At 62.8% G+C, this 46,095-nt stretch carries 40 protein-coding genes and 3 tRNA genes (1 of these 43 running past the window's edge); 29 read left to right on the forward strand and 14 right to left on the reverse strand.

All coding sequences use genetic code 11. The features are described from left to right. From HMPREF2760_RS03685 to HMPREF2760_RS03705, 5 genes are all read left to right on the forward strand, one after another. Positions 1-6,113: the 3' portion of a type I polyketide synthase gene (locus HMPREF2760_RS03685; protein WP_070596669.1), read on the forward strand. 2,827 nt of this gene lie to the left of the window's left edge; only the last 6,113 of its 8,940 coding nucleotides appear in the window; the start codon falls outside the window, past its left edge; its stop codon occupies positions 6,111-6,113. A 97-nt stretch (positions 6,114-6,210) separates the two neighbouring features. Further along, positions 6,211-7,206: a substrate-binding domain-containing protein gene (locus HMPREF2760_RS03690; protein ID WP_070522495.1), complete on the forward strand. Its 996-nt coding sequence runs from the start codon at positions 6,211-6,213 to the stop codon at positions 7,204-7,206. Next, positions 7,203-8,261 (forward strand): ABC transporter permease, encoded by a 1,059-nt coding sequence (locus HMPREF2760_RS03695; RefSeq protein ID WP_070530017.1) that lies wholly within the window; start codon positions 7,203-7,205, stop codon positions 8,259-8,261. Before HMPREF2760_RS03690 ends, HMPREF2760_RS03695 begins: the two co-directional genes overlap by 4 nt. A gap of 2 nt (positions 8,262-8,263) precedes the next feature. Further along, positions 8,264-9,016, forward strand: coding sequence for an ATP-binding cassette domain-containing protein (locus HMPREF2760_RS03700; protein WP_070522342.1), 753 nt, complete (start codon positions 8,264-8,266; stop codon positions 9,014-9,016). A gap of 10 nt (positions 9,017-9,026) precedes the next feature. Then, a complete protein-coding gene (locus HMPREF2760_RS03705; protein WP_070530014.1) occupies positions 9,027-9,449 on the forward strand; it encodes a holo-ACP synthase AcpS in 423 nt (140 codons plus the stop codon). A gap of 35 nt (positions 9,450-9,484) precedes the next feature. Here the strand turns inward: HMPREF2760_RS03705 and HMPREF2760_RS03710 are convergent, their stop codons facing one another. Next, positions 9,485-10,123, reverse strand: coding sequence for a TetR family transcriptional regulator (locus tag HMPREF2760_RS03710; RefSeq protein WP_070522336.1), 639 nt, complete (start codon positions 10,121-10,123; stop codon positions 9,485-9,487). Between the two features lie 3 nt (positions 10,124-10,126). Then, complete coding sequence (bcp, locus tag HMPREF2760_RS03715) at positions 10,127-10,597, reverse strand: thioredoxin-dependent thiol peroxidase (RefSeq protein ID WP_070530010.1); 471 nt, start codon at positions 10,595-10,597, stop codon at positions 10,127-10,129. Positions 10,598-10,785: 188 nt separating this feature from the next. On the opposite strand from bcp, the gene HMPREF2760_RS03720 reads away from it, so the two are divergent. The 5 genes from HMPREF2760_RS03720 to HMPREF2760_RS03740 all read left to right on the forward strand — a co-directional run bounded on the left by HMPREF2760_RS03720 (position 10,786) and on the right by HMPREF2760_RS03740 (position 14,866). Continuing rightward, positions 10,786-11,064 (forward strand): DUF3618 domain-containing protein, encoded by a 279-nt coding sequence (locus tag HMPREF2760_RS03720; RefSeq protein ID WP_046647347.1) that lies wholly within the window; start codon positions 10,786-10,788, stop codon positions 11,062-11,064. Positions 11,065-11,332: 268 nt separating this feature from the next. Next, a complete protein-coding gene (locus HMPREF2760_RS03725; protein ID WP_070596647.1) occupies positions 11,333-12,481 on the forward strand; it encodes an ABC transporter substrate-binding protein in 1,149 nt (382 codons plus the stop codon). A gap of 2 nt (positions 12,482-12,483) precedes the next feature. Then, positions 12,484-13,599, forward strand: coding sequence for a FecCD family ABC transporter permease (locus tag HMPREF2760_RS03730; protein ID WP_209167932.1), 1,116 nt, complete (start codon positions 12,484-12,486; stop codon positions 13,597-13,599). Then, entirely contained in the window at positions 13,590-14,351 is a 762-nt protein-coding gene (locus tag HMPREF2760_RS03735) for an ABC transporter ATP-binding protein (protein ID WP_070522327.1), read from the forward strand. Before HMPREF2760_RS03730 ends, HMPREF2760_RS03735 begins: the two co-directional genes overlap by 10 nt. An 11-nt stretch (positions 14,352-14,362) precedes the next feature. Continuing rightward, positions 14,363-14,866 (forward strand): 2'-5' RNA ligase, encoded by a 504-nt coding sequence (locus HMPREF2760_RS03740; protein WP_070596649.1) that lies wholly within the window; start codon positions 14,363-14,365, stop codon positions 14,864-14,866. 43 nt (positions 14,867-14,909) lie between these two features. On the opposite strand, the gene HMPREF2760_RS03745 is transcribed toward HMPREF2760_RS03740, so the two are convergent. Continuing rightward, positions 14,910-14,982: transfer RNA gene (locus HMPREF2760_RS03745), tRNA-Lys, on the reverse strand. A gap of 285 nt (positions 14,983-15,267) precedes the next feature. On the opposite strand from HMPREF2760_RS03745, the gene HMPREF2760_RS03750 reads away from it, so the two are divergent. The 3 genes from HMPREF2760_RS03750 to sucD all read left to right on the forward strand — a co-directional run bounded on the left by HMPREF2760_RS03750 (position 15,268) and on the right by sucD (position 18,795). Continuing rightward, on the forward strand, positions 15,268-16,497 hold the full coding sequence (locus tag HMPREF2760_RS03750) for a L,D-transpeptidase (protein WP_070596651.1): 1,230 nt from the start codon (positions 15,268-15,270) through the stop codon (positions 16,495-16,497). Positions 16,498-16,735: 238 nt separating this feature from the next. Beyond that, positions 16,736-17,908, forward strand: coding sequence for an ADP-forming succinate--CoA ligase subunit beta (sucC, locus tag HMPREF2760_RS03755; protein WP_198530959.1), 1,173 nt, complete (start codon positions 16,736-16,738; stop codon positions 17,906-17,908). 8 nt (positions 17,909-17,916) lie between these two features. Further along, the gene (sucD, locus tag HMPREF2760_RS03760; RefSeq protein WP_070522314.1) at positions 17,917-18,795 is read left to right on the forward strand and encodes a succinate--CoA ligase subunit alpha; all 879 of its coding nucleotides are present in this window, start codon (positions 17,917-17,919) and stop codon (positions 18,793-18,795) included. Positions 18,796-18,856: 61 nt separating this feature from the next. On the opposite strand, the gene HMPREF2760_RS03765 is transcribed toward sucD, so the two are convergent. The 4 genes from HMPREF2760_RS03765 to orn all read right to left on the reverse strand — a co-directional run bounded on the left by HMPREF2760_RS03765 (position 18,857) and on the right by orn (position 21,202). Further along, a complete protein-coding gene (locus tag HMPREF2760_RS03765; RefSeq protein ID WP_070596653.1) occupies positions 18,857-19,402 on the reverse strand; it encodes a DNA-3-methyladenine glycosylase in 546 nt (181 codons plus the stop codon). A 27-nt stretch (positions 19,403-19,429) separates the two neighbouring features. Next, positions 19,430-20,290 carry a siderophore-interacting protein gene (locus HMPREF2760_RS03770; RefSeq protein WP_070522308.1) on the reverse strand — a complete coding sequence of 287 codons (861 nt, stop codon included), beginning with the start codon at positions 20,288-20,290 and terminating at the stop codon, positions 19,430-19,432. A gap of 157 nt (positions 20,291-20,447) precedes the next feature. Next, a tRNA-His gene (locus HMPREF2760_RS03775) sits at positions 20,448-20,520 on the reverse strand. A 49-nt stretch (positions 20,521-20,569) separates the two neighbouring features. Further along, on the reverse strand, positions 20,570-21,202 hold the full coding sequence (gene orn / locus HMPREF2760_RS03780) for an oligoribonuclease (protein WP_070522488.1): 633 nt from the start codon (positions 21,200-21,202) through the stop codon (positions 20,570-20,572). A 272-nt stretch (positions 21,203-21,474) separates the two neighbouring features. On the opposite strand from orn, the gene HMPREF2760_RS03785 reads away from it, so the two are divergent. Continuing rightward, the gene (locus tag HMPREF2760_RS03785; RefSeq protein WP_070522305.1) at positions 21,475-23,019 is read left to right on the forward strand and encodes an alanine/glycine:cation symporter family protein; all 1,545 of its coding nucleotides are present in this window, start codon (positions 21,475-21,477) and stop codon (positions 23,017-23,019) included. Between the two features lie 44 nt (positions 23,020-23,063). On the opposite strand, the gene cmrA is transcribed toward HMPREF2760_RS03785, so the two are convergent. Then, a complete protein-coding gene (cmrA, locus tag HMPREF2760_RS03790; RefSeq protein WP_070522301.1) occupies positions 23,064-23,876 on the reverse strand; it encodes a mycolate reductase in 813 nt (270 codons plus the stop codon). 128 nt (positions 23,877-24,004) lie between these two features. Between cmrA and HMPREF2760_RS03795 the strand changes: the two genes are divergently transcribed. After that, entirely contained in the window at positions 24,005-24,190 is a 186-nt protein-coding gene (locus HMPREF2760_RS03795) for a PspC domain-containing protein (RefSeq protein WP_010191177.1), read from the forward strand. Between the two features lie 17 nt (positions 24,191-24,207). Here HMPREF2760_RS03795 and HMPREF2760_RS03800 read toward each other — a convergent pair whose 3' ends face one another. The 3 genes from HMPREF2760_RS03800 to HMPREF2760_RS03810 form a co-directional block, all read right to left on the reverse strand. Then, complete coding sequence (locus HMPREF2760_RS03800) at positions 24,208-24,840, reverse strand: hypothetical protein (protein WP_070522299.1); 633 nt, start codon at positions 24,838-24,840, stop codon at positions 24,208-24,210. Positions 24,841-24,915: 75 nt separating this feature from the next. After that, positions 24,916-24,989 (reverse strand) — tRNA-Arg (locus HMPREF2760_RS03805). Between the two features lie 39 nt (positions 24,990-25,028). Next, complete coding sequence (locus HMPREF2760_RS03810) at positions 25,029-25,961, reverse strand: LysR family transcriptional regulator (RefSeq protein WP_070522298.1); 933 nt, start codon at positions 25,959-25,961, stop codon at positions 25,029-25,031. A 76-nt stretch (positions 25,962-26,037) separates the two neighbouring features. On the opposite strand from HMPREF2760_RS03810, the gene HMPREF2760_RS03815 reads away from it, so the two are divergent. From HMPREF2760_RS03815 to ald, 6 genes are all read left to right on the forward strand, one after another. Beyond that, the gene (locus HMPREF2760_RS03815; protein WP_070522295.1) at positions 26,038-28,110 is read left to right on the forward strand and encodes a bifunctional copper resistance protein CopD/cytochrome c oxidase assembly protein; all 2,073 of its coding nucleotides are present in this window, start codon (positions 26,038-26,040) and stop codon (positions 28,108-28,110) included. A 205-nt stretch (positions 28,111-28,315) separates the two neighbouring features. Beyond that, the gene (locus HMPREF2760_RS03820) at positions 28,316-28,906 is read left to right on the forward strand and encodes a single-stranded DNA-binding protein (RefSeq protein ID WP_070522293.1); all 591 of its coding nucleotides are present in this window, start codon (positions 28,316-28,318) and stop codon (positions 28,904-28,906) included. 80 nt (positions 28,907-28,986) lie between these two features. After that, on the forward strand, positions 28,987-30,657 hold the full coding sequence (gene ettA / locus HMPREF2760_RS03825; RefSeq protein WP_070522290.1) for an energy-dependent translational throttle protein EttA: 1,671 nt from the start codon (positions 28,987-28,989) through the stop codon (positions 30,655-30,657). Between the two features lie 48 nt (positions 30,658-30,705). Beyond that, positions 30,706-31,164, forward strand: coding sequence for an acyl-CoA thioesterase (locus HMPREF2760_RS03830; RefSeq protein WP_070522287.1), 459 nt, complete (start codon positions 30,706-30,708; stop codon positions 31,162-31,164). A gap of 15 nt (positions 31,165-31,179) precedes the next feature. After that, positions 31,180-31,839, forward strand: coding sequence for a DUF8185 domain-containing protein (locus HMPREF2760_RS03835; protein WP_070522283.1), 660 nt, complete (start codon positions 31,180-31,182; stop codon positions 31,837-31,839). A 150-nt stretch (positions 31,840-31,989) separates the two neighbouring features. Next, positions 31,990-33,072, forward strand: a complete 1,083-nt coding sequence (gene ald, locus HMPREF2760_RS03840; protein WP_070522280.1) for an alanine dehydrogenase — start codon at positions 31,990-31,992, stop codon at positions 33,070-33,072. Here ald and HMPREF2760_RS03845 read toward each other — a convergent pair. Further along, positions 33,069-33,458 carry a globin gene (locus tag HMPREF2760_RS03845; RefSeq protein ID WP_083304482.1) on the reverse strand — a complete coding sequence of 130 codons (390 nt, stop codon included), beginning with the start codon at positions 33,456-33,458 and terminating at the stop codon, positions 33,069-33,071. The genes ald and HMPREF2760_RS03845 overlap by 4 nt on opposite strands. Before the next feature lie 2 nt (positions 33,459-33,460). Then, the gene (locus HMPREF2760_RS03850) at positions 33,461-34,462 is read right to left on the reverse strand and encodes a mechanosensitive ion channel family protein (protein ID WP_070522278.1); all 1,002 of its coding nucleotides are present in this window, start codon (positions 34,460-34,462) and stop codon (positions 33,461-33,463) included. A gap of 115 nt (positions 34,463-34,577) precedes the next feature. Between HMPREF2760_RS03850 and HMPREF2760_RS03855 the strand changes: the two genes are divergently transcribed. Beyond that, positions 34,578-35,738 carry a cystathionine gamma-synthase gene (locus tag HMPREF2760_RS03855; RefSeq protein WP_070522275.1) on the forward strand — a complete coding sequence of 387 codons (1,161 nt, stop codon included), beginning with the start codon at positions 34,578-34,580 and terminating at the stop codon, positions 35,736-35,738. Positions 35,739-35,788: 50 nt separating this feature from the next. Here the strand turns inward: HMPREF2760_RS03855 and HMPREF2760_RS03860 are convergent, their stop codons facing one another. Beyond that, positions 35,789-37,669, reverse strand: a complete 1,881-nt coding sequence (locus tag HMPREF2760_RS03860) for an FAD/NAD(P)-binding protein (RefSeq protein WP_070522272.1) — start codon at positions 37,667-37,669, stop codon at positions 35,789-35,791. A 119-nt stretch (positions 37,670-37,788) separates the two neighbouring features. On the opposite strand from HMPREF2760_RS03860, the gene HMPREF2760_RS03865 reads away from it, so the two are divergent. The 7 genes from HMPREF2760_RS03865 to HMPREF2760_RS03895 are packed head-to-tail and all read left to right on the forward strand — an operon-like array spanning position 37,789 to position 45,644. Continuing rightward, positions 37,789-39,429: a TIGR04028 family ABC transporter substrate-binding protein gene (locus HMPREF2760_RS03865; protein WP_070596655.1), complete on the forward strand. Its 1,641-nt coding sequence runs from the start codon at positions 37,789-37,791 to the stop codon at positions 39,427-39,429. Further along, positions 39,430-40,410: an ABC transporter permease gene (locus tag HMPREF2760_RS03870; RefSeq protein WP_070531501.1), complete on the forward strand. Its 981-nt coding sequence runs from the start codon at positions 39,430-39,432 to the stop codon at positions 40,408-40,410. Then, entirely contained in the window at positions 40,407-41,261 is an 855-nt protein-coding gene (locus HMPREF2760_RS03875; RefSeq protein WP_070596657.1) for an ABC transporter permease, read from the forward strand. The genes HMPREF2760_RS03870 and HMPREF2760_RS03875 overlap by 4 nt, the downstream gene beginning before the upstream one ends. A 1-nt stretch (position 41,262) precedes the next feature. Then, on the forward strand, positions 41,263-42,930 hold the full coding sequence (locus HMPREF2760_RS03880) for a dipeptide ABC transporter ATP-binding protein (RefSeq protein WP_070596660.1): 1,668 nt from the start codon (positions 41,263-41,265) through the stop codon (positions 42,928-42,930). Between the two features lie 30 nt (positions 42,931-42,960). Next, entirely contained in the window at positions 42,961-44,148 is a 1,188-nt protein-coding gene (locus HMPREF2760_RS03885; protein WP_070596662.1) for an alkylhydroperoxidase domain protein, read from the forward strand. Between the two features lie 18 nt (positions 44,149-44,166). Further along, complete coding sequence (locus HMPREF2760_RS03890) at positions 44,167-44,841, forward strand: SDR family oxidoreductase (protein WP_070596663.1); 675 nt, start codon at positions 44,167-44,169, stop codon at positions 44,839-44,841. 56 nt (positions 44,842-44,897) lie between these two features. Beyond that, positions 44,898-45,644: a GntR family transcriptional regulator gene (locus HMPREF2760_RS03895; protein ID WP_070596667.1), complete on the forward strand. Its 747-nt coding sequence runs from the start codon at positions 44,898-44,900 to the stop codon at positions 45,642-45,644. Positions 45,645-46,095: the final 451 nt, after the last annotated feature.

Below are 46,095 nucleotides of genomic sequence, written 5' to 3' on the forward strand. Positions count from 1 at the left end.
TTCCGGACGTTAGCTCCGGGACCGCGACGGTCAGCGCTCACCTCAGCACCACCGACATCGCCCACTACAGCGCGGTGACCAGCGGGGAGATGAGCGCTACTGTCTCGCCCGATGTCCTCGTCGGCCCCGCCTGGCCGGCCACCTTCGCTGTGCTGGCCGGTGCCCACACGCAGTCGGGGGAACCGGTAGTGGAGGGCTTTCTCGCTCTGGTCCACCTCGAGCACACGCTGAGCCTCAAACCAGATACCTGGGAGCTGCTTCGGGCCAGCGCCGCGCCGGGCTCCGAGCCTTTGGACCTGCGCTACACCGCTGAGTTGGAGGAGATACGCGATACACCGTCGGGGCGCGTAGTCGACGTTTCTGTCGGCGTGACTACAGCCGTCCGCGGAGAAGAACATGAATTCGCGCAGATGCACGAGCGCTTCCTTATCACCGGGCGCCGCGGTGACGCCGCGCTTGAGACCGTGGGCGCCACAGTTCAAGGCTCACAAGAAAACAGCGCAGAGCTGTCCTTCCGTGAGACACCGCGCTCCTTCCGCCACCGCACCAGCGCTGTGACACCGGAATCCTTGCTGCCTTTCGCCGTGGTCACGGGGGATAGGAACCCCATCCACCTGTCCGCGAGCGCGGCGGCATTGGCGGGGCATCGTGAAGGCCCCATCGTCCACGGCATGTGGACCTCAGCGCTGGCGCAGGCGGCCGCGGCCTTCGACAACTCCCGCGTCCTCGAGTGGTCCGCTACCTGGCTTGCACCCGTGCTGCCGGGCAGTGAGGTGGAGTTTGTGGTGGAACGGGTGGGCGTCGACAAGCGGCGCGGCTACGGTGAGGTCCGCAGCGTGACCGCCACCAGCCACGGCGTGCCGGTGCTGCAGGCGCGAGCAACGATGAGCAGCCCCACCACCTTCTATGCCTTTCCCGGCCAGGGCATCCAGTCCCCGGGGATGGGGATGAAGGACTATGCGGAATCCGCAGCGGCGCGTGCGGTGTGGGAGCGCGCGGACAAGCACACGCGACAGAGCTTGAGCTTCTCCATCCTGGAGATTGTCCGCCACAACCCCGACACCGTGGTGGTGGGTGGTGAGACCTTCACGCACCCGGACGGGGTGCTTTATCTGACGCAGTTCACGCAGGTGGCCATGGCCACCCTGGGCTGCGCACAGATCGCGGCGCTTAAGGAAGCCGGGGTGCTCGATTCCGGTGCCTTCTTCGCTGGCCACTCGGTGGGCGAGTACAACGCCCTGGCCGCCTATGCTGGGGTCCTGTCCTTGGAGGCGGTCCTGGATATTGTTTATGTCCGCGGGCTGACCATGCACCGTCTGGTCGAGCGCGATTCCGCTGGCCAGTCCCTCTATGGTTTGGCGGCGCTGCGCCCGCACAAGATGGGGATGAGCGCGAGCGAGGCCTTCGCCCATGTCGTCCGCGTGGCCGCGGAGACGGGTGAGTTCCTCGAAGTGGTCAACCACAATATCGCCGGGCGCCAATACGCGGTCGCCGGAACGAAGGCGGGCCTGGATGCGCTGGCGAACGACGCCGAGCGCCGCGCCCCTGGGCAACGCGCCGTCATCCCCATCCCGGGGATTGACGTGCCCTTCCACTCCTCCCGCTTAGTGGGCGGCGTGGCGGATTTCCGCGCCCACCTCGACGCACTCATCCCTCAGTCGATCGACCTCGACGTGCTGGTGGGGCGCTATATTCCTAACCTCGTGGCGCGGCCCTTCGCGCTGAGCCGCGAGTTCGTGGAGTCCATCGCAGAAGTGGTGGATTCGCAGCCCATCGAGGAGATCCTCTCGGATTTCGATGGCGCTATGGCATGCCCGGCGCGTCTTGGCCGAACCCTGCTCATCGAGCTTTTGGCCTGGCAGTTTGCTTCCCCGGTGCGCTGGATAGAGACCCAGGACCTGCTCCTTGGTCAGCTCGGCGTGGAGCGTTTCATCGAGGTTGGCGTTGGCACCGCGCCCACGCTGACCAACATGCTGGGCCAAACACTGCGCCTGCCCCAGTATGCGGGCAGCACAAACATCGAGGTGCTCAACTACGAGCGCGACCGCGGGCGAGTCTTTGCCGAAGACGCCGAGACGGCACCCGAGTCAGCAGCGAAGGATTCTGCGGACGCCGTCGAAGCACAGGCAGATGAGCTTGAGTCGAGGCAGCCATCCGAGAGCGCACACCAGCAAGAAACGGTGCACGCCCCGCGCGAGGAGGCCCCAGCCGCCGTCGAGGATCTTCCGCTCAGCGTGCACCAGGCCCTCGAGATGCTCATCGCGCTGTGGACCAAGGTCCGGCCTGATCAGATGGCGGCGACCGATTCCATCGAAACCCTCGTGGAGGGCGTGTCCTCGCGCCGCAACCAGTTGCTCGTTGACCTCGGCGTGGAGTTCGGTATCAGCGCCATCGAGAATGCCGCGGACGCACCCATCTTGCAGCTGGCGGAGAGCGTGGCGCAGCGCGCACCGGGATACGCAACGTTTGGGGAGGTCCTCGCGGAGCACGTCGCGCAGGCGCTCACCCGGCTGACCGGGCCCGCGGGCAAGAAGCCGAGCTACGTGGCCGAGCGTGTGAGCGATACCTGGGGATTGGGCTCGGGCTGGGCCGATCGCGCTATTGCACAGCTGGTCCTGGGCACGCGCGAGGGCTCGTCGCTGCGCGGCGGGGAGCTGGCCAGCTTGCCCATGACCGGTGTGGCATCGGCGGCTGAGCTCGATGCGCTCATCGACGCCTCCGTGAGCGCCGCCGGCGAGCGCGAAGGAGTCTCGCTGCAGAAGGCCGCAGCACCAACGCCACACGAGTCCGTAGACCCGGAGGCGGTGCGTGCCTATACCGAGCGCCTCGAATCGGCACTGGAGGATTCCGCCCGCGCGGCACTCGCCGCCCTGGGCCGCGAGGTGGCGCCAACCGACGAGGTTGATAGCACCGCGCACACGGAGCTGGAGCAGCTCGTTGCAGCGGAGCTGGGCCCGGACTGGCAGCGACAAGTCGCCTCCGCTTTCGATGCGCGCAAGGCAGTGCTTCTCGACGACCTCTGGGCCACCGCCCGCGAGGACATCGCCCGCGCGGCCGCCGCCGGGGAAGCAGAGCCCGAGCTGGACGTGCTGGGCACCGGCGAGGAGGTTGCGCTCCTGGCTGAGCACTTCGGCTATGAGGACCTAGCCCGCGATGCCCGCACCCCGGCCGATGGATTGCTCTTCGACGGGCAGGTCGCCGTGGTGACGGGTGGCTCGCCGGGTTCGATTGCCGCAGAGCTCATCGGTGAGCTGCTCGCGGAAGGCGCGACCGTGATCGCCACGACCTCCCAGCTAAGCCACGAGCGCCTCGAGTTCTATAAGCAGCTCTATCGCCACCGTGCCGTTGGCGCGGCGGCGCTGTGGGTCGTCCCAGCGAACCTCAATTCCTTCGCGGACGTGGATGCGCTCGCGGAATGGATTGCGGCGGATCGCACCGCCACCGTGGGCGGAAAGTCCGTACAGCTCAAGCCTGCTTACGTGCCGGATCTTCTCTTCCCCTTCGCCGCGCCGCGTGTGGCCGGCACTCTTGCGGATGCCGGGGCAGGGGCGGAGTCCCAGATGCGTCTGCTTCTGTGGTCGGTAGAAAAACTCATCGCGTCGCTGTCTGGCGTAGGCGCGGACACACACGTGGGCCACCGGCTACACGTGGTGCTGCCGGGCTCACCCAACCGCGGGCGCTTTGGCGGCGATGGCGCCTACGGCGAGGCCAAGGCGGCCCTCGACGCCCTGGTTAACCGGTGGTCTTCCGAGCAATCCAGTTGGGGTGCGCGCACCTCGTTGGTGCATGCCCAGATCGGGTGGGTGCGCGGCACCGGCCTGATGAGTGGCAACGATCCGCTGGTTACACAGGTGGAGGCCCGCGGCGTGCGGACCTTCTCGGCGAAGGAGATGGCGGTGCAGCTTATCGACGCCACCGCCTCCCCTCGCATCCGCGCCGAAGCAGCACAGGCGCCGCTGAGCGTGGACCTCACCGGCGGGCTGGCCGAGGCTGAGCTGGACCTTGCTGCACTTGCCAGCGCGGCGCAGTCCGAGAACAGCGACGCATCGCGCGTAGCCGGTAGTTTGTGCGAAGGGAAGGCGCCGCGAACGGTAAAAGCCCTGCCGAACGTGCTCAGGCCTGCCGAGTGCACCAGCCCAGACTTCAATGGCGTGACGCAGTCCCTCGAGGACATGGTGGTCATCGTCGGGGCCGGCGAGCTCGGCCCGCTGGGTTCATCGCGTACTCGCTTTGAGGCGGAGGTCGGCGGTGAGCTCTCCGCCGCCGGAGTGCTGGAGCTGGCCTGGAGCCGCGGGCTCATCAGCTGGGATGAGCGCACAGCCGGATGGCTGACGGCCGAAGGAGAGGAGGTAGCCGAGGAAGACGTCTACGCGCGCTTCCACGACGAGGTTCTCGCCGGGATTGGTGTGCGCCGCTTCCACGATGACTTCGGCCCGCACCTGCCCATGGTGGATAACCTCGCGCCCGAGCTGACCACCATCTACTTGGAGAAGCCGCTGAGCTTCACCGTGCAGGACGAAGAGACAGCACGCAGCTTCGTCGACAGCTGCGAAGGCGCTACGCTGCGCCGCGTCACTGATGCGACCGGTGAGGATGAATGGCAGGTCGCCCGACCCGCGGGCTCCGCGGTGCGGGTTCCGCGGCGCGTGGCCATGACCCGCTTTGTGGGTGGCCAGATTCCGGAGGGCTTCGACCCGCAGGTCTACGGCATCCCCGCGGACATGGTGGATAACCTCGACCGCCTCGCCCTGTGGAACCTGGTGTGCACCGTGGATGCCTTCCTCTCCGCAGGCTTTAGCCCAGCCGAGCTCTTGGCCCACGTCCACCCGGCGCGCGTGAGCTCCACCCAGGGAACCGGCATGGCAGGCCAGGAGGCGCTGCGCTCGCTGTACGTCGATAAGCTCTTGGCCCAGCCGCGGCCCAATGACGTCCTCCAGGAAGCGCTGCCCAACGTCATTGCTGCGCACGTGATGCAGTCCTATGTCGGCGGCTATGGCCAGATGGTGCACCCCGTGGCCGCCTGTGCCACGGCGGCGGTGTCGGTGGAGGAGGGCGTCGACAAGCTGCGCCTGCACAAAGCCGACTTCGTCGTGGCCGGCGGCATCGACGCCCTGTCGATTGAGGGAATCACCGGGTTCGGGGACATGGCGGCCACGGCCGATAGCGCGGAGATGGCGGCGAAGGGGATTGAGCATCGCTTTTTCTCCCGCGCTAACGACCGCCGCCGCGGCGGCTTCGTGGAATCCGAAGGCGGCGGGACCATCCTGCTAGCGCGGGGAACCTTTGCAGCGGAGATGGGGTTGCCGGTGCTTGGCGTGGTGGGCTTTGCCGAGTCCTTCGCCGACGGCGCGCACACCTCCATCCCCGCGCCGGGCATGGGCGCGCTCTCGGCGGCGCGGGGTGGGCAGGACTCCCGCCTGGCCCGCTCGCTGAAGTCCCTCGGCGTGGGCGCGGACGATATTGCGGTGGTGTCGAAGCACGATACGTCCACCAACGCCAACGACCCCAACGAATCGGATCTGCACGAGCGCATCGCCGCCGCACTCGGCCGCAGCCCCGGCAACCCGCTGTATGTGGTTTCGCAGAAGAGCCTGACCGGGCACGCCAAGGGCGGTGCCGCCGCCTTCCAGCTCATCGGTCTGACTCAGGCGTTGCGTAGTGGAGTCCTCCCGCCGAACCGTTCGCTTGATTGCGTTGACCCCGTGCTGCGCCGCCACCCGCACCTGGTGTGGCTGCGCCAACCGTTGGACCTGCGCCGCACCCCGCCGAAAGCCGGCTTGGTGACCTCGCTGGGCTTCGGTCACGTATCCGCCCTCATCGCGCTCGTGCACCCGGGTGCGTTTTATGCCGCGCTGGTTCGTGAGTGGGGTGAGGCCGAGGCCGAAGCATGGCGCTCAGCCGCCGCCGAGCGCGAGTGGTGTGGCTTGCGGCGCCTGGAAAAAGCCATGCGCGGCGGGCCCGCCCTGTACGAGCGGCCGGTGAACCGCAACCTGGGGACGGGCACAGCCGCCGAGGTAGCTGAACGCGAGGCCGCAGTGCTGCTGAGCGAGTCCGCGCGCTTGCGCGGAGGCACCCTGGATCCGGAGGGAGGAAGCACGGCTCAACGGGGGTAGCAAACCGTGGAGTATCCCCAGCTTGTACCCTCTGGAACGATAAAGAAGCAGGTCAGACGGGTTGGAGAAGTCCTGATATCTGGGGCACCATGCAAGGGTGAAAAATGCTAAGAAACCACTGCTAGGTCTGATCTCGGTCGCTGCCGCCGCCGTGCTTACAGCATGTTCGGCCACCGGTGGCGCGCCCCGCCCCGACGCTGACGGCGAGCTAGCCGGTGGCGTCGACACCGAGCGCCTTGTCGTCGCCATGATCTCCCACGGCGCGCCGGGGGATACCTACTGGGACCTCGTGCGCAAGGGCGCGGAGGATGCCGCCCGCAAGGACAATATCGAGCTGCGCTATTCCTCCGATCCGGAAGCGCCCAACCAGGCAAACCTGGTGCAGTCCGCCATCGACTCCGGCGTGGATGGCATCGCCGTGACCATGCCCAACTCCGGGGCGATTGGACCTGTGGCCAAGAAGGCTTCCGATGCCGGCATCCCCACCGTGGGGCTTAACGCCGGCATGGATGATTACCAGAAGTACGGCATGAGCGCTTTCTTCGGCCAGGAAGAAAAGGTGGCCGGCACCAAGGCCGGCGAGCGCCTCAAGGATGAGGGCGCCAAGCACGTCTTGTGCGTTATCCACGAGCAAGGCAACTCCTCGCAGGAGTCGCGCTGCGCCGGCGTGAAGAAGGGGCTGGACAACGGCAAGGTTGAGCTCCTGTACGTCAACGGCAAGGATCTGACCGCCGCGCAGTCCACCATTAACGCGAAGCTGAGCCAGGATCCTTCCATCGACTGGGTCATGGCGCTGCAGGCCTCCGTGGCCATGCGCTCCGCCGACGCGGTTGCCGACGCCTCCTCCAAGGCCAAGGTCTCCACCTTCGACACCAACGCCGAGCTTGTCGGAGCCATCGCGGATAAGCGTATCCAGTGGGCCGTCGACCAGCAGCCCTATATGCAGGGCTACCTCGCCGTCGACTCGCTGTGGTTGGCGCACCGCAACGGATCCACCATGGGCGGCGGCCGCCCCGTCTACACCGGCCCCTCCTTCGTGGATTCCACCAACGTGGACATCATCTCCGAATCTGCTAAGGAAGGCCTGCGATGAGCGAAACCACGACTGCATCCGACGAGGCACTATCCAGCCCTTCCGATACCCGCCTGACTCGCCGCAGCGGTTTCGCGCGCCTCATCCGCCGCCCGGAGCTGGCCAGTCTGCTCGGCGCGGTGGTCATCTTCGTCCTCTTCATGATCGTGGCGCCCGCCTTCCGCTCGGTGGAGGCCTTCTCTACGGTGCTTTATGCCAGCTCCACGCTGGGCATCGTGGCGTTGGCGGTGGGCCTGCTCATGATTGGTAATGAGTTTGATCTGTCCTCCGGTGTGGCGGTGACGTCCGCGGCGCTTGTGGCCACCATGCTCAACTACAATTTCCACCTCAACTCGTGGGTGGGCGTGGGCCTATCCCTGCTGACCGCGCTAGCCATCGGCGCGCTCAACGGCTTCCTTGTGGTGCGCACAAAGATCGACTCCTTCCTTATTACGCTGGCGGCTTTCCTCATGCTGCAGGGCCTCAACCTGGCGATTACCAAGCTGGTGACCGGCCAGGTGGCCACCCCGACCATCGCTGACATGGAAGGATTCAGCTCGGCCCGCGTCATTTTTGCCGGCACCATCCACATCGGTGGCTTGAGCATCCGCGCCACCGTCATCTGGTGGATCCTCTTCGTCGCCATTGCCTCGTGGGTGCTGTACAAGACGCGCTGGGGAAACTGGATCTTCGCCGTGGGCGGCGATGATGAAGCCGCCCGCGCCGTCGGCGTTCCCGTGCGCCGCGTCAAGGTGGCGCTGTTCATGCTCGTCGGCTTCGCGGCGTGGTTCGTGGGCATGCACACCCTCTTTGCCTTCGACTCCATCCAGGCCGGACAGGGCATCGGTAACGAGTTCCTCTACATCATCGCCGCGGTCATTGGCGGCTGCTCCATGACCGGCGGGCGCGGCACCGCGGTGGGCACCGCCATCGGCGCGCTCATCTTCGGCATGACCAACCAGGGCATCGTGTACGCCGGCTGGAACCCCGACTGGTTCAAGTTCTTCCTCGGTGCCATGCTGCTCTTTGCCGTGCTGACGAACACCTCGGTGGCCAACTTTACGAGGAAGCGATAACCATGATTGAGCTGCACGATATTTCCCAAACCTTCGGCAACTTCCACGCCCTGCGCGGCATCAACCTTTCTGTGAAAGAGGGCGCGGTGACCTGCGTGCTGGGTGATAACGGCGCGGGCAAGTCCACACTGATCAAGATTCTGGCCGGACTTAACCAGCCCACCGGTGGCACCATCACCGTCGATGGGGAAGAGGTGAACTTCACCAGCCCTCGCGATTCCCTCGACGCCGGTATCGCCACCGTGTACCAGGATTTGGCGTTGGTGCCCTCGCTGTCGGTGTGGCGCAACTTTTTCTTGGGACAGGAGCTCACCGGGGCGTTGGGGAGCTTGCGCGAGGAAGAGATGAAGCGCATTACGCACGAGCAGCTGTCCGAAATGGGCATTGAGCTTGGCGACGTCTCCGTGGAACTCTCCGCGCTCTCCGGCGGTCAGCGCCAGGTGGTGGCGATTGCCCGCGCCATCTACTTCGGCGCGCGCTACATCATCCTGGACGAGCCCACCGCAGCACTCGGCGTGAAGCAGTCGGGCATGGTGTTGCGCTTTATCGACGCCGCCCGCGAACGCGGCATGGGCGTGGTCTTCATTACGCACAACCCGCAGCACGCCTACCTCGTGGGCGATCACTTCATCGTGCTCACGGTGGGGCAGATGTCGCTGGACGCTTCTAAGAAGGAGGTCACGTTGCCGGAGCTGACCCAGTGGATGGCGGGCGGCGACGAGCTGGAGGAGCTCAAACAGGAGCTGGCACGCTAAGCTTGCCCGCATGACAAAAAGTGGCGTGAGCGTGGGCACCGACCTAGTGCATATCCCGTCCTTTGCCCAGCAGCTGGAGGTTCCCGGCACGCGCTTCGCGCAGGTTTTCAGCGCTTCCGAACTGCGCGTGACGCAGGCCCGGGGGCTGAGCGGTGCTGCCCGCGCGCAGCACCTGGCGGGGCGCTGGGCGGCGAAGGAGGCCTTCATCAAGGCGTGGTCGCAAGCGCTTTACGCGCACCCGCCGGTCATCGCAGAGGAAGCCGTGGACTGGGCGGAGATTGAGGTCCGCCCGGATGCGTGGGGGCGCGTAGCACTCGAGTTGCGTGGTGAGATTGCCCGCCTCGCGCGGGAGTCCTTGGGGGATTTTTCAACTGCGCTGTCCATCAGCCACGATGGTGACTACGCCACCGCCATTGTGTACCTTTCGCGCTAAACACGCCTGGTCGCACCTGACTTCGCTGGGTGCGGCTAGGCGCTCGTGGCAATGGCGAAGAGGTAGGCGATGAGCATGCGCTTAATCTCTTCCACCACGCCATCAAAGCTTTCCTCGGAGCGCATGGTGCTGTAGTTGAGCAGGGAGACCACGGTGTGGACGAGGAAGGCGGCGATCTCCACACGGGCATCGGCGTCCATGCCCTGGGCAAGAGGCTCGATGATTTCCGCGATGGGCTTGAGCAAGCTGAGCTCCGTATCCGCAGCCGTGGCGCGGGTCGCGGGTGTGGACTGCACGGCATGCCACACCGCTCGGCGCGAGGGGTCGTTGCGCCAAACACGAGCCATGCGGTCGATGAATTCTTCGAGGAAGTCCGGCCATTGCAGGGCAGGAACGCGCTGGGAAAAGCGCTCAACCTCAGCCAACATCTCCGCGGTGTCTTGGCGGTCGAGCTCGCAGATCAGCACGTACTTGTTGGCGAAGTACTGGTAGAGCGTGCCAATCGGCACTTCCGCGCGGCGCGAGACTTCGTCGAAAGTAAAGGACTCGAAGCCATAGTCCACGAGCGTCTCCCGCGCGCAGGACAAGATCCGGTCATACTTGGCCCGGCTGCGCGCCTGCGCTGGGCGACGCCTCGGGACCAGAATCTCCGGTGACTTCGAGCTGGATTCCACGGTTTAGTTGAGCCCCTTAAGCACGCGGGCGACGTGGCCGGTGGCCTTGACATTGTACATGGCTTGGCCGATCGTGCCGTCCTCTTCCACAAGGAAGGTAGAGCGGATAACGCCTTGGACGATTTTGCCGTAGTTCTTCTTCTCGCCGAAAGCGGCATAAGCCGTCATGACTTCCTTGTCGGGGTCAGACAGCAACGGGAAGTTCAGCTCGTGGTCCTCGCGGAACTTTGCCAGTGCCTCGGGCTTGTCAGGGGAGATTCCCACCACGGCGATGTTCATGCCATTGAGCTGCTCCAGGCTGTCGCGGAAGTCGCAGGCTTCCTTCGTGCAGCCAGGGGTGTTGGCGCGCGGGTAGAAGTAAACCACGACGCGCTGGCCAGCATAGTCACTCAGACTTACGGTGTTGCCGGCATCATCGCTCAAGGAAAAAGCGGGAGCCTTGTCTCCTACGGATAGTCGTTGTGCTTCAGTCATGCTGTCTACCTTACCGTGCCCTACGGGGAGGCTATCTGGCGAATCTACGCCACCGAGGGTGAAACAAACGTTGGCCAACTCTGCAGGGGAGCTGGTGGTCAATGTAGAATGTCCACGTTAGAACCTCAACGGTTAGAAAGACACTAACCGCAACAACACCGAACGAAGCCAAAATTCAGGAGATTCACGTGGCACGCAACATTGATGATATCCAGCGCGACATCGAGCGCACCCGCCGTCAGCTGGCTAGCACCTTGGATGAGCTGGCTGATCGCAGCAAGCCGCAGAACCTCGTCGAGGACGCCAAGGGCGCGGCCACCCAGAAGCTGCAGGAGCGCAACGTGCAGATGGCGCTCGCCGGCGTGGGCGCTGCCGTCGTAGGCCTCATTGCTTTCTCCGTGTTCCGCTCCAAGCGCCGCAAGTCTGACATCAAGGAACTGCAGCGCCTGCTCGCTGAGCGTCGCTAGAGCCGGTTAGCGCCGTTGGGCGCGACTGCATACCTAGAGGCCCTGCCTTGGGAAATACCCCGGGGTGGGGCATTTTTGTGCTCCGTATGCGTTACTGGAAGCATTGCCTACCCTATGCAGGCTTTGGGTAGCCTTACCTGTCTGTGTAGTATGAACCTCCGAACAGACCATAAGACCAAAGTTTGAAGGAGAAATCGTGCTTCACGTATCGACGCCTGCAGGCCAGGCATCCCGTCCGCGCGCCGGGCGAGTAGTAGGGGCGTGCGCCATGGTGGCGGCGCTGGCCAGCGCGCTGGCGGGCTGTGCCTCCGACAATGCCGATGCCGGCAGCGAGCAGGCCACGGGAGCGCAGGGGACTGCCGCTGTGAGTTTCACAGACCTTGCCGGCCGCCAGGTGGAGCTGGACCACGCGCCGGAACGCGTCATCCTGGGAGAAGGCCGCAGCGTCTTTGCCACCGGCATCCTTAACAAGGAAGACCCGCTGGACAAGGTCGTGGCCATCGGATCGGACCTGAAGCAGAATGTGCCCGACTACTACCGCGAGTTGGAAAAGACCACGCCCAAAGTCAACGAGCTGCCGGAAATCGGCGGCTTCACCAAGGGCGACGTGACCGTGGAGGAGCTCATCAGCCTCGACCCGGACCTCATCGTGCTCTCCAAGGATCAGTATGAGGCCTCCCAGACCGCTGGGCTCACCGACAAGCTGGACCAGGCCGGCCTGACCTATGCCGTCACGGACTTCCGCGCCAAGCCCTTGGAGAACACCGTCCCCACCATGGAAATCTTCGCCGATATCTTCGGCCACGAGGACCGCGCGGAGGAGTTCATCGCGGACTGGCAAAAGAACGTGGATCTGGTGACCGAGCGCGCCACGAAAGCGCAGGACAAGCCCTCCACCTTCGTGTGGCGCGCAGCAGGTGTCTCCGATTGCTGCGGCTCGTGGAATGACTCCAACATTTCTGAGCTGGTCAACGTCGCCGGTGGAAAGAACGTGGCAGACGGCATCATCGAGGGTGAGTCCGGCGCGCTGACCCCGGAGAAGGTCATCGACGCCAATCCCGACATGATCATCGCCACCGGCGGCGACTGGTCCGCCAAGGTCGATAACGCAAAGGGCCACACCGGCTTCGCTGCCGCCGGCTATGGCATCAGCGAAAAGGACGCCCATGACAGCGCCGCTTCGCTGGCCGGCGTTCAACCTGGTTTTGAGGATCTTTCTGCCGTCAAGGAGCACAATCTCCACGGCCTGTGGCACCAGTTCTACAACTCGCCCTTCAACTACCTGGCGCTCCTTCAGATCGCCGCGTGGCTCCACCCAGAGGACTACGCAGACGTCGACGTTCAGCAAGAATGGGCCGAAGCCCAAGAGAAATACTCGCCCGTCCCCGGCGACGGAACCTTCTTCAGTACCAACTAGTCATGAGCATTCTCACCTCAACCGCGCGCTCGGCAAGCCCTGAACGGACCACGCGCGCAGAAACCGCGGTGCTTCCCGTGGAGGCCCTCGCACGCGAGCACTCCCGCGTGACCCGCCGCCGTATCGCCATCGTCGCCGGGCTTATCGTCGTAGCACTCGCCGCATTCGTTCTTAGCGTGATCGTTGGCGCCATCGACCTCACCCCGGGGCAGGTGCTGCGGGGGATGGTGGATCCGGGAGGCGTCGACAAGCAAACGCGTACAGTCCTGTGGAGCCTGCGCCTGCCTATGGCCGTCATGGCGCTGCTTATCGGGGCCAGCCTGTCACTGGCTGGCGCGCAGATGCAGACCATCCTGGATAATCCGCTGGCGGAGCCCTTCACCCTCGGCATCTCCGCGGCGGCTGCCTTCGGCGGGGCCAGCGCCATCGTGTTGCGTTGGCAGCTTCTGGCCCAGCCGCAGTTCAACCTCGCGCTCATCGCGTGGCTGTCGGCGGCGCTGGCCACGGCCATCATCGTCGTTGCCGCCGTTATTCGCGGTGCGAAGTCCGAGACGATGGTGCTGCTCGGCATCGGCCTCGTCTTCTTCTTCCAGGCCATGCTGGCGCTCATTCAATACCGCTCTTCCAGCGAGGCTCTCCAGCAGATCGTCTTTTGGTCCATGGGTTCGCTCACCCGCGCTAGCTGGCAGGCCAACGCCGTGCTGGCCGGCGTGCTTGCGGTGGCGTTGCCCATCCTGGGAGCGCTGTCGTGGCGGCTGACGGCGCTGCGGCTTGGTGACGCCCGCGCCACCGCCCTCGGTATCAACACCTCCCGCCTACGCGTGATTGTTCTCGTCGTGGTCTCGCTCGTCGCGGCCACCACCGTGGCTTTCGCCGGCATCATCGGATTTATCGGCCTGGTGGGCCCGCACATTGCGCGCATGTTGGTGGGTGAGGACCAGCGCTATTTCGTGCCGGCCTCCATGGCCGCGGGTGCGGCGGTGATGTGCGCCGCGCACGCGCTAAGCCTCCTGATTAAGCCCGGGCTGGCCATCCCCATCGGCATCGTCACCTCGCTTCTGGGCGTGCCATTCTTCATCGCCATCGTCATGACCCGGAGGAGGGCATTGTGGACGTAGAACTCACCATCACCGATCTATCTGCCGGCTATGGCTCGCGCACGGTGGTGGACGGGCTGAGCCTTCCCACCCTGCGCGGCGGGCAGGTCGTGGGGCTGCTGGGGCCGAACGCGTCCGGCAAGACCACCACCATCAAGACGCTCGCCGGCGTGCACCGTGCGCGGGGCGGCACGGTGGACTTTCGCGTCGACGGCCAGAGCCCGCGCGGACAGCGGCGCCGCCAGCTTATCGGCTATGTGCCGCAGGGCCTGCCGCACACCGCGGCGCTGCGCGCGTTTGAAGCGGTGCTGATTGCAGCGCGGCGCGAAGCGTGCGAGGACCCAATCACCCGCACCGCCGAGGTCCTGCACTCCATGGGGCTCGACGACATTGCGCAGCGCTACCTCAACGAGCTCTCCGGCGGCCAACGCCAGCTCGTCGCCGTGGCGCAGATGTTGGTGGGGACCCCTGGGCTCATGCTTCTCGACGAACCCACCTCCGCCCTCGATCTCAACCGGCAGCTCTTCGTCTTGGGCCGCGTGCGGGCAAAAGCTCGGGAGGAAGGAAGCCTTGCGTTGGTGGCGATTCATGACATCAACCTGGCGGCCCGGATGTGCGACCAGCTCGTCGTGCTCCATGGCGGCAAGGCCCGCGCCCATGGCGCGCCGGGGGAGGTGCTCACGGAGGAGCTCTTGCGCGAGGTCTACGGCGTAGAGACGGATGTGCTGGACCACCGCGGGCAACCCGTCGTGGCGCTGCGGGAGGTTAGTTAGACTCGGGCTGTGTGAGCCGAAATTCGCCCGAAAACCTCCTGTTGTACCTCACCCCAGAGGATGAAAATACCCTCCGGGACGTTTATGCTGCCCTGGCTCAGCGTGGCTTTCCGGTGCAGCACCAGCGCCCGCACATTACGGTGACGTTCGCGCCGGCGCTCGAGACCGCAGTCGTCGACGAGGCCCGCAACCTGCTCCCGCCGCTTCTGCCCGCGGCCTTTCGCCGCGTGGGCACGGTGGTCTTTGGGACGAAGAGTAAACAGACCGTGGCGTGGCTTTTAGAAACCACGGATGAGCTGGAATCTGCCGCGCGCCGCCTCAGTGCTTCGAACCCGGAGGGGAGAGGCCCGCGGTGGACCCCGCACCTGACGATGGGGCTGCGGCTGCCGCGAGCGATGGTGCCGGAGTACATGCGGGCGCTCGATGAAATCTCGACCTTTGAGCACAAGGAATTCACGGCGGCGCAGGCCGCGTGGTGGCGGCCCAAGACGCAGCAGCTCGAGGTCTTGGGCTAGGATCGGAAAAGCCCCTCACCACGGGGGTGAGGGGCTTAAACTGTGCGCCATCAGGGACTTGAACCCCGAACCCACTGATTAAGAGTCAGTTGCTCTGCCAATTGAGCTAATGGCGCTTGTTGTTTCTGACCGGCTCTGATTTCCTCAGTGCCTGCCGTGCAACGAGATGTAACTTTAACACCCTCTTCGTAAAAAGGTAAAATCGCCAGGTAAATGGGTGTTTTCCGCGATTAATGCCATGGCTAAATGCTTCTCTCAAAGAGTTGCGAATGTGGAAGCCTGGCGGGTGGGTAACGAAACGGTTAAGAGCGGTGGCGCCAACTGGTTCGTAGGGTGCGTGGGCGGTTAGGCTATGTGCACTCTAATTATTGTCTGTGTCTTTCTATGAGCTAGGGGTTTGTGTGCATTCTCTATTCCCTTCCGCACGTCCCGCAATGCTTCTCTCGAGTATCGTTGCGACCGCTTCACTCTTAACCGCCTGCACTATTGGTGGTGCCGCGGATTCCGGTCCGGCCACTGGCCAATCGGAGGCTGACATCAAAGCGAGCGCTTCGGCGGAAGCATCGGCGTCGGCAGCCGCCAAGGCAAAGCAGCTGAAGTTTTCCGTCAAGGACGGTGCGAGCGACGTCGATCCCTCCAAGCCAGTTGAGGTGACGTCCCCGGCCGGGCTTAAGTCGGTGACAATGACCAACGAAGCCGGCATCGAAGTGGACGATGAGCTGTCGTCTGATTCGAAGATGTGGAAGAGCGCCGAAGTGCTGGGGTATAACCGCACCTACACCATTGACGCTACGGACAAGGACGGCACCCATAAAACCATCACCTTCACCACCCCGCAGGCAGCAGGTGTGTCCGAAGTGGCCTTGAGCCCGATACCGGATTCTGAGGTGGGGGTTGGTCAGGTCATCGGCGTGCGATTCGGAAACTACGTCACCGACCGCAAGGCGGCCGAAGAGGCAATCACAGTCAAGACCGAGCCTGCCGTTGAAGGTGCCTTCTACTGGGTCAACAACCAGGAAGTGCGGTGGCGCCCGGAAAACTACTGGGAACCCGGCACGAAAGTGACCGTCGATGTCGACCTGTACGGCCGCAACCTCGGCGGCGGCATCTACGGCGGCGAGGATGCTTCCACTAACTTCACCATTGGTGACCGCGTCATCGCGCTGATCGACAACAACACGAAGATGATGTCGGTGTTCAAAAACGGTGAAGTGCTGCGCCGTTTGCCTGTTTCGATGGGCAGGGATGGCCAGTGGGATACCCCGAACGGCACCTACGTCATCGGTGACAAGTACCCGTCCCTCGTTATGGACTCCACTACCTTCGGCCTGGCTCTCGATGCCGGCGGCTACAGGACTGATGTTCAGTGGGCAACCCAGATGTCGTACTCGGGTATCTATGTCCACTCAGCTCCGTGGGCAGTTGGCGCGCTGGGCAGCTATAACCAGTCCCATGGCTGTATCAATGTAACCCCCGAGGCCGCTCAGTGGTTCCAGAATACGGTCAAGCGCGGCGATATTGTGAGGGTCTCCAACACCGGCGGCGGCGTGCTGAGCCCGCTCGATGGTCTGGGTGATTGGAACATGGACTGGGCCACCTGGTCTGCGGGCAACGCTACCGCTAATCAGTAGCTCTCCTGGGGCGGCGGCGCTTATCGACGTCGCCGACCAGGGTGCCCCCGAAAGCTAAATCAGCTAATTCTTTGCCGGTGGTTCAAATGGCTGTAACGGGCAGCGTTGTGGCGCATGCGCACGGAGTGCAAAGTGTGTGAAGTGTAACGCTTTAGCTTCTGTAAAGTGGTTTGCATCACGTCTTTGTTTTGGTGAATCTTGTGGAGAACTAGTTTTCACTGCAAAGATGGAGGCAGAAGTGGATCTCTACGAGTACCAAGCTCGAGACCTCTTTGAAGCTCATGGCGTTCCCACCCTCAAAGGCATCGTTGCGACCTCAGCTGTGCAGGCTGAAGAAGCAGCCGCGAAGTTGGGGACACCGGTGGTCGTGGTCAAAGCGCAAATTAAAACTGGCGGACGCGGCAAGGCCGGGGGAGTCAAGCTCGCGCATAGCCCCGCGGAAGCTGCGGAAAAGGCCAACGAGATTTTGGGTCTGAAGATCAAAGGCCACACCGTGCGCAAGGTCATGGTGGCCGAAGGCGCGGACATTGCGGCGGAGTATTACTTCTCGATCCTCCTCGACCGCACCAAGCGGCGCTACCTAGCCATGCTCTCCAAGGAGGGCGGCGTAGAGATTGAAAAGCTCGCCGAAGAGCGCCCGGATGCCTTGATTAAGCGCAGCTTCTCCCCACTCGACGGTATGACGGACACGCTGGCGCGGGACATGGCGTATGAGGCCGGGTTTGATGAGGGGGACGTCGCCAAGCTCGTGCCCGTGTTCAAGAAGCTCTACACGGTCTATACCGAGGAAGATGCCACGCTGGTGGAAGTTAATCCTCTGGTCAAGACATCGAGCGGTGAGATCATTGCGCTCGATGGGAAAATTACGCTGGATGATAACGCGCAGTTCCGCCACCCCGAGCACGCCGAGCTCCAAGACCACGGCGCGACCGACCCGCTGGAGCTCAAGGCACAGAAGATGGGGCTGAACTATGTGAAGCTCGACGGTTCCGTGGGGATTATCGGCAATGGTGCCGGCCTCGTGATGTCCACGCTCGACGTTGTGGCCTATGCCGGCGAGGATCTTCCTTCGCAGCCGAAGCCCGCGAACTTCCTAGACATCGGTGGTGGCGCTAACGCCGAAGTGATGGCCAACGGGCTGGAAGTGATTCTTAGTGATCTGCAGGTGAAATCGGTCTTTGTCAACGTCTTCGGTGGCATTACCGCCTGTGACGAAGTGGCTAAAGGCATCGTGCAGGCTTACAAGATTCTGGACTCGGAGGGGGTTGAACCCAAGCCGCTCGTGGTGCGCCTCGACGGCAACAACGCGGAGCTTGGACGCACGATTCTCAATGATGCACACCTGCCCAAACTGGAGCAGGTAGAAACCATGGATGCTGCCGCCCGCAGGGCTGCGGAGCTGGCGAACTAGGAGTAGCAATGTCGATTTTTCTCAACAAAGACTCGCGGATCATCGTGCAGGGCATGACGGGATCCGAAGGCATGAAGCACACACGCCGCATGCTGGAATCCGGCTCCAACATTGTGGGTGGGGTCAACCCGCGCAAGGCAGGTGAGCGCGTCGATATTAACGGGCGCGAGATTCCCGTCTTCGGCAGCGTGCGTGAGGCCATGCAGGCGACAGAGGCCAACGTCACCGTGATTTTTGTGCCGGCAAAATTCACTAAGGACGCCGCGGAAGAAGCCATCCGTGCCGGTATTGAACTCGTGGTCATCATCACGGAGGGAATTCCGGTGAAGGACACCGCTGAGCTCTATGCGCTGGGGCGAGAGTCCAAAACACGCATCATTGGGCCGAACTGTCCGGGGCTCTACACACCGGGTGAATCCAATGCGGGCATTATTCCGGCAGAGACTGCGCCGAACCCAGGAAAGATTGGTTTGGTGTCGAAGTCGGGCACCTTGACGTATCAGATGATGTACGAGCTATCCGATATTGGTTTTAGTACGTGCGTAGGAATTGGCGGTGATCCGATTATCGGGACCACGCACATTTCAGCGATTGAGGCCTTCCAGAATGATCCCGATACCGAGGCGATCATCATGATCGGTGAAATCGGCGGTGATGCAGAGGAGCATGCCGCTGCCTATATCAAGGACCACGTCACAAAGCCGGTCATTGCGTATATCGCAGGCTTTACCGCGCCGGAGGGCAAGACGATGGGGCATGCTGGCGCCATCGTGTCTGGTGGTTCTGGTACGGCAGAAGGCAAGAAGGCGGCGCTGGAAGCGGCCGGTGTGAAGGTGGGCAAGACCCCCTCGCAGGCAGCGGAGCTGGTGCGGGCAGCCTTGGCTTAAAGATACGGTGCATGAGCCCACATGCGGTGTATGAGTCCTGAGACTCATACATCGGTAGGGGTTAGCGGGGGAGCCCGCGACGTCGAGACACTGTCTTGTCGAAGGGGATCCAAAACCGCAGGGCGGCGTCCTGGTTCTTTGAGATGCCGATGCGCGGCCCGCGGACCCACTCAGGTTCCTTATCGCGTTGTTTAAGGCGAATGGGCGTGCCGTTGTCCTCGAGGCGGAAACCTAAGGCCTTGCCCAAGTTGCCGGGTCCGCGGGCGAGGTTATGAAATTCCGTGTCGCCCCGGCGTTGGTAGGCAAGGTCTACTCCGTCGATGACTTCCCCGCCGCGGAGCAAGCAACCCTGACCGGTTCCTTCGGGCGCGCAGACGATGTTGCCGTTCCGGTGGATGCCGTAGGACATGTAGACGTAGAGGCGGCCGGGCGGGCCGAACATGGCGGCGTTGCGCGGGGTGCGGCCGTTGAAGGCGTGAGAGGCCTCATCGTCTGCGCCGAGGTAAGCCTCGACCTCCGTGATGCGCACCGAAACTCCGTTGTGCGTGAGCACCGTGCCCAGAAGCTGGGGAGCAACGACGTCGGCGGTGTCGGTGAAATCGATCATTGCCGCAGTCTAACGCGAAAACAAACGTTAGGCCTTAGCTCGTTCTTCCTCGGCCTCAATCTCTGCGTTGAAATTACGCTTGGAGGCCTGCCACTGGTCCTCAGTCATTCCGATACGCCAGTAGCCAGAGATAGAAACGTCTTCCTTGGGAATCCCGGATTCAACGAAAAGGAAGCGACGAAGCTCTTTGATCATTTCGGCGACTCCGTGGATGAACCATCCGGTTTTCTTCTCCTGGGGGATACCAGCCGCGCGGACCACACGGGATAGCTCAGTACCGTGGGTAGCGCCATTGCGGACTACCCAGGTGATTTCCACGCCATCGCGGGTGGGCAGTTCAAACGTGCGGTCTTCGGCTTCGATCTCGATATATGCAGTCGCAGTCGCGCCGTCGGGAAGCCGCTTCAAGCCAGCGCTGATGGCCGGTGCTGCAGACTCGTCGCCGGCGAACACAAAGTGCTCATAGTCTTCGGTTGGTCCCCACGCGCCACCAGGGCCGAGGAAACCGAGCTTCTCTCCAACCTCGGCTCTGCGTGCCCAGGGGCCAGCCAGGCCGGAATCACCGTGGGACACAAAATCGATGTCAAAATCCCCGGTTTCTGAGTTCACGTTGATCAGGGTGTAGGTGCGGAGAATCGGCTGCTTATCGCGCGGTTGCTCTGCGCGAATCTGCTGAATATCAAAAGGCCAAGAGTAATCGGCGCCCTCTGGCACGAACAACAGCTTGATGTAGTGATCTGTAAACTCCAGCTCTTTGCCTATGAATGCTGGAGAGTTCATGTGTAACCGAACCAGGTCTGGAGATACTTGGCGGCGGCCAGTTACGGTCGCTTCATGTGCCTTGCGGGGTTTGCGCTTCGGCGCTGCCTCTTTGCCCTGGTCAGCCATTGTCATCACAATCCTTGCTATCTCTTTACGAGCTTAGATCTTTTGTAAGGGCAGAAGCCCACATGCCCTAAGTTTAGGTAAGGCTAACATGCTTAAGGTTGGCGGGCATAAAAAATTACCCCGCATCCTGTCGGAACAGGGCGCGGGGCATATTCGGGGTGGCTGACGGGGCTCGAACCCGCGACACCCAGGATCACAACCTGGTGCTCTACCAGCTGAACTACAGCCACCATCGTTGCCTGAAAGCAACGAGATACAGGTTAACTCACCTCGTTGAATTTACAAAAACGCCTGGTAGTCATCGGTAGTGGCAGCCTTAAGATCCTCCGCTTCCGCGGTGGAGGGGCCGTCGTCCGTGCGGAATACGCTGCGGCGGTAGAAGTCGAGCTCTCGAATGGACTCAATAATGTCTTGCAGGGCTCGGTGCGCCATGCCCTTTTGTGGCTGGTTGTAGTATGCCCGCGGGTGCCAGCGGCGTGCTAGTTCCTTAATCGTGGAAACGTCAATCATTCGGTAGTGCAGTGCGGCGTCCAGGCGCGGCATGTACTCACGAATGAAGGTGCGGTCCGTGGCGATGGAATTGCCTGCAAGGGGAGCAGGGTGGTTGGCGTCGCAGTGCTTCTCGACGAGCTTCAGTACCGCTTCCTCCGCCTCTTCGATTGTGATCGTGGATTCCCGGATTTCCTTGTCGAGACCGGACTTCGCATGCATTTCGGTGACGAAGTCATCCATCTCCGCCAGTTCTTCCTCTGTAGCGTGCACGACGAGGTCGAGGCCCTCGTCGAGGATGTTTAATTCGGCGTCCGTGATGACGGCGGCGACTTCCACGATTACGTGGCGCTGCGGTTCAAGTCCGGTCATCTCCAAGTCGATCCAGACGAGGCGGTCGTTTTTGGCGGGGATATCACTCATGGCTTCCACCATAGTTTCTCTTCGGTCATGGTTTGGGAGGTGCCCTAGTCGGCTGAGATGGGGGTAAATGGGGGTGAGGAGGGGTCTTGTTGTGGAAGGTGCCTTTTTATTCGAGGTGTGCTGGGGTTTTCTGGTTGACATTGAGGGGCAGTGTCGAGGGCTTCTTGAACTTTTTCATGATTTCTCTCACCAAACCCTTGGGAGATGGGACATTATTAGGTCAGCCTTTAAAGTGATGGCACTCACATATATCGAAGGACGGAAACCTACCGATGTCAGCCTTTCTTGACACTCTCAACTCATTAATTTGGTCACCAGCATTAGTCTTCCTGTGCCTCGGCGCGGGAATTTATTTCACCCTGGCCACCAAGTTCTTACAGGTGCGCTGCATTCCGGACATGATTAAACAGCTGAAGGACGGCGAAAGCTCCGATTCAGGTGTCTCGTCCTTCCAATCGCTGATGATTTCCCTGGCGGGCCGCGTTGGCGTGGGAAACATTTCGGGCGTTGCAACCGCCATCGCTTTCGGCGGCCCAGGTGCCGTGTTCTGGATGTGGGCGGTGGCTCTGCTCGGTTCCGCAACTTCTTTCGTGGAATGTACCTTGGCGCAGGTTTATAAGGAGAAGGACCAAGACACCGACGAATACCGCGGTGGTCCGGCTTATTACATTGAGAAGGCCTATAAGCACACCAAGGCCGGTCCTTTCATGGTGGTCTATGGAATCGTCTTCGCTATTGCGATGATCCTTGCCACCAGCTACTTCCTGCCCGGCATTCAGGCTAACGGCGTGGCTGCGGCCGTTCAGAACGCTTGGGGTGTTGAGGTCGGTTGGTCTGCCGTGATTCTGGGCGGAATCCTCGCCATCATCATTATTGGTGGCGTGAAGCGCATCGCTAATTTCGCCTCCCTCGTGGTCCCGTTCATGGCCGGCGCCTATATCCTTTTTGCCATCATCATCCTGATCATGAACTTCAACCAGATCCCTGAGGTCTTCGGCATGATCTTTAAGTCCGCTTTCGGTGCGGAGCAGGCTTTCTCCGGACTGTTGGGCTCGGCCATCATGTGGGGCGTGAAGCGCGGTATCTACTCCAACGAGGCAGGCCAAGGTACCGGCCCACAATCTGCCGCAGCTGCGGAGGTATCCCATCCGGCCAAGCAGGGCTTCGTGCAGGCCTTCGCGGTCTACATTGACACCCTCTTCGTGTGCTCCGCTACCGCATTCATCATCATTTCTACCGACATGTACAAGGTCTTCGAAGGCGAGTCGGAGGATGGCCCGGTGCGCTACGCCGGTTCGATCCCGGATGGGGTCGAGGTCGGTCCGGGCTTTGTCCAGCACGGTCTGGACACCCTGTTGGCAGGTTTCGGCCCGAGCTTCGTTGCCATCGCTATTGCCTTCTTCGCCTTTACCACCGTTCTGGCGTACTACTACATGGCGGAGGTCAACCTGACCTACTTCAACCGCTGGATCAGCAACAAGACCGCCCGCCGCGCGCTGGTGTGGCTCCTGCGCATTCTCCTCGTGGTGTCCGTGGTTGTTGGCGCAACGACGACTCCGGGTGCTGCCTGGGCGCTGGGCGATATCGGCGTTGGCGCGACCGCGTGGCTCAACATCATCGCCATCCTCTTCCTACAGGTCCCGGCCCTCAAGTGCCTCAAGGATTACAGCGCACAGAAGGCAGCTGGCAAGGACCCGCAATTTGACCCAGAAGCGTTGGGCATCAAGAACGCCGAGTTCTGGGTAGAGCGCAAGCTCGCCCGGGAGGAGGCCGCACAGAAGGCTATCGCGGAGCAATCGCCGCTCCAAGGCAAGTAAAGCAATGCCCGCTCTCCACGGAGGAGAGCGGGCATTTTTATGTCCTAGGCCATCTTGGAATAGAAGCTGCCGATGAGCGGTGCAGCAATTGGGGTGGGCACAATCTTGCCCAACGCGTTCATTGCTTTTGATAGCGGCCCAGGGACCACGCGGCGCTGGTTGCGGGCCATGGCCTCCAGGGTCTCTTCGGAGCAGGACTCATAGGTGGTCCACAAGAAATCCGGGACTACCTTGTCCACGATGGATTGCTCTTCTTCGGGGATGACGGCATCGCGCACCGGGCCGGGGGCAAGCAGCGTGCAGGTCACGCCGGAGCCCTTGAGCTCGTAGTGCAGGGCCTCCGTAAACGCGTTAACACCTGCCTTGGTGAACACGTAGGTGGCGTTGTTCGGGATGGAGACGTTGCCCGCGGCCGATCCCACGTTGCAGATAGCGCCGCTGCGTCGCGGCAGCATTTGCTCAAGGGCGGCGCGCGTCAGGCGGTGAACGGCCTTTGCATTGAGGTCGAACTGCCGGGTTTCATAATCCCAGTCCTGCTCCATGAACTTGCCAAAGCTGGCGATGCCCGCCGAGTTGACGATGATGGAGATTTCCTTGCCCGCCATGAACTCGATGACGCGGTCCACGTCTGCGACCTCGGAGAGGTCCGCTGCCAGCGCGATGGCGTCCACCTCGTGGCGCGAGCGCAGGTCCGCGGCGATGGATCCAAGGACGTCTTCGCGGCGGGCAACGAGAATGACGTTGTAGCCGCGGGCGGCTAGGTCCTTGGCCATCGCAGCGCCAATGCCCTGGCTAGCGCCGGTCAGCAGCGCATACGAGGAGCGGGTAGGGGCGGGCAGCCCGGGGGAGTGAGCCATGAAACGGCGTCCTTTCTCTCAGGGTGGGAAGTTTCCACCCAGCGTAGAGCAATCAGGGTCTAAATCAGGGTAAACACCGATGAACCCTTCGGCCCAACTCTGGATAATGGACAGTGAAAGGAGACATCATGAACAACCAACGTTTGACCCGTTCCACAACTGACACGATGCTCGGAGGCGTGTGCGGCGGCATCGCACAGACCTACAACCTCGACCCGACCTTGGTGCGAATCCTCTTCGTTGTTGCCACGCTGCTGGGCTTCTCAGGAATTCTGCTCTACCTCATCCTCTGGGTCGTCATTCCAGTGGAGTAATCGGTAGTTTCTGCAAATTACTGCAGCGGGCCCATCGCCATGAACCGCTTCCACGTTTCCCATTCATCCCGCAGACGCGGCAGGGCGCTGGGTGGGGTAGCGGTGCCGTCGACAAGCACGGCGTCCTGCATGCGCACTCCGTAGTCGAAGAAGAGAGCCCCGTGCCCGGAGGCGCCATAACGTAGAACCGGCACCAAATTGAGCCCGTCGAATGACAAGGGGGCGTTGGGGCGCACATCAAGCCCCGCGATCGCCGCGAGGGTAGGAGCTAGGTCGAGCGGGGAGACAAGCTCAGTGCACTCCCCGGACTCTGCAACTCCGGGCCACAGGAAAGACATCGCGGCCTTATCATCCTGCAGGGAACACACCGCCACGACGCCATCGAGATCATCCAACACGTGGGGGTCTGGTTGCTCAAGAAGCCGAAAGACCCGTGATGATGCGGGGCGGGTGTCCTCCCGAACCTCGAAGCCAGCTGCCGCAAAGATGTCCGTGATGCGCGTTGTGGCTCCGCGCTGCGGGTACTGCCCGGTGAGCACTCCGCGGCGTGACTCCGCATAGCTTGGTGACGTCCCCCAGGCATTGCTGAAGCGCATTCCGCGCAGCGCGGATTGTGGAGCGTGGTCAAAAGTCGCGAGGGTGATGTCCATAAGAGTGTGTCCAAATTGTGCCCAAAGGCCACTTTCCGAGGCTTAATAAAACCCCAAAAGTGGCCCTGACCTGCGTGCCCCCAGCAGGATTCGAACCCGCGACACATGGGGTAGAAACCCACTGCTCTAATCCACTGAGCTATGGAGGCGTACCGCGCCATCATAACGCACCGGGGCGTGAAGTCCGATTATCGGGCTACCACTGGCGTTGGCTCGGCGTTGGCGTTGAGGAGGACGTCGTTAAGCGTGCGCGCCGCTGGGCTCAGCGCACGGTCCGCGCGGTGGATGACGAGCGCTTGCACGGTCGGGAGGGCTTCCGCGATTCGCCGGAAGTGGACTCCCTGCTGGCCCAAAGCCTGCGCGGTGTGCGGCAGGAGGCTGATGCCGTAGTCGCCCGCCACGAGTGGCAACCCCGTTTGCAATGTGGGAACTTCTTGGACCGTGACGGGCTTGCTTAATGCCGACTTAGCCCACACCTGATCCATTGCTTCCGGCAAACCGCTGAGTTCCGGCCAGCGCGGCGGCAAGAGCCAGGTCTCAGCGCTCAGGTCGGTCAACCGCACGGGGTCAGGCAAGCCTTTTAGCCTCTCGGGGAGCGCGACGCGCACCTCAATTTCTGCGGCGCAGTCAATGGTGAGCTGCGCGCCGTAGTCTTGGCGGAAGCGCTGTGGGTTAGTGGTGAGGAGGATTCCTAACTCCGCTGAGCCATCCAGGACCTCTCTCAACGTGGCGGTTGGTTCTAAGTCCTTTAAGGAAACACTTACCTCCGGTGCGCGCTGGCGCATGCGGCACAGAATCTCAGGCATATAAAGCCAGTTGAACTCAGGGGCGGAGCATAACGTCACCGAGCCCGCGCTGCCGGATGCAATTTCGGCAAGGCGCGTGGTGGCGGTGGTAAGAAGGGAATCTATCGAGGTAGCGACGCCATAGAGGTAATCTCCGGCCTCTGTGGTTCGGACTCCACCGCGCCCGCGGGAGAGCAGCTTCACGTTGAGATCCTTTTCAAGTTTGCGCACGGTTAGGCTTAAAGAAGGTTGCGTGAGCTGCAGTGCTTCCGCAGCTTGCGTGAATGAACCGTGGTCCACAACGGACCGAAAATGGTGAAGCTGGCGAGAGTCCATAAGAGCAGACTACCCGAAAGCTGAGAAAAAACTACCTTTTAGGTAAGAGAACCTCCGTGGCGGTAGACTGCCCACCATGCACACTGAGAAAGAAACTCCCAGCTCACAGCGCTTTCGGGGGTCGGCGCGCTCGACGTCGGGAGCGCAGCCTTCCCGCTTGTTGAATCTTTCTTTCATCGTCTTCGCGGGCCTCGTGGGCGGAATTATTTCTCTGTTCTTTCTTGCGGACTCGCTCGCCGCCCTAGGCATCCCCGACCCAGGGCGCATGACAACGTTCGGCCTTCCCTTCTTCCGCGCTATCGCGTGGATGCTCATGGCGCTTTCGATCGGCTCCTTTATGTCGAGCGCCTTCTTTATTTACCCGGCGGTACCGGATAAGGACAACGAGCGTCTCATCAAGGCCACGCTCACCGTCGATGGGCACATCGCAGCGCGGACCGGCGCATGGGCGGCGGTGGGCGCCGCGGTGGTGTCTTTATTAGAGGTCCCTCTCGTCATGTCGGATCTCACCGGTACCCCGTTGGCTAAGGTTCTCAACCCGGAGCTCATGGGCATGGCAGTGGGGCAGATCGCGGCGTCGCAAGTCTGGCTGCTCACCGCAGCTATCGCAGTGGTTGTTGCCGTATCTGGTTTTGTCGCACGCACGTGGGCGGGCCAAGTCGGAACGTTTTTCTTGTCCTTGTTGCTGACGGTGCCTCTCGGGATGGAGGGCCACTCGGCTTCCGGTGGCGATCATGACTACGGTACGAACTCGCTGCTGCTGCACCTGTTCTTCATCATGCTCTGGGTCGGTGGACTCATGGGGCTCATCGCCCATGGCCGCCGCCTTGGCCCAGATATGGGTGTGGCGGTGCGTCGCTATTCCTCGGTCGCGTTGTTCTCCATCGTGGGGCTGGCAGCTACAGGCGTAGTTAATGCGCTGATTCGCGTTGAGTTCGGGGATCTGTTCACTACTCGGTACGGCCTGTTAGTGCTGAGCAAAGCGGTGCTCACCGTGGTGTTGGCAGCCATCGGCTTCGTGCACCGACGGGTTACCATCCCTCACTTGAAGAGTTCGCCGCGCCTGTTTATCAGGGTGGCTGTGGTTGAGGTTCTCATCATGGCGGCGACCGTTGGCGTAGCCATCTCGATGGGCCGTACGCCGCCCCCGCCGCCGCGGGACCCGAATCTCAACGCCATGCAGATTCTGCTGGGCTATGAGCTTTTCGACGCCCCCACCGCCACCAACGTGTGGACCATGTTCCGCTTTGATCTCATGTTTGGCTCGCTGGGGATCGTGCTGGCCGGCTTCTACCTGTACGCGCTGTGGCGCCTCAAGCGCCGCGGGCTGACGTGGTCGGCAGGACGCACTGCGTGGTTCCTTGTGGGAGCGCTGGGCATGACGCTGATTATGAGCAATGGCATCGGCTTGTATATGCCGGCGCTGTACTCCATGCACATGTTGGTGCACATGATTCTGTCCATGGCAGTCCCGCTGTGCCTTGTGCTGGGCGCTCCGGTGACCTTAGTGATGGAAGCTTTTGAGCCTGGGGAGCCGGGCAAGCCCACGCTTCACGACGCCGCCGTCGCCCTCACCAAGGCTCGTACCTTGCGCATTCTTACGCATCCAGCGGTCAACGTTGTGCAGTTCCTGGCTTTCCTTTACGTGCTCTACCTTTTCCCGAACTTTTATGAGCTCGCCATTTCGGAACACGCTGGGCACGTGATTATGAACTGGGTCTTCTTGATCTCTGGCTACATCTACTACTGGGAAGTTATTGGCCCGGACCCGTTGCCGTGGCGCGCGCCGACGGGCATTCGCCTGCTCATCCTCTTCGTGTCGATGCCCCTGCACCTTTTTGCCGGCGTCTACCTCATGCAGATGCAAGTCATTCTGGGCTTGGACTTCTATGAGTCCTTGAGCTTGCCGTGGCACCCGGACTTTGTCACGGACCAACGAACCGGCGGCGGTATTTCCTGGGGCTTCGGCCAATTCCCGCTGGTGATTGTGTTTGGTTCGCTATTCCTTGACTGGCTGCGGGAGGATCGTGCCACCGCTCGGCGCCATGATGCTAAGGCGGATATTGACGGCGATGCTGATTTGGAAAGCTATAACGCCATGCTCAAGCAGATGAGCGAAGGGGATGATTCCACCTTCCGCCAGCACTAGCGGGAGTGCCCACCCTGGGTGCGTGAAAAAGAGTGCTTACCGGGCGAAACGGATATGTTGTTGATGCTTTCAACAAGTTATCCACAGGTTGGCAGTGAGGTCATTGCGGGCGCGCTGATGGGTGGCGATGATGCGAGGTACGGGAGGCGCATCGCTTCCTCGCATTGAAAAGAGCACCAGCCACAAACAGCAAAGGAATCACGCAATGTCTCAATACCCAATTTCACTCACGGGGCGCCTGACTCACGACCCCCACCTGACCAAAATCAGCGAAACCATGTACAAGGCCCGCCTCCGCTTTGCTTCCTCGCGCAGCGTTCCGGAAAAGGATGACGAGGGCAAGACTGTGTGGCGGGAGCTGGACCTTAACTATATCGACGGTGAGGTGTGGGGCCAGTGCGCCATCAATGTTAAGAAGTCCCTGTTTAAGGGCATGCCGGTCTTTGTTATGGGCTCCATTGTCACGGACCGGTGGGAGGATAAGAACGGGGCAAAGCGCTCTAGGACCTATATCAAGATCGCCCACGTGGGCCTCGACCTCAACCGCTTCTGCATCACCTCCACCAAGATTGGTACTTCCTATGGTGAGGAGGGCAGCGAAGCCCTCTGGCTGGGGGAGAATCCGCCAGTACTGGATGTGGATTACACGGCACCGCCGAGTACTGCGGAGGATGAGGCATTGCCGGCTGCTCTGCAGTCGGGAGATACCCCGCAGGATACTGCGGCGGATCGTCAGCAAGCGCAGAGCGCGGCCGAAGCTCACCGCGAACCGGCGCCAGAAGAAGCTATGGCCTAAGGACGGGGGACTACCACCGCCCATGTGATGTACTCTTTGTACTGTTATTGACCAATCCTGACAGAAGTAAAGGGTGAAACATGGGCGAATTCATCTACACGATGAAAAACGTGCGTAAGGCCATCGGTGACAAGGTTATTTTGGACAATGTCACTATGGCTTTCTACCCGGGCGCCAAGATTGGCGTCGTGGGCCCCAACGGTGCAGGTAAGTCCTCGATCCTGAAAATTATGGCCGGCCTCGATCAGCCTTCCAACGGCGAGGCTTTCATTGACCCGGGCAAGACGGTCGGCATCCTCCTCCAGGAGCCGCCGCTCAACGAGGAGAAGACGGTCCGCGAGAACGTCGAAGAAGGCCTCGGGGAGATTTTCCAGAAGAAGCAGCGCTTCGAGGAGATCGCGGAAGAGATGGCCACCAACTACTCCGACGAGCTCATGGAAGAAATGGGCAAGCTACAGGAGGAGCTCGACCACGCGGATGCGTGGGAGGTTGACTCCAAGATCGAGCAGGCCATGGAGGCACTGCGCTGCCCGCCGTCTGATGACCCGGTGACTAACCTGTCCGGTGGTGAGCGCCGCCGCGTCGCGCTGGCCAAGCTGCTGCTGAGTGAACCGGATCTCCTGCTGCTCGACGAGCCCACTAACCACCTCGACGCCGAGTCCGTCCAGTGGTTGGAGAAGCACCTCGAGTCCTACCCGGGCGCCGTCCTGGCCGTGACCCACGACCGCTACTTCCTCGACCACGTTGCGGGCTGGATCTGTGAGGTTGATCGCGGCAAGCTCTACCCCTACGAGGGCAACTACTCCACTTACCTGGAGAAGAAGGCTGAGCGCCTCGAAGTTGCTGGTGCTAAGGACAAGAAGCTGCAGAAGCGCCTCAAGGAAGAACTCGCGTGGGTTCGTTCCGGTGCGAAGGCGCGCCAGGCCAAGAACAAGGCCCGTCTCCAGCGCTACGAGGAGATGGCTGCAGAAGCCGAGCAGTACAAGAAGCTCGACTTCGAGGAGATTCAGATTCCGACCCCGCCGCGCCTGGGCAACAAGGTTGTGGAGGTCAAGGACCTGACCAAGGGCTTCGATGGTCGCGTCCTTATTAAGGACCTGTCCTTCACCCTGCCGCGCAACGGCATCGTCGGTGTTATCGGCCCGAACGGTGTGGGTAAGTCCACCCTGTTCAAGACCATCGTGGGCCTGGAAGAGCCGGATTCCGGTTCTGTCACCGTCGGCGAGACCGTCAAGCTTTCCTACGTTGACCAGGGACGCGAAAACATCGACCCAGAGGCCACCGTGTGGGAGGTCGTCTCCGATGGGCTGGACTACATCCACGTTGGCCAGAACGAGATGCCGTCCCGCGCCTACCTCTCCGCATTCGGTTTTAAGGGCCCGGACCAGCAGAAGCCGTCTAAGGTTCTTTCCGGTGGTGAGCGCAACCGCCTGAACCTGGCCCTGACCCTCAAAGAGGGCGGCAACCTGATCCTCCTCGATGAGCCGACCAACGACTTGGACGTGGAAACCTTGGGCTCCCTGGAAAACGCGCTGGAAAAGTTCCCCGGCTGCGCCGTGGTTATTTCCCACGATCGCTGGTTCCTCGACCGCACCTGTACCCACATCCTGGCCTGGGAAGGCAATGTCGCGGAAGGCCAGTGGTTCTGGTTCGAGGGTAACTTCGGCGATTACGAGAAGAACAAGGTCGAGCGCCTCGGTGAGGACGCCGCCCGTCCGTCTCGCGTTACCCACCGCAAGCTCAGCCGCTAGGGCCGCTCAGCCCTAACACTCAAAGGAAATCTTCGGAAGGATTCTGGAATGCCCGCTCAGAATGTTGTGTCGGAGGAGACTAAGGACAACGTCCACGAGCTCACCGTGGGAGTGCGTTGGTCGGACTTCGACATGTACGGCCACATGATGAACGCCAACTTTATCGAGCTGGCGCAGGAAGCGCGCTTGGCCTTTGCCATGCACCACTTCTATTCACGTGGCCTAAACATGGTGGCTTTTGTTCGCCACATCGACGCGGACTATGTCCGCCCCATCAAGTGGGATGGACGGCATGGCACGGTGACGGTGGAGACCACGGTGGTGCGCCTTGGAGCCACGTCGTTTACCACTCGTCAGAAGATCAAGGACGCGCAAGGCCAGGTGGCCTGCGTCATCGACTGTGTGCAGGTCACCATTGATCCAGATACCCAGATGCCGCGGGAGGTTTCTGAGCAGGAGCGCACCATCATCCTGGAAAATGCTGTCGTCGAGTTGGACGAGCAGTAGGCGGCCAGCGCAATTATGGAGAGTGAATCCCTGACATTGCACAACGGCGGGGTGGGGCTACAGGCCCTCCTCGCTCGTGCGACGGGGCTGGATGCCTCAGCGACGGTGCGCTTGCGTCAATACGACGCCACCCACGTTGAGGTTTTTGTCACGACCCCCTTCGATGTCGTCGTAGCGCGGCGCTGCGAAGGCAACGTTGGTCGCGATGGGGCAGTGGTGTCGGCGCAGGCGCTTCTCGACGCCCTCCGCACCACCCCCGAACACCTTCTTGAAGAGGACGGGGCGGAGGTGCTTGATCTAGGCCCCGCGCGCGACCCCTCATGGCCGGGGGCCTTGCCGCCGGCAACGGGGTTTCGAGAGATTGATTCATTGCCTGTCGACGTCGTCCGTGACTTAGCGGATAAAGGCCGGCAGCTAGCCCGGCAATTCTCTGGTCCGATGGGCCCGCCGAAAGGCCTGTTGAATCAAACCGTGCTCACCGTGGAGAGCGCGGAGACCCAAGTAGAGATTCCTATGCGGATGATCTTCGCCTGCACGAGTTTGGGTCTCATTCCGGGCTTTGCTGCGTCACTCGATATCCCCCGCCATCTGCGCGTGGCGGGCAAGGGGCGGTGGGTTCGCCTCGACGCGCCCTATGGCAGTGTTTATCACTCCACGCGGCTGTCTTTGTTCTAAAACGTCTCCAGCCTCGCCGCCGCAGAGTCTGCGGCGGGGCACAGCACCGCGGGAAAACTGTGTGGTTTCTACGCCCGCAACGCAGCGTGATTTGCGTTACTATTAAGGGGTCGAATTCAGTTTCTTCAATAAAAGGAGATAGCTCGCACGATGCGTATTGCGGCACCCAAAGAAATCATGAACAACGAGAACCGCGTCGCTCTTACCCCGAGCGCTGCGCACGCACTCATCAAAGACGGCCATGAGGTTCTAGTGGAAACTGGGGCCGGAGAAGGCGCTTCTTTCCCAGACTCCGAGTACCAAGCCGTGGGGGCGACCATCGTCGCCACCGCTAAGGAGGCCTGGGCGGCGGACATGGTGGTCAAGGTCAAAGAACCGCTCGAGGCCGAGTATGGCTACCTGCGCGAGGATCTGCTGCTCTTCACTTATCTCCACCTGGCGGCGGACCGTTCGCTGACGGACGCCCTGGTTGAGGCCGGAACCACCGCCGTGGCCTATGAGACGGTTACCGATGCCCGCGGCACTCTGCCGCTTTTGACACCGATGTCCCAGGTGGCCGGGCGTCTCGCCGTCATTGAGGGAACTCACCATCTGTTGTCCACGCAGGGTGGGCGTGGCTTGCTGGTCTCCGGCGTGCCGGGTACCCAACCGGCGCGAGTGGTGGTCATCGGCGGCGGCCAGGTTGGCGCGTCCGCGGTGGCTATGGCGCACGGCCTGCGCGCGGAAGTCACGGTGCTCGACCTCGACCCACACGTCCTGCAGCGCTTCGATGAGCAGTACCAGGGCGGCGTGCGCACCCTGGTGTCGGACCCTGCCACGCTGGAAGCGGAGCTTCTCGCCGCCGACCTCGTCATCGGCGCCGTCCTCGTGCCCGGCGCTGCCGCCCCGAAGTTGGTTCGGGAGGACGTGGTCAAGCGCATGAAGAAGGGCGCCGTGCTTGTCGACGTTGCCATTGACCAAGGCGGCTGCTTCGAGAACTCCCACAAGACCTCGCACGATGAGCCAACCTTCAAGGTGCACGACACCCTCTTCTACTGCGTTGCCAACATGCCGGGCGCGGTGGCGAACACCTCCGCACGCGCACTCGGCTCGGCCACCTTGCCGTACATGCGCGCCCTGGCTGCCGGCGGCTTCGACGGTGCAGTCGAGCGCTTCCCGGGCTTGGCCAATGGTCTGATGACCCGCGGGGGAGAGCTGGTGTCCCAGCCCGTGAAGGAGGCCTTCGGGCTTTAGGGTGCGCGGTTGATGAGCATCGCCGCTACTCGCTCCATGTGGTCCCAAATCACCGCACGGTAGGCCGGCGGGATGGTCTCCTCGTCGATCTGCGCTAAGGAGTTGCCCATGAGCTCGAGCCAGCGATCATGGGCAGCCATATCGATGGGGTAGGGCGCGTGGCGCATGCGCAGGCGCGGGTGACCGCGATTCTCTGAGAAGAGCTGGGGTCCGCCCCAGTACTGCACGAGGAACCAGGTCAGGCGTTTTTCCGCGCCTTCCCAATCCTGCTGCGGGTACATCGGCCCGATGAGATCGTCTTCGCGCACCTGGGCGTAGAAACCACCGACGAGTTTCTCAAAGGTCTCCATTCCGCCGACGGCTTCGTACACGCTCGTTGGTTGCACGCCTAATCTTCCTTTCGCGTCAGGCTGGGTTCTTCCAAATCAAAGATAGCCATCCCCCGCGGGTAGGGCGTGGTAATTCCTTCCGTATGCATGGCGGTGAGGATTTTCGCCTGCATCGCGCGCTGCACATCCCATTGTTTGCCCGGTAGCGTCTTGACGGAAACGCGGTAGGACATGTGGTCAACTTCCAAACCGGACATGCCATTGACCGTAGGTTTGGCCAGGATGAAGCCCTTGATTTCGGGGTCGCGGGCGGCGTCCTCTGCTGCGGAGGTGATGACATCGACTGCGCGGGTGGGGTCGTTACTCAGTGCGATGGGCACTTGCACGCGGGCGACGGAGTAGCGGTCGGAATGGTTGGCCACCTGCAAGATTTCGCCGTTACGGACGTACCATAGCGCGCCATCGATATCGCGGACCGTGGTAATACGTAGGGAAATGGACTCCACGTCGCCGAAGACCCCGTTTCCGAGGTCGATGGTGTCACCGATGCCGTACTGGTCCTCCATGAGCATGAAAATGCCGGACAGGAAATCCTTGACCAGCGCCTGGGCGCCGAAACCAAGGGCGACACCAACCACGCCGGCTGAGGCTACGAGCGGGGCGACGTTGACTCCGAGCTTGTCCAAGATAGCGAGCGCTGCCCAGACCCAGACGAATATGGCAACCGCGGAGCGTCCAACGCCGGCGAGGGTCTGGATGCGGGAGGTGCGCCGAGCCTCCTGTGTTTGCTCGAGGACCTTGTCGGTTGTTTTGTGCGCTTTGCGCGGGGAGAGCGGCGAGCTGAGCTTGCCCTTCTTGATGCTGTTATCAGCCAGCTTGGTGATGAGCCGGCGCAGCAGCCAGCTGCCGATGATGGCGACGATGAGGATGAGCGCGATGCCGATGGGTTTGTCGATGAGCCAGGACTGCATGTTTTCTGTTTGCCACCAGCGGGTGACCGCGTCGACAGCCCCGTCGGTTGGCTCGGAGGAAGCGCTTAGGTATGTGGTTGGTCTGGTCACGTGTGTCCTTTCTGCTATCGCTCACGACTGACGCTTACCGATGGTAGGGAAGAGAGCTGAATATAAAAAGCTTGTCTTTCCCGCGACTGAACAGCTTGGTCTAGAATTGTGCCTCATGACTGACAACCGCACTCTTGGCTTTTCCTCCCGTTCCATCCATGCCGGTTACCAGCCGGATCCCTACATGGGATCCATCAACGTACCGATCTACGCCTCCACCACGTACCAGCAGGATGGCCTCGCGCAGCTGCGCGGCGGCTATGAGTACGGGCGAGTGGCTAACCCCACCGTTCATTCTCTGGAGAAGACCCTCGCGGCGCTCGAGAATGCCGAGTATGCGCGCTGTTTCGCCACGGGCATGGCGGCCGTCGATACCCTCATTCGGATTCTTGTTCGTCCAGGTGACCACGTCATCCTCGGCAACGATGCCTATGGCGGCATGTATCGCCTCCTGCACCATGATTATGGTGAGTGGGGTATCGAGCTGTCCATCGTCAATACCGCCGATGCCGCGGCGGTAGAGGCGGCGTTGAAAGAGAACACCAAGCTCATTTGGTTGGAGACCCCGACCAATCCGGCGACGACGATCACGGATATCGCCGCAGTCTCTGAGGTTGTTAAGGCGGCTACCGACGCTCAGATTGTCGTCGACAACACCTTTGCCACGCCCTACCTGCAGAATCCTTTGGAGCTGGGCGCGGATCACGTCCTGCACTCCACCACGAAGTACCTGGGCGGCCACTCGGATGTGCTGGGTGGTGCGGTCGTGACCAACTCCGCGGAGATGGATGAGCGCCTGCTCTATTTCCAGGGCAACGTCGGCGCGGTGTCCTCGCCTTTCGACGCCTACCTCACCGCCCGCGGCATCAAGACCTTGGAAGTCCGCATGGATCGCCACTGTTCCAATGCGCAGGCCGTGGCCGAGTTCCTGGAATCCCGCCCAGAGGTCAAGCAGGTTCTCTACCCGGGCCTGCCCTCGCACCCGGGCCATAAGCTGGCTAAGAAGCAGATGCGTGGCTTCGGCGGGATGCTGTCCGTGCGCTTCCACAGCGAGGAGCACGCCCGCCAGATTTGTCTCAACACCAAGCTCATCTCGCTGGCTGAGTCCCTTGGCGGTGTCGAGTCCCTCATTGAGCACCCACAGAACATGACGCACATTTCCGCTGAGGGCTCCGAGCTCGTGCCACCGGCAGACCTCGTGCGCATCTCGGTGGGCATCGAGTCCATCGATGACTTGCTCGCGGACCTGGAGCAGGCCCTCGACGCCCTTCACTAAAACCGCCGAAGCGCCAAGGTTTTGAGCCTCGGCGCTTTCGCTGTGTGTGATTAGAGGGAATTGAGCAGGGAGCCGGCCGTGCGGTCGGTTTCCTGCAGCATGAGTGGGTCCGTGCCGGGCATGGGGGAGATGGTGGTGTCCGGCCACTGCGAATAGGTGGGGATGCCCACGATGTGCAAGCGCGGGTCCTCGATGCCACCGGGGTTGACCACGCGGCGGTTCCACGTCGTCTCCGGCGAGCCGGTGGCCTGACCATGGTCGACGAACGCGCGAACACGCCCGTTGAGGGATACCGCCAGTGGGTCGCCGGCGCGGCGGACGTCGGGGGAGTGCATCCAGGCGTCGATAAGCCAGGTGGAGGAAGCCTCACCGTGCGCGGTACGCAGCGTGAACTTCTCGCCGATCTCTAGCTGGGGGCGCTGACCCAGGAAGGTGACGAGGCCGGCGTCGACAAGCGCGAGCAGCTGGCGCGTGCGGAAGAGCGGCGGGCCGGAGCCTACCATCTGTCCGAAGGCCATGAACTCCTTGTACGTGCTGGTGCGGGACTCCCATGTCATCCGGCCTTCTGAACCCGCAATCGAGGAGGGCTTGCGCGCGGCAGAGATGGCCCAGAGCGCGGACTTCAGCGGGGAATCGGCGGCGGCGACGGCCTCGATGATGTCGCGCGCTAAGCCTTCGGCGATGTACTCGGTGATCTCACCGTCGGTGAAATCGTCGAGTGGGTTCGCCCAATGCGCAAGATCCAAAGGCTGCGCGGAGGAGCCCTCGAGGGCTGCGGTGAGCTGGTCTGCCATGCCTGCTAGGTCGTTGGCATCCACCACAGTGGCATCGATGGTGGCGATGATATCCGCGAGGGGGCGCTGCAGGGCATCAGGCGCGACCCGCGCCTGGTTCTCGTAGTACTCGGCGTAGGCATCGCGCAGAATGTGCGGCAGCAACTGCGTGCCGAAGTCCAGCTCGACCTCCGGAACCAGTGCGGCCACCGCGGCGCGGAAACGGGTCAGCGCGGCCTTCGGCGGCAGCGCGTGATATTCCGACTTTGGGATATAAGGGTAGCCGCGGCCGGAGGAGACGATGAAGTGCGGCTCCTCACCGCTGGGCTCGTAGCGCAGCCCGGAGCGCGTGGAGGGATCCCCCACAAACTCACCACCGCGGTCGATGGTGAGCAGCGCCATGATGTCGAAGAAGCCCATGCCCAGGCCGCGGATCAGGACCTTCTCGCCCGCGGGGACCTCAGACACTGGCTGCTCGACGGGGTTATCTGGCCGCACCCAATGCAGATCCGAGTGCGCAGCCTCCGCCAGTGCGCGTTCGGATTCGCTGAGCGCCGGTACCTGCCAGCCGTAGGCCAGGACGGTGGCGTCGGCGGTGACGGTGGAGCCGTCGGAAAGTGTAATGGCGTCCTGCTCACCGCGCTCCTCCACGGACAGCGCGCGGGCGCGGTGCTGGACGACGTCCACGGTCTCCGGCAGCTGAGTCAGCGCAACCTCGAAGACCCACTCCAGGTAGGCGCCGTAAAGCGCGCGGGAAGGGTTGGACTCCGGGCGGGTTCGCGCGAGTTCCTCGGCAAAGGAAGCGGCTAGCTCCTCGCGCGGCGGGTGGGAATCATAAAGCTCCAGCTTGGCAGGCGCGATGTCGGGGCGCTCGCCACGCAGGAGCTGGATCCACTCGTAGAGGATGGGGCCCTCGAGGACCGGCGCGGTGGTGGTGGAGCTGGGCTCGGTGAACAGAGTGACCGCGCCGGCCAGCGTGTTCATGCACAACGTGCGGGTCTGCTCCGTATCCCAAATGCGGCCAGCGCCCAGCGGGGCATCATCGATGATGTGGAGGTGCAGGGGTGACTCAAGGGGGGTCGCGCGCAGGTGGGCCGCGAGGCGCTCGACCAGCGAGATGCCGCGTGGGCCGGCCCCGACGATGGCGATGGAGGGCATAAAGATCAACCTCAAACATTTAGACTGTGCTGTCTAGTGGAATAATACCGGTCAGTATACGTTGTGTTAAATCCGTAGACACAATTCAAACCGACTATCTACTCTCTGAAAGCAATACCGTGAAAACCCTACGCGCACTCGCCGCCACCCTGGCAGCAGTCCTCGCCTTAGCTGGCTGCTCCGCCGCGGAGCGGCCGGACGGGGAGGACAACGTCCTCACCTACCTAGAGCCGCAGTTCTTCCGCACGCTCTACCCGCCGGCCGCCGGCTTTTATCCCAACGGCGGCGTGGTCAACCAGCTGACCGATCGCCTCCTGTACCAAGACCCCGAGACCCTCGAGCTCTCGCCGTGGATCGCCACGGAGATGCCCAAGGTCAACGCGGATGCCACGGAGTACACGTTCAACATTCGCACCGACGTCACCTACTCCGATGGCTCCCCGCTGACCGCCGAAAACGTCGTGGCCAACTTCGACCTCTTCGGCCGCGGCGATAAGTCCCGCACGCTGACCAGCTCAGAGCAGATCGCCAACTATGACCACGGCGAGGTCGTGGACGAGGACACCGTGAAGTTCTACTTCACCCAGCCTTCCCCGGGGTTCCTCCAAGCCACCTCTGCCTATAACGCCGGCCTGCTCTCCGATTCCACGCTGGCCTTGGACAACGAGGGCTTCGGCCCCGGCAACGCGGTCAACGTCATTGGCTCGGGCCCCTTCGTGGTGGAATCGGAAGAAATCGGCACCGACCTTAAGCTCAAGACCCGCGAGGACTACGACTGGGCCCCGCCGGCCGTGAAGCACCAAGGGCGCGCGGAGATCGACGGCGTCCACTACATCCTCGCCGCCGAGGAATCCGTGCGCACCGGCGCTATTCTCTCCGGTCAGGCCGATATCGCCCGCCAAATCTCCGCCCCGCAGGAGTCGCTGCTGAAAGAACAAGGCGTTGACATCGTCTCGCGCGGCACGAACTCCATGAACAACCAGTTCGCCTTCCGCTTTAACCACCCGTTGCTGCAGGACAAGCGCGTGCGCGAGGCCATCATCCACGGCGTGGACCGCGAGGAAATCCTCCGCGTGCTCTTCTCCGAGTCCTACCCGCTGGCCACCTCCACGGTGGCCAAGACCGGCCTGGCCTACAAGGACCAGTCCGCCGCTTATACCTTCGACCCCGAGGAATCCAAGCGCCTCCTCGACGAGGCCGGCTGGGAGCCCGGCCCCGACGGCATCCGCGTCAAAGACGGCCAGCGCCTCGTCCTGCGCACCAACACCGCCTTGCCGCAGCCGCGCTCCAAGGAAGTCATGACCATGGTGCAGGACCAGCTGGGTGAGCTGGGCATCGGCATCCAGGTCAACGCCGGCGACCAGGCCACGCAGAACGCCGATGCCAAGGACGTTGACAAGGTGCAGATCTACCACTCGATGGTGGGCCGCGCCGACTACGACGTCATCACCTCGCTCTACGGCATCAACAACCGCGACGCCTTCCTCAACCAAGACGCGGAGGGCACCCCAATCGACGCGCACCTGCAGGAGCTTCTCGACGCCGTCCTCGACACCCCCGACAAGGAAGGCCGCATCAAGGCCACGGAAGAAGTCCAGGACTACATCACCGAGCAGGCCTATGCGCTGCCGCTCTTTGAGGAGCCCGTGGTCTACGCCGTCCGGCCGGGTATTTCGGGCTTCAGCCCGGAATCGGTGGCGCGCCCGTGGTTCTACGAGGTGTCCATCGACGCCGCGGCATCGGATGAGGAGGAGAAATAAATGACAACCCGCCAACTCTTCAGCCGCATTGGGCAGGCCCTCCTCGTGCTGCTCATTACCTACACCGTGGCCTTTGTGCTCCTGTCGGCGCTGCCATCGGATGCCGTCCAGTCGCGCTTCGGCGACCCTGCCCTGGGCCTGTCCCAGGCGGAGATTGACGCCATCCGGGAGGAGATGGGCGTCGACAAGCCGCTCGTGGTGCAATACTTCACGTCTCTGGGTGGCTTCCTCACCGGGCACTTCGGCAACTCCACGCAGTCGGGCGCTCCGGTAGCCACGCTGCTTGCCGACGCCCTTCCCCACACCCTCATCCTCGCCGCCAGCGCCATCGTTCTCGCACTCATCGTGGCCGTGCTCGTGGCCTTTGTGGCCACGCTGCCGGGGCTTGGCGCCATCGGTTCTTTCTTCCGGGGTCTGCCTTCCTTCATGGTCTCGCTGCCCGGCTTCTGGATTGCCATCCTGCTCATCCAGTTCTTTTCCTTCCAGTTGGGCTGGGTGCGCGTCATTGAACCCGGCAGCGTGGAGGGCCTCATCCTGCCTACCTTGACGCTCTCGGTACCTATGGCCGCGCCGCTCATTCAGGTGTTGATCCGCTCCATCGATGAGACGCAATCGCGGCCCTTCGTCCAGGCGGTGCGCGCACGCGGCGCCTCGGAGGCGTGGATCTTCTGGCGAACTGTCCTGCGCAATTCGCTGCTGCCCACCTTGACCATGGCGGGCCTGCTCTTCGGTGAGCTCGTCGGCGGTGCCGTGGTGACCGAGACCGTCTTTGGCCGCACCGGCTTGGGCTACATGGTGGCGCAGGCCGTGGCGAACCGCGATACCCCGGTGCTGCTGGCCGTGGTTCTCATCGCTGCGACCTCCTACATCATCATCAACCTCGTGGTGGACCTGCTCTACCCGGTGCTGGATCCGCGCCTGCGCGCCAGCGCCCCGGAGCGCCGCGCTGCCGCTGCTGAAGAAAGGACGGTGCGCTCATGAGCATGACGCACACCAATCCGCTGCGTTCTTCACGAGCGCCGCGCCGCCACACTGCGAATCCCTGGCTCGCGCCGGGTTCCATCATCGCCATCGTGGTCCTCGTGATCGCTTTCCTGGCCGCGCTTTTCCCAAGTTTGTTCACCTCGGCCGACCCCTATGCGGGCACCGATGTGGCCCTGTTGCCGCCGGGGGAGTCCGGCCACCTCATGGGCACGGACGCGGTGGGCCGCGATCTCTACGCGCGCATTGTTTATGGTGCCCGCCAGTCGCTGCTCGGCGCGCTGATCGCCGTGGCCGTCGGCCTGGTCGTCGGCACGCTCATCGGTTTGCTCGCCGGCTCCCTCCGAGGAGCGGTGGACACCGTCCTCATGCGCGTGGTCGACGTGCTGCTGTCCATCCCCGGCATCCTGCTGTCGCTGTCCATCATCATCGTTCTGGGCTTTGGCTCCGTGCAGGCGGCGGTGGCTGTCGGTGCGACGTCCGTGGCGACCTTCGCCCGTTTGGCCCGCTCCCAGGTGATCACCGTGGCCAGCTCGGACTACATCGAGGCCGCATACGGCGCCGGTGCCACCCACGCCACGGTGCTCTTGCGCCACATCCTTCCCAACTCACTCACCCCTGTGATCGCCCTGGCCACCCTGCAGTTCGGCACCGCGATCCTGCAGCTGTCCATCCTCGGCTTCCTGGGCTACGGCGCCCCGCCGCCGACCCCGGAATGGGGCCTCATTATCGCCGAGGGCCGTGACTTCATGGCCACCGCCTGGTGGCTCATCATCCTGCCCGGCATCGCGCTGGTCGCCGTGGTGATGTCCGCCAACCGCCTGTCCCAAAACTTCCCCGTGGAGGCCTAACATGTCTGTTACAAAAAATGCAGCGCAGCCCCTGCTGCGCGTGCGGGACCTCAACGTGTCCTATTCCACCGCAGGTGGTGACGTTTCCGCCGTGCAAGGCGTCAACCTCGAGGTTCACCCGGGGCAGATGACCGCCATCGTGGGCGAGTCCGGCTCCGGCAAGACCACCTCCGCCATGGCAGCCATCGGCTTGCTGCCCTCGAATGCCACCATCGATGCCGGAACCATCACCTTCGATGGCCGCGATATCACCTCGCTGCGTCGCCGCGAGTGGCGTGAGCTGCGTGGGCGGCGCATCGGCCTCATCCCGCAGGACCCCAATAACTCCCTCAACCCAGTGCAGACCATCGGCGCCTCGGTGGAGGAGGGGCTGCGCATCCACAAGGTTGGTACTGCGGCCGAGCGCAAGGCCAAAGCACTGGAACTGCTGGAGCGCGTCGGCATCGATGATCCCCAGCGCCGCTATCACCAGTACCCGCACGAGCTGTCCGGCGGCATGAAGCAGCGCGTGCTCATCGCCGCCGCCGTAGCGCTGGAGCCCGACCTCATCATCGCCGATGAGCCCACCTCCGCGCTGGATGTCACCGTGCAGAAGATCATCCTCGATCTCCTCGATGACATGCGCGCGGAGCTCGGCATGGGCATCCTCTTCATTACCCACGACTTGGCGGTGGCCGGTGACCGCGCCGACCGCGTCGTGGTCATGGAATCCGGCCAGCTGCGCGAGGAGGGCCTGGCCGCCACGGTGCTGACGAACCCGCGCCACGACTACACCAAACGCCTGCTTGCCGACGCCCCCTCCCTCACCGTCGCCGACGCCGGCCGAGCAGCTACTTCGCGCAACGCCGTCGTCAAGACCGACACAACCACTGACCGCACCGCGGGCGAACCCTTAGTGCGGGTGGAAGGCCTGACCCAGCGTTTCGGTAATTTCACCGCCGTCGATGACATCTCCTTCACCGTGGCCAAGGGCTCGACCCACGCCATCGTGGGCGAGTCCGGCTCCGGCAAGACCACGACGGGGCGCAGCATCGCCATGTTCAACACCCCGACATCGGGCAACATCACCGTGGGCGGGCGCGACATCGTGGGTCTGCGCGGCAAGGCCTTGCGTGAAGAGCGTAACAACATCCAGCTGGTCTACCAGAACCCCTACGGTTCCTTGGACCCCAAGCAGACGATTGGCCAGACGGTAGCGGAGCCGCTGCGGAACTTGAAGGGGGTGCGTGCAAGCGCGGCCAAGGAAAAGGCCAAGGAGTTCTTGGACCTGGTGGCGCTGAACCCGGACTACTACGACCGCCGTCCGCGCGAGCTCTCCGGCGGCCAGCGCCAACGCGTGGCCATCGCGCGCGCCATGATCGTGGAACCGGAGCTGGTCATCCTCGACGAGGCAGTATCCGCCCTCGACGTCACCGTGCAGGCCCAGATTCTGCGACTGCTGGCCCGGCTGCAGGAGGAGCTCGGCCTGACCTACATTTTCATCTCGCACGACCTCGCGGTGGTCAACCAAATCTCCGATACCGTCTCGGTGCTCTCGAAGGGGCAGCAGGTGGAATCTGGTCCCACGGCCGAGGTCTTTAGCAACCCACAATCACCGTTTACCCAAAAACTCATCGAGGCCATCCCCGGCTCCCGCTACCGCGCCGGCGACCTCAACCTGGGTCTGTAGCCTGGGGCGAACACAAGAAAGGAATCATTCATGGCAGACATCATTAACCTGTTGGCGGGTGTTGAGGGGGACGTCGCCAAGCTGCGCGAGCGCCGGCCCGAGGCCAAGGAGAACGCACAGGCCTCCTTCGCCGCGCTCCTTGAGCCTTCAACGCCCGGCACGTTCAGCTATGCGGAGCGCTACGCCATCGCCACCTTCGTTGCGGGCGTGTATCAGGCGACGCCTGCCGTCGCCTTTTATTCCGACCTGCTGGCGGAGGAGTCGGAGGAGCTTGCCGCCGAAATATCCCGCGCGGTGGAGCGCGGCATCACCACCGGCCCGTACATCGATGGCGGATTCACGCTTTTCGACGGCTCCCCGCGCCTTGCCGCCGCCCTCGACTTCGCCCACCTGCTGGTCTTCCACCCCAAGGATGCTTCTCCGGCTGCGATTGGTCACCTGCAGGCGGCCGGCTGGTCCGACGATGACATCGTGACGCTGGCGCAGCTGGTCAGCTTCCTGTCTTTTCAACTGCGCGTGGCGCACGGCCTCTCCGTGCTTGCCGGTACCGCGCAGCCCGCGCCCGTGACTGAGGCGCCGCGTCCCACCCAGACCCCGGAGTGGGTGCCGGGGGAGGGGACGCTGGTGCCGGACGTCGCCAAGCCGCAGGGCTTCGTGGCGCACTCGCTGGGCTGGAAGCCGTGGGTGCCGCCGCAGCCGAAGGAGGAGTTCACGGAGGTGCAGCGTGACGCGCTCATTAAGCCCGAGCGCATCGACATGGAGTATTTCCGCCTGCTGGCCCGCGACCCGGCCGCACTCAAGGCGCGCACGCTCACGGACCTGGACATCTTCTACAACACCGACGGCGGACTCGGCCGCGCCGAGCGTGAGCTGGCCGCCACGGTGGTATCGCGTCTCAACGGTTGCGAGTACTGCGCGTCGGTGCACCAGCAGCGCGCCAAGGAAGAGGGCGGTGACGCCGCGGCGATTGACCGTCTGCTCGAGGAGGGCGTAGATGCTGACCTGGGCTCGGCGCAGTGGTCCGCCATTCGCGATGCCGCCCTGGCCCTGACCGAGTCACCCTTTGCCTTCGACGCCTCCCACGTTGAACGCCTCGAGGCCGTGGGATTCGATACCCTAGCCATCATCGATGTCATCAACTCCACCGCGTTCTTCAACTGGGCCAACCGCCTGATGCTGACGCTGGGGGAGCCGGATGTGCCGAAGCGCTTCCGCTAACGAGAAGGAGGAACAACCATGGTGAAAACTGCCGTTGTAACTGGTGCGACGGGTGGAATGGGCGCGGAGATCATCAAGGACCTTGCCCGGGACCACCGCGTGTATGCCCTGGGGCGGCGCGCCGGGGAGCTGCCGGAGGCGGAGAACATCGTGCCGGTGGCAATTGACTTGCTGTCGCTGCTCGACGGCTCACCGCTTCCCGCCGAACTGGCTTCGCTGGAGCGCGTGGACGTGCTCGTGCACGCGGCGGCGCGGGCGGATAAGCGCTCGGTGGAGAGCGCTCGGCCGGAGGATTGGCGCGCGCAGATGGACCTCAACGTTCACGTGCCAGCCGAGCTGACCCGCCTGCTTCTGCCCGCGCTGCGCGCGGCGGAAGGGCTTGCGGTGTTCATTAACTCCGGTGCCGGCATTCACTCCTATGGTGACAACGTCATTTACGCCGCCACGAAGCATGCTTTGTACGCGCTTGCCGACGGCTTGCGCCTCGGCGAGCTCGGCATCCGCGTGTCCACCGTCGCGCCAGGCCCGACGGATACCCCGATGCTGCAGGGCCTGCAGGATTACAACCCAGAGCATGTCATCGCTCCTGTGGAGGTGGCGAAGGCTATCCGCGCCACCGTTGATGCTGGCCCGACGACGCAGCTTACGGAGATTCGCGTGCGCCCGCGTATTGAGTTGAATCAGCGCAAGTAGGAGCCGCGTTTTCTCTCAAGATGCGAAAAACGCAGCGCACGGTACAGTGATGAGGCGTGTCCACCTCTCAACGTCGCCGCCCCGCCTATTTGGTGATCGCGGATTCGCTGCGGAGCAAGATTGAATCCGGCGAACTGAAGCCGGGTGACCGCTTTCCCACGGAGCGGGAGTTAGTCCAGGAATACAAGGTGGCGCGCATGACGGTGCGCCACGCGCTGGACATCGTCCAGATCGAAGGTCTCATTGACCGCAAGCGCGGGCGCACCGGTGGCACCTTCGTGCGTGCCACCCCGCCGACGCTGAGCCTGACGAGCGGGCGAAGTGCCCTCGACCAGCTGCGTGAACATGGCCTCGATGTTGAGGTGCGGGTGTTGTCGCTGACGCTGATTGAGGTGCCTGGGCATCTCGCTTCCTCCTTCGGGATTGAGGAAGGCGATTCCGTGTGGGAATGCCGCGCGGTGCAGTTGACCGAGGGCTCGCCCATCATGGCCTCCACCCTTTTTATCCCGCAGGCCTTGGCCTCGGACCTCACGGAAGAGGACGTCCAGAAGCCGCTGACCGAGCTGTTGACGGAGCTTGACCTGGTGCCCGTGTTTAAGCGGGACTCCCTCGTGGCCGCCACCGCGCGCACGGAGGAGCAGAAGGCCCTTGGAGTGGGTCGGAACCAACCCGTCTTGCGCATTACACGAACCGTTAAGGCGGAGGGCGGCGTCGTGGCTGCTCAGTTGGAAGAGACCCTGCGCCCTGATGCCGTCACGGTGGAGGTCGTCATCGGCGAGGATCCCACGCCGGTACTCGACTAACCACCTCTGGTCTTCGCCCCAACGCGGTCAGCCGCCGCAAGGCTCGGCCTGCTCGAGCTGCATCAGTGCACGACAGCAAACCCGTCAACCATTTTCCGGTTGGCGGGCTTCGCCTTTTAAGGGCTTAAGGTTCTTGCCGTCACGACCCTGCTGCACCTAGCGGCAAATGAATCGTTGTGTGGGATCGCCGGTATCCCCGTCAACCTGTCTTGGGTCGACGGGTGCACAGTCTCGAAGGATCGCCGATGTGCCCGTCAACGGTTCTGTTGTTGACGGGGCCGGTGGTTGGCGCTGTCCTTGCTGCGTTAGGTGGTTGGGGGTGTTAGCTGCTGCCGGGTGGTGGGTCTGGTGGTTGTTGTGGCGTTGTGTCTGGGGTTTGGGCTGGTGCTGTGGCCTGGGTCTTTGTGGCTGTTTCCCGTTCGGCGTTGAGTCTGGCTAGTGCTTCTTGGTA

This window comes from Corynebacterium sp. HMSC065D07, assembly GCF_001810695.1.
GTDB lineage: Bacteria > Actinomycetota > Actinomycetes > Mycobacteriales > Mycobacteriaceae > Corynebacterium > Corynebacterium hesseae.

What these genes read in the sequence shown, in the direction of transcription:
- HMPREF2760_RS03695 (WP_070530017.1), top strand. Translation starts at nt 7,203, where the DNA reads ATGAGCGAAACCACGACTGCATCCGACGAGGCACTATCCAGCCCTTCC.
- HMPREF2760_RS03700 (WP_070522342.1), top strand. Translation starts at nt 8,264, where the DNA reads ATGATTGAGCTGCACGATATTTCCCAAACCTTCGGCAACTTCCACGCC.
- HMPREF2760_RS03705 (WP_070530014.1), top strand. Translation starts at nt 9,027, where the DNA reads ATGACAAAAAGTGGCGTGAGCGTGGGCACCGACCTAGTGCATATCCCG.
- bcp (WP_070530010.1), bottom strand. Translation starts at nt 10,597, where the DNA reads ATGACTGAAGCACAACGACTATCCGTAGGAGACAAGGCTCCCGCTTTT.
- HMPREF2760_RS03725 (WP_070596647.1), top strand. Translation starts at nt 11,333, where the DNA reads ATGGTGGCGGCGCTGGCCAGCGCGCTGGCGGGCTGTGCCTCCGACAAT.
- HMPREF2760_RS03730 (WP_209167932.1), top strand. Translation starts at nt 12,484, where the DNA reads ATGAGCATTCTCACCTCAACCGCGCGCTCGGCAAGCCCTGAACGGACC.
- sucD (WP_070522314.1), top strand. Translation starts at nt 17,917, where the DNA reads ATGTCGATTTTTCTCAACAAAGACTCGCGGATCATCGTGCAGGGCATG.
- HMPREF2760_RS03765 (WP_070596653.1), bottom strand. Translation starts at nt 19,402, where the DNA reads ATGATCGATTTCACCGACACCGCCGACGTCGTTGCTCCCCAGCTTCTG.
- HMPREF2760_RS03770 (WP_070522308.1), bottom strand. Translation starts at nt 20,290, where the DNA reads ATGGCTGACCAGGGCAAAGAGGCAGCGCCGAAGCGCAAACCCCGCAAG.
- orn (WP_070522488.1), bottom strand. Translation starts at nt 21,202, where the DNA reads ATGAGTGATATCCCCGCCAAAAACGACCGCCTCGTCTGGATCGACTTG.
- HMPREF2760_RS03785 (WP_070522305.1), top strand. Translation starts at nt 21,475, where the DNA reads ATGTCAGCCTTTCTTGACACTCTCAACTCATTAATTTGGTCACCAGCA.
- cmrA (WP_070522301.1), bottom strand. Translation starts at nt 23,876, where the DNA reads ATGGCTCACTCCCCCGGGCTGCCCGCCCCTACCCGCTCCTCGTATGCG.
- HMPREF2760_RS03795 (WP_010191177.1), top strand. Translation starts at nt 24,005, where the DNA reads ATGAACAACCAACGTTTGACCCGTTCCACAACTGACACGATGCTCGGA.
- HMPREF2760_RS03800 (WP_070522299.1), bottom strand. Translation starts at nt 24,840, where the DNA reads ATGGACATCACCCTCGCGACTTTTGACCACGCTCCACAATCCGCGCTG.
- HMPREF2760_RS03810 (WP_070522298.1), bottom strand. Translation starts at nt 25,961, where the DNA reads ATGGACTCTCGCCAGCTTCACCATTTTCGGTCCGTTGTGGACCACGGT.
- HMPREF2760_RS03815 (WP_070522295.1), top strand. Translation starts at nt 26,038, where the DNA reads ATGCACACTGAGAAAGAAACTCCCAGCTCACAGCGCTTTCGGGGGTCG.
- HMPREF2760_RS03820 (WP_070522293.1), top strand. Translation starts at nt 28,316, where the DNA reads ATGTCTCAATACCCAATTTCACTCACGGGGCGCCTGACTCACGACCCC.
- ettA (WP_070522290.1), top strand. Translation starts at nt 28,987, where the DNA reads ATGGGCGAATTCATCTACACGATGAAAAACGTGCGTAAGGCCATCGGT.
- HMPREF2760_RS03830 (WP_070522287.1), top strand. Translation starts at nt 30,706, where the DNA reads ATGCCCGCTCAGAATGTTGTGTCGGAGGAGACTAAGGACAACGTCCAC.
- HMPREF2760_RS03835 (WP_070522283.1), top strand. Translation starts at nt 31,180, where the DNA reads ATGGAGAGTGAATCCCTGACATTGCACAACGGCGGGGTGGGGCTACAG.
- ald (WP_070522280.1), top strand. Translation starts at nt 31,990, where the DNA reads ATGCGTATTGCGGCACCCAAAGAAATCATGAACAACGAGAACCGCGTC.
- HMPREF2760_RS03855 (WP_070522275.1), top strand. Translation starts at nt 34,578, where the DNA reads ATGACTGACAACCGCACTCTTGGCTTTTCCTCCCGTTCCATCCATGCC.
- HMPREF2760_RS03860 (WP_070522272.1), bottom strand. Translation starts at nt 37,669, where the DNA reads ATGCCCTCCATCGCCATCGTCGGGGCCGGCCCACGCGGCATCTCGCTG.
- HMPREF2760_RS03870 (WP_070531501.1), top strand. Translation starts at nt 39,430, where the DNA reads ATGACAACCCGCCAACTCTTCAGCCGCATTGGGCAGGCCCTCCTCGTG.
- HMPREF2760_RS03875 (WP_070596657.1), top strand. Translation starts at nt 40,407, where the DNA reads ATGAGCATGACGCACACCAATCCGCTGCGTTCTTCACGAGCGCCGCGC.
- HMPREF2760_RS03880 (WP_070596660.1), top strand. Translation starts at nt 41,263, where the DNA reads ATGTCTGTTACAAAAAATGCAGCGCAGCCCCTGCTGCGCGTGCGGGAC.
- HMPREF2760_RS03885 (WP_070596662.1), top strand. Translation starts at nt 42,961, where the DNA reads ATGGCAGACATCATTAACCTGTTGGCGGGTGTTGAGGGGGACGTCGCC.
- HMPREF2760_RS03890 (WP_070596663.1), top strand. Translation starts at nt 44,167, where the DNA reads ATGGTGAAAACTGCCGTTGTAACTGGTGCGACGGGTGGAATGGGCGCG.